This is a genomic window from Bacteroides sp. M10, from assembly GCF_014334015.1.
Taxonomy (GTDB): domain Bacteria; phylum Bacteroidota; class Bacteroidia; order Bacteroidales; family Bacteroidaceae; genus Bacteroides; species Bacteroides intestinigallinarum.
Genome location: NZ_CP060488.1, coordinates 1971271 through 2028941 on the forward strand (window position 1 = coordinate 1971271; position 57671 = coordinate 2028941).

Below are 57671 nucleotides of genomic sequence, written 5' to 3' on the forward strand. Positions count from 1 at the left end.
CGTACGACGATTGCTATTGCCCACCGTCTTTCTACGATTAAGAATGCAGATGAAATCTGTGTACTGTATGAGGGCGAGATTGTGGAACGTGGTAAGCATGAAGAACTCATTGAGTTAAACGGTTACTATAAACGTCTGCATGATATGCAGCAGTTGTAATTCTTGATATTGCAATGATATTATTAAGTTTTGATACAGAAGAATTTGATGTACCTCGTGAGCATGGTGTAGACTTTCCGCTGGATGAAGCAATGAAAGTGTCAGTCTATGGTACGAACCGGATACTGGATTGCCTGAAAAACAACGGGGTGAAAGCTACTTTCTTTTGTACAAGCAATTTTGCAGAAAATGCACCGGAAGTGATGCGGCGCATTATGGACGAAGGGCATGAAGTTGCTGCGCATGGATGTGACCATTGGCAGCCACAGGCTTCGGATGTCAGTCGTTCAAAAGAAATTCTGGAACGCCTTACCGGCAGGACGATACAAGGTTATCGCCAGCCGCGTATGTTCCCCGTATCAGATACGGAACTTGAACGGATGGGGTATGTATATAACTCCTCATTGAATCCCGCATTTATCCCCGGAAGATATATGCATTTGTCGGAGCCGCGTACCTGCTTTATGACGGGTAAGTTACTTCAAATCCCGGCTTCTGTAACTCCGTGGATTCGCTTCCCGCTATTTTGGTTGTCCTGTCATAATCTGCCGATGTGGCTGTACCAACTCCTGGTAAACCGGGTATTGAAGCATGACGGATATTTTGTGACTTATTTCCACCCGTGGGAATTCTACCCGTTGGGTGAACATCCTGAATTTAAGATGCCTTTTATTATCCGCAATCATTCCGGTAAAGGAATGGAGGAACGTCTGGATATGCTTATCCGCAAACTGAAAGAAAAGGGATATGCTTTTATGACTTACTCGGAATTTGCACAGATAAAACTGGCTGAACTAAATAAACCGGACGAAAAATGATAAAATTGGCTATTGTATCCCCCTGCTATAATGAGGAGGAAGTGTTGGAAGATTCGGCCGCCCGTTTGACAGCCTTGTTTGATGAGCTGGTGGCGAAAGAAAAAATCAGTGCCGACAGCTTTGTGCTCTTTGTGAATGATGGCAGTAAAGATCGTACATGGAGCATCATTAAGAAACTGCACGGGACGAATCCTTATATAAAAGGAATGAATCTGGCACGGAACGTAGGACATCAGTATGCAATCATGGCCGGTATGATGACCGCTAAAGACTGGAGTGATGCCGTTATTACCATTGATGCCGATTTGCAGGATGATCTGAATGCGATTGAGGAGATGATCGATGCCTATACGGAAGGATATGATGTAGTATACGGGGTGAAAGTATCCCGTCAGGCAGACCCGATGCTGAAACGTCTTTCCGCAACTGCTTTTTATAAACTACAGCACCGGATGGGAGTAGAGACTATCTACAATCATGCGGATTTTCGTTTTCTAAGCCGGAGAGTGCTGGAACAGTTGTCTCATTATCAGGAACGCAATGTTTATCTGCGTGGTATTATTCCGTTGCTGGGTTTCCCTTCTACTACGGTAGATGATGTGATCCGGGAGCGGACAGCCGGAACTTCCAAATATACAGTGAAAAAGATGTTCAGTCTGGCTTTGGACGGGATAACCTCTTTCTCGGTAAAGCCCATTTACGGAATTGTTTATCTGGGAGGTATCTTTGTTTTTATTAGTATTTTGATTGGAATCTATGTTCTTTACGCATTGATTTCGGGTACTGCGGAACATGGCTGGGCTTCTTTGATGTTGTCTATCTGGTTTGTTGGTGGGGTTGTTTTATTATCCATAGGAGCTGTCGGACTGTATATTGGCAAGATTTATAAAGAGGTAAAACGTCGTCCGCTCTATAATGTGGAAGAAGTGTTGTACGATGATCGGAATAAGTAAGGCTATACTTGAGAAGCACCCGGATTGGCGGGATAAGTTCTGGCAGTTTGTTCGTTTTGGAGTTGTCGGCACTATATCTTCAGCCATTCATTACGGCGTATACTGCCTGGTCTTGTTGGTTGCGAATGCCAATATCTCCTTTACGGCTGGTTACGCTGTAGGATTTGTCTGCAATTACTTCCTGACTACTTTCTTCACCTTTCGTTCCAAACCATCCTCACATAATGCGATCGGTTTTGGTTTTAGTCATCTGATTAATTACCTGCTTGAGATCGGTTTGCTGAATCTCTTCCTCTGGATAGGGGCGGGTGAGCTGCTTGCACCGATACTGGTAATGATTATCGTGGTGCCTATCAATTTCCTGATTCTTCATTTCGTTTATATCTATAAAGGGAGGAAATAACACTATTCCCCCCCCCCTTTCATTTAATTCATAAAAAGAAAAGGCTATTATGAAACGTTTTCTAAATCTTGTTGTATATATACTTACCATACATGTTTCGGCTTTGCTGATCGCAGGACTGTTTCGCCTGGTACTTTTTATCTCATCTTATCATCAGTTGACCTCTGAAGCCTTGTCGGATAAGACACTTTCGATGCTTGCTTTTGTACATGGGGTCTGGTTTGACAATGTGATAGGTTGTTACATACTTCTGTTGCCTCTGGTAGTTGCGGTGGTGTGTGGAGTCTGCAACTATTATGGGAAAGCGTTGTTCCGTTTCTTTACGATCTTTTTTAGTGTCTTTTATGGATTGGTTTATTTAATCAGTGCATCGGATATTCCTTATTTTGCCTATTTCTTTAAACATATCAACTCTTCCATATTCGAATGGTTCGGTTATGCAGGAACTACTGCCGGAATGATATTGGGTGAAAGTGCCTATTATCTGTCCATCGGATTATTCCTTCTCTTTCTGGCCGGATTCGTAGTCTGGCTTATCTATCTGGCGCGTTATTTCCATCATCGTAGCCTCACTATTTCCACTCCGTTTCCTTATTGGAAGCGAGGAGGAGCGGTTCTGATCGGCGCTTGTTTAATCGGACTTTGTATCTTTGGAATCCGGGGACGTACAGGTTATAATCCGATCAAAGTGAGTGCGGCATATTTCTGTCAGGATGCTTTTCTCAATCAACTGGGAGTAAGCCCTACTTTTAATCTGCTGACGAGCGTGATGGATGACAGGAGACCTGAAAATAAATACTTGCATCTGATGGATGAGCAGGAAGCCATTACCAAGGCGCAAGCTCTGCTCAACCGGCCGGGAGAACCGAATGTTTCCCCATTGGCTGTTTACAGACATACTTCGAAAATGGATAGCGTGCAACAACGCCGTCCTAATGTTGTATTGATTATGATGGAGTCTATGTCCAGCAAGTTTATGAAGCATTTCGGGCAATCGGAGACTTTGACTCCTTTCCTGGATAGCCTGTATACCCGTTCGATCAGTTTCCGCAATTTCTATTCGGCAGGAATCCATACGAATCATGGTTTGTATGCCACCTTGTATTCTTTTCCGGCTATGATGAAACGGAACCTGATGAAAGGCTCTGTCATTCCCCGCTATTCGGGACTGCCTACCGTACTGAAAGAAAACGGTTATTACAACCTTTTCTTTATGACGCATGAAGGGCAGTATGATAATATGAACGCTTTCTTCCGGACGAACGGCTATGATGAAGTGTTTTCGCAAGAAGACTATCCGGCTGATAAGGTTGTGAATAGCTTTGGAGTGCAGGATGATTTCTTGTATGACTACGCAATTCCGGTATTGAATCAGCGGGCTGCCACCGGACAACCGTTTTTTGCTACTTTACTGTCCATCAGTAATCATCCGCCGTATGTGATACCTCCTTTCTTCCATCCGAAAACAAGTGAACCGGAGACGCAGATCGTTGAGTATGCGGATTGGGCTTTGCGTCAGTTCTTTGAAGAGGCGCGTAAACAACCCTGGTTTGATAATACGATATTCGTATTGGAAGGGGATCATGGCAAACTGGTGGGAGACGCCGAATGTGAACTACCGGAATCTTATAATCATATTCCACTGATGATTTACTCCAGCCGTATTCAGCCGGAAGAGAAAACTGCATTTGGCGGTCAGGTAGATATACAGCCAACGATATTAGGGTTGTTGAATATTGATTATTTACAGAATAATTTTGGGGTAGACTTGCTGAAGGAAGAACGTCCCTGTATGTTCTATACTGCTGACAATATGGTGGTGGGACGCAATGATACGTTACTCTATCTTTATAATTACGAGACTCAGCAGGAGCTTACTTATCATATCGGTAACGGCAAATTGAATGCTGTTCCGATGGATGATAGCTTTTTGCCTTTGAAAGAATATAGTTTTTCCATGCTCCAATCGGCGGAGTTCCTTGTGAAGCATGGAAAAACGCTTAATTCTATACCTTTTACTCAACAATAGGAGTCGTTTCGGTATTTTCAGGCTGTTGTTTTTTAACGAACTTGTATACCTTGGCTATTTGCCGGAGTACTCGTTTGGGGGATTCATATACCTCCTCAAACTGATACCCTTCTTTCTCGAATTCGGGAAGATATTTCTCTGCATCATTCGTGCCGATTAACAAGAAACCTTCCGAAGGACGTTTCTCATAGAAGTTGTCGAGACGATTGCGCAGATAGAAATTGAGTTCGAAATAATGTACGGGGTCACCTGCTGCATGCAGACTTTCTTCAATGAATTCGTACATCGTTCCTTCGCTTTCCGGCGCAACCTTTTCTATTTCTGTAGCGATGAATTTGACCGACTTCGAATTTAATGCTGCCGGTTGATAAGCGCCGTCCAATGCAAGGTATAATCCCATTGTTAGCACAACGAGAGCGTATAGGAAGCGGTTGTTCAATGCATTTTTCCGTTGATAGAACCACCAGTAGATACCGAGAATGGTAGGAATGGCAATCAGGAACAAGGCTCCTGCTCCGCTGATATTCTGTATCGCACGCATGAAATTAATATTGTCCGGTGCGTGGCGACCCTGGAAAATAGTTTCAGGGATGAGTCCGCATTTTAAAACGATGAAGCAGGTGAACAGTAACAGGCTGATTACTGCAAGAATACTTCCGTATACTTTGATGACTTTAGATTGCTTCTTAACCAGATAGAATAGATATTTGGCAAGGAAATAAGCAATGAAAGGATAGATCGGCATCAGATATACACTACGTTTGCTCTGCGGAATACAATAGAAGACGAAGATCACAACGATACTGGTGAAAGAGAATAAATCCACCGGGTCCATATTCTTTATCCATGTGGTGAAACGTTTCCACCAGGCTGCCGGTTGGATGCTGAATTTATGGTAAGTCAGGCTGAACAGGGAGAGCACGACTAACAGTGTCCAGGGAACGTATCCGGCGAACAGGGTCACAAAATTATAATGCCAGGGGTTCACGCATGAATCGTAACTCATGGTATTAGTCATACGGCCGAGGTTTTCTTCCATAACTAATGCCAGGAACTCTTCTCCACCTTGTTGGTAAGCAGCGACATACCAGCAGAAAGGCAGGATGAGCGAAAGAATGGCCCAGGCGGAAAGTAACAGGAATGCTTTGAAGAAATTGACACCCCGGAGTAACAAGAAGATGCCTACCACTAAACATGGAATGATAGTACCTACCGGTCCTTTGGTCAGTGTGCCGCAGCTCATTAGGAGAATAGCCAGCCAGGGAATACCTTTGAGCCCCTTCTCATACCATTTGTAGAAACAATACAGAGCGCCAACGGTGAGCGCTGTCAATACCATATCCACCCGGCAGTTTGCTCCGGCCCGGTGCAGTTCAAAATTAGTCAGGGTGATAAAGGCGGCTAACAGCGCCAGTTCCACTCCTTTTCTTTTGGCAAAGAACAGAAAGCCGCAGAGAGTCATGGCAATCAAGGCGATGGCAGACGGCAAGCGGGAGGTCATTTCTGTGACTTGCCCTCCATTCACTGCTGCCGAAACAGCAGCAATGCTCCAGTGGAAGAAAGGCGGTTTGTAAGCCATTTCTCCTCCGTTGTTTCTGGGTAAAATCCAGTTTCCGCTATCCAGCATGGAGTAGGAAACGATAGATTCGCGAGGCTCCCCTTTGGTGTGGTACTCCGATAAACCTAGGTAAGGCAGGATAGTAACTACGCAAATGACTAGTAACAGCCAGAAAGCTTTGTTTGAAGTCAATGTTTTCATCTTTATCTTATATTGAAATTTATGTTCTTTTATTTTCTGCCGAAGTCGGCCGGAATTTCTCCCCATTCTTTGGTTTCCCATTTCAGGATACGAGTGGTATAGGTGTTTCCTTGCAACCATTTTTCCGCCCGTTCAATCAACAGAAAGAGTTCTTCTGTTTCCGGAGTTCGGGGGAGTTTGGTCTTGCACTTCTTCTGTCGCACCCAGCTGATGGCATTCGCGCTGTCACTGTAAATGGGCATATCGAAATCTTTCTTTTTCAGCAACGCCAAGCCGTGTACGATGGCTAGAAACTCACCGATATTATTCGTGCCTTTCATCGGACCGAAATGAAAAATCTCCTGACGGCTGGCAATGTGTACGCCGCGATATTCCATCGGTCCCGGATTACCGCTACAGGCTGCATCGACAGCCAGGCTATTGTCGATCACACAAGAAGGTAAAGTATCCGAAGAAGGTTTAGGACCTCCTGATTTAGCCTTTGCATTCTTGCCGATATAAGCATAGGGAGACATTGTCAACGCGCGTTCCGCTTCTTCGCGCGTATCAAATGATTTGTATTTGGCAGCTTCATATCCTTTGATTTGAAGTTGGCAGTCTGTCCAGGAAGTATAAACTCCGGGGGTGACACCTTCCCATACTACATAAAATTTCTGTTTAGCCATTTTTTCTGACGATAATTTTAGATAGTCAATGAATTGACGCTGCGAAGGTACAAATATATTCTCTAACTGAACAAGTTAGGGGGGCTACTTGTTATAAAAAAAAGAGAGTTTTAAGAATATAAAATAAGAAAGGAACTATGATGGAAAGATCTTTTAGTGAAGCTTTGAAACAACGTCGAACTTACTATTCAATTACTAATCAGTCACCTATATCCGATCAGGAGATCGAATGTATCGTTAATATGACCGTGCGCCACGTACCGTCGGCATTCAATTCGCAATCTACCCGTGTGGTGCTTCTATTGGGAGAATCGCATAAGAAATTGTGGCAGATTGTGAAGGAAGCATTAAAGAAGATTGTACCGGCTGAAGCGTTTGTCAAGACAGAGGAGAAGATAGATCATTCGTTTGCCTGTGGGTATGGCACTGTATTGTTTTTTGAGGATCAGAAGGTTGTGAAAGGGCTCCAGGAGGCTTTTCCGGCTTATCAGGAGAATTTCCCGGGATGGTCATTGCAGACTTCTGCCATGCACCAGTTAGCTATCTGGGTAATGCTCGAAGATGTAGGTTTCGGAGCATCGCTACAACACTATAACCCGTTGATTGATGAAGAAGTGCGCCGTGCATGGGATTTGCCGGAACATTGGCATCTGATTGCGGAAATGCCGTTCGGACTTCCTGTCGGCAAACCGGGTGAAAAAGAATTCCAGCCGCTTGAAGAACGGGTGAGAATCTTTAAATAAATCGGGAATGAAGAATGAATAATGAAGAATTGGATGGCATAATGGCTAAAATTCTTTATTCTTCATTCTTCATTCTTCATTAAATGATTAATTTTGTGAGCAAAATTAATCATTTATGGTTCGTATCTTCCTTACCGGCTATATGGGTGCCGGAAAAACGACGTTGGGTAAGGCTTTTGCCCGGCAGATGGATATACCGTTCATTGATCTGGACTGGTACATTGAAGAGCGTTTTCACAAAACCGTTGGAGAATTATTCATTGAACGAGGCGAAACAGGATTCAGGGAGCTGGAGAGAAATATGCTCCATGAAGTAGCCGAGTTTGAGAATGTGGTAATTTCGACGGGAGGTGGAGCGCCTTGTTTTTATGATAATATGGATTTTATGAACCGGACCGGAAAGACTGTTTTTCTGGAGGTGCATCCGGATGTGTTGTTCAGGCGCTTGCGTGTGGCTAAACAACAACGTCCTATTCTTCAGGGTAAAGAGGATGAAGAACTGAAAGCGTTCATTATTCAGGCACTCGAGAAGCGTGCTCCTTTTTATCATCAGGCACAATATATCTTTAATGCAGACGAATTGGAAGACCGTTGGCAGATTGAAACATCGGTGCAATGTTTGCGACAACTTTTGGGATTATAAAATAGGCACGGATTACACGGATTTCACGGTTGCTCTATCATACAGATATTTAGAGGAACCGTGCAATTCCGCGTAATCCGTGCCTAAATCGTATATCAGGCTTATCTTTTTTGATTCTCTTGTTTGTTCATTCGGTCAATATTTGTACCTTGCACTCGTTATGAGATTTTTTATTGACTAGTGACACAAAATTAAGGTAAAGTTCTATATCATGAAAACTTTAAAAGAGAAATTTGGGGAGTTATCCGCTAAAATTAAAGCATCCGGACAGCCTGCAAGAGAATGGTTTCCGCAGTATACACCGGCTTCATTATTAAGTGCGGAAAACTGGTGGGAAGCATTGGCTGTATGTGAATATGCTTTGGATACAAAAGAAGACGAGAAATTAACAGAAGATTTTTTTGAACTGATATTCAGTGCTTTTGACTGTAACGTAGAGGTGGATCTCAACGCGGAAGAATATGAATTCTGGTGGGAAAAGGTGATGCAGGTATGCGACCGTGTGGCAGAATTTAGCGGTGCGGGATGGGCGCAGAAGGGGGCACAATATTCCGAAGCCCGTTATGGAAAGCGGGATATGAGTTATTTGCTTCCATACTACGAGAAGGCGGCCGATATGGGTTGGGCTGAAGCAGAAGCAACTGTTGCCTATTGGCGATACATGGGATTCTATTGTGAACAAGATAAAGAAGAGGGTGAACGGCGTTTTGCTGCTCTCACTTCTCCCGAAGCTATTTTATGGGGAAAGCATTATCGTGCTTTTGCCGAAGAATTTACAGGGGATAAAGCAAAGGCATTACAGATACGGAATGAACTGCTTGCCGAACTGCCTGAAGGTGAACGTTTGCGTGCTCATGTATATGCATCGTTAGGAGATGCGCTCGACAGAGCGGAAGGTAACGTGGCAGAGGAAGCTGCTTACTACGAAAAAGCCCTGGAAATAGTTCCCAATCTTTATAGTCTTAAAAATCTGGCTACGCTTTATTTCCGTTACCCGGAACTGAATAAACCGAAAGAACTGAGCTTTGAACTTTGGGAAAAGGCCTGGCATGCCGGTGTGTGGTCTGCCGCTAATTTCCTGGGATATAACTATCAGGAGGAGGAATGGCAGGATATGCCTAAGGCGATTGAATGGCTGGAAAAGGGCATGCTTTATTGTGAACCCTACAGTGCGTATGAACTGGCATTGATCTACTTGTATAATGATGAATATAAGAACGTGGAACGTGGACTGATGTGTCTGAACCGTTGCGTGGAGGATGATTATATACAAGGTATCGAAGGACTGGCCAATATTTATTTCAACGGTGATTTGGTGCCGGAAGACATGAATCGTGCGAAAGAGTTGTTGGAGAAAGCCATTGAGTTGGGTTCGGGAAGTGCAGCTTATCGTTTGGGCTGGATGTATGAACGTGGCTTCTTGTCTGAAGAACCGGATTATGTGAAGGCTTTAGAGTTTTATGAAAAAGCGGCTTCACTGAATAATGCCGATGGGTATTGCCGTGTGGCTCTTTATCTGGCTAATGGATATAGCGGTGTGAAGGACCCTGTAAAATCAAGGGAATATTATGAAAAAGCGGCCGAACTGGGTGCTTGCTTTGCCCTTGTGGAACTGGCATTCTTATATGAGAATGGCGATGGAGTGGAGAAGAATTATGAAAAGTCATTTGAACTGATTAGCAAGGCTGCCGAACAGGGTTATCCTTATGCAATGTTCCGTGTAGGTCTTTATATGGAAAAGGGTGTTCTTGGTGAAGCGAAACCGGAAGAGGCCTTTGCCTGGTATACAAAGGCAGCTGAAGCGGACGATAATGATGCGATCTTTGCTTTGGGACGTTGCTATAGAGAAGGTATCGGAACGGAAGAAAACTGGGATAAGGCACTCGAATGGTTTAGTAAAGGGGCGGAAAAGAATGAAGCCCGTTGTCTGACGGAACTGGGGATGGCTTATGAGAATGGTAATGGCGTGGAAGAGAATCCACAGAAGGCAGTGGAATATATGATGAAGGCTGCCGAACAGGATTATGGCTATGCTCAGTTTAAGATGGGAGATTATTATTTCTTTGGTTGCGGTCCCTGTCTGGAAGATAATAAAACGGCAGTGGAATGGTATGAAAAGGCAGTGGCTAATGAGATTCCGATGGCTATGCTGCGTGTGGGTGAGTATTATCTGTATGACTATGATAGCCTGAATGAGTCGGAAAAGGCTTTTGCTTATTTCAAGAAAGCTGCTGAATATGAATGGTATAGTGAAGGACTGGGTATCTGTTATGAAATGGGTATCGGAGTGGAAGAGAATGAAACGGAAGCCTTTAAATATTATACACTGGCTGCGGATAATGGAAATACGACAAGTATGTATCGTACCGGACTTTGCTATTATAACGGAGTAGGTGTGAAACAGAATTATGCCGAGGCCTATCGCTGGTTCACGGATGCGGCGGGGAATGAGAATGTCGCTGCAATTTATTATCTGGGCAAGATGATGATGTATGGCGAAGGTTGTAACCCTGATCCGGAAGCTGCAGTGCAATGGTTGCTGAAAGCTGCCGAGAAAAATAACGATAAAGCACAATTTGAACTTGGAAATGCCTATCTGACAGGAAATGGCGTGGAAGAAAACGATGAAATTGCAATGGAGTGGTTCGAAAAGGCTGCAGAGAATGGCAATGAGAAAGCTCTTAAAATCACCGGAAGGAGGAGGAAGTAAAAGAGGAACATGGAAAAAGAAGGGAATAATCTGTTTCAGGTCAATCTTAAAGGTATGATTGCCCTGTTATCAGAGCACATTTATAGTAACCCGAATACTTTTGTTCGCGAACTGTTGCAGAATTGCGTAGATGCCATCACGGCACTACGCAATATTGACGAGAATTATAAAGGTCGCATCGATGTCTTTCTGAATGAGGACAAGACAGTGGTATTTCGGGATAATGGTATCGGACTGAAAGAGGAGGAAGTTTATCGCTTTCTGACTGTTATCGGGGAGAGTTCAAAGCGGGATACTCCCGATGCGGACGATTTTATCGGAAGGTTCGGTATCGGATTGTTATCTTGTTTTGTGGTGACCAATGAAATCACCGTAGAGAGTCGTTCTGCAATGGGCGGACAGCCTGTTTGCTGGTGTGGAAAAGTGGATGGGACGTATCAGCTGACTTTATCAGACGAAGAACGCCCTATCGGCTCACAGGTGGTATTGCACCCGAAAGGAGACTGGATGCATCTTTTTGAATATGAAACGTTTAAGAAGATACTGGTGAGTTACGGAGAAGTGTTGCCGTATCCTATCTATCTGCATTATCAGGGGGAAGAGGAGTTGGTAAATACGCCTTCACCTGTATGGCTTGACCCGAAGGCGACTCGTAAGGAGTTGCTGGATTATGGGGCGAAAGTGTTTCAGTCGTCTGCTCTCGATGCTTTCCGGATCTATACTGAAAGCGGCAAGGTGGAAGGGGTGCTTTATGTCCTGCCTTTCCGTACACAATTTTCAGTGCGCAACTCTCATAAGGTCTATCTCAAGCGTATGCTGTTGAGTGAGGATGATTGCAATCTGTTGCCATCTTGGGCTTTCTTTATCCGTTGTTTGGTGAATGCGGACGGGTTGCTGTCTACTGCTTCCCGGGAGTCTTTGGTGAGTAATGACCAACTGAAGGATGCCCGGAAAGAGATCGGGGTGGCTATCAAGGATTATTTGCGGGGATTGGTGCAGAATGACCGTGCCATGTTCAACCGGATTCTGGATGTTCATCACTTTCATATCAAGGCGATTGCTTCGGAGGATAATGAATTGCTTCGTTTGTTTATGGATTACCTTCCTTTTGAAACCAATAAGGGGTTGCGTGGCTTTGGAAGTATTCGTTCGGCAAGTAATGTGATATGTTATACCAAGAATCTGGAGGATTTTCGGCAAGTACGACGTATAGCCGGAGCACAGGGTTGGCTGGTCGTGAATGCTGCTTATACGTTTGATGAAACTTTGTTGAAAAAGTATGTCCGTCTGAATCCGGAACTTACTTTGGATGAAATATCTCCTTCACGGTTGCTGGAGCAGTTTGGTGAAGTGGAGGCGAATCAGGAGTTTCAGGCTTTTGAGGTGAAAGCGAACGAGTTGTTGAAGCGGTTTGGCTGTATCTGTCGTCTGAAGCATTTTACTCCGGTGGATATTCCGGTTATTTTTGTGGCGGAGGAAAAGGAGAATGCTGCTAAAAGTGCTAATAATCCGTTGGCGGCTGTACTGGGGGCTGTGAATACTACAAAGCAGATTCCGCCGACACTCACTTTCAATGCGGATAATGAAATGGTGCAGACCTTATTGCAAATACAAGGAGACAATAAACTGTTTCAGCATGTGGTGCATATATTGTATGTACAATCGCTTCTGCAAGGTAAATATCCGGTGAACAGCGAAGAAATGGAGCTTTTCAACCATTCGCTAAGTGAACTGATGACTTCGAAAATGAATGATTTTATAAACTTCCTGAATTAAAAAAAGAGTATGAGATACACACTTGAAATACAAAAATTGCTGTTGCAGACACAGAATAACAACCTGCATCCCCGCGAAAAAGCCAATCTATTGAAAGAGGCTATCCGCATCGCCGATGAGAACGAAGATGTGGAATGGGCTACGGAGTTGAGACTGGATCTTATTTATGAACTGAATCTTCTTTCGGCGGATGCTGAAGAGATTACCGTGTTCTCTAAAATTCTGGATGATTACGAGAACCACAAGGATGTGATTAAGGAAGATGACTTGTTGTGGAAATATAAGTGGATATGGGCTTGTACGTTCGATCTTCCGGAGATCCCGATGGAACAGGTACAGGCAATTGGGGAGGATTATAAAACCCGTATCCTCCGGAACGGGTATTCTTTGCGGAGTTATTATCACCGCTGGTCTGTGGAATGTGTCTGGATGCGGCAGTATGACAAGGCGAAAGAATACATTGATAAAATGTTGAATGAGAAGATAGACGATCAGTCGTGTGAGGCTTGTGAATTGAACTTTATGTTGGATTATTATCTGGAAACGGGACAGTTTGATGAGGCTTACAGCCGCGCGCAACCGTTGATTAATAAGCAGGTCACTTGTTATGAAGCCAATTTGCGGGCTTATTTGAAGCTTGCTTATTATGCGCAGAAAGCAGGTAAACCGGAGATTGCCGCCGATATGTGTGCACGTGCCGAAGAAGCATTGGTGGGAAGAGAGAAGGATGAATATCTTTTGCTCTACCTGGGATTGTTTATTGCCTATAATATGATGACGAAGCCGGAAAGAGCTTGGGAATATGCCGAACGCTGTATCGGTTGGAGTTTGCGTACTAATACGCTGAAGAGTTATCGTTTCTCCTGTGATATGGTAGAGGCTATGAAATATGAAACCCGTCCGGAAGTCTCGTTGTCTTTGCCGGAAGAGTTCCCGCTTTATCGTCCGGATGGAATTTATCAGGTAAACGAACTTCGCAATTATTTCTATCAACAGGCAGAAGAGCTGGCACGTCGCTATGACGCCCGTAACGGAAATAGTGGTTATATGGACCGTTTGAAAGATTTAATGTCTAATTAATTGCCAACATGTAGATTAATCCGTATTTTTGCCGTCCAATTATTTACTAAAAACACTGAATAACAGAAAATGAGAAAGTGGCGTATTGAAGATTCTGAGGAACTCTACAACATCACAGGTTGGGGTACCTCGTACTTTGGTATTAATGACAAAGGTCATGTAGTTGTTACACCTCGTAGAGACGGAGTGACTGTCGATCTGAAAGAACTGGTCGATGAGTTGCAATTGCGTGATGTGGCTTCTCCCATGTTGATACGTTTTCCGGATATTTTGGACAACCGTATTGAAAAGATGTCTTCCTGCTTTAAACAAGCGGCCGAAGAGTATGGTTATAAAGCCGAGAACTTTATAATTTATCCGATTAAGGTCAACCAAATGCGCCCGGTGGTGGAAGAGATTATCAGCCACGGAAAGAAGTTCAATCTCGGACTGGAAGCCGGTTCTAAACCGGAACTCCATGCAGTGATTGCGGTCAATACGGATTCTGACTCATTGATTGTCTGTAACGGATATAAAGACGAAAGTTACATCGAACTGGCTTTGCTTGCCCAGAAAATGGGTAAACGTATCTTCCTCGTTGTAGAGAAGATGAACGAACTGAAGCTGATTGCAAAGATGGCAAAACAGCTGAATGTGCAGCCTAACATCGGTATACGTATCAAACTCGCTTCTTCCGGTAGCGGAAAGTGGGAAGAGTCTGGAGGTGATGCCAGCAAATTCGGCTTGACTTCCAGTGAACTTCTCGAAGCGCTCGACTTCCTGGAGAGCAAAGGGATGAAGGATTGTTTGAAACTGATTCATTTCCATATCGGTAGTCAGGTGACAAAGATACGTCGTATTAAAACGGCTTTGCGTGAGGCTTCACAGTTCTACGTGCAGCTACATTCGATGGGATTCAATGTGGAATTTGTAGATATTGGCGGTGGACTCGGAGTGGATTATGACGGAACCCGTTCGTCCAATAGCGAAGGCAGCGTGAATTATTCCATCCAGGAATATGTAAACGACTCTATTTCTACTTTGGTGGACGTGAGCGATAAAAATGGTATCCCACACCCGAATATCATAACGGAGAGTGGACGCGCATTGACGGCACATCATTCTGTTCTTATCTTTGAGGTACTTGAAACCGCTACCTTGCCCGAATGGGATGACGAGGAAGAGATAGCTCCGGATGCGCACGAGTTGGTGCAGGAGTTATATGGAATCTGGGATTCGCTGAATCAGAACAAGATGTTGGAGGCGTGGCATGATGCGCAGCAGATCAGGGAGGAAGCGCTGGACTTGTTCAGTCATGGAATTGTAGATCTGAAAACCCGTGCACAAATCGAGCGTCTGTATTGGTCTATTACACGTGAGATTAATCAGATTGCCGGTGGTTTGAAGCATGCGCCTGATGAATTCCGCGGACTGTCTAAGTTGCTTGCCGATAAATATTTCTGTAATTTCTCGCTCTTCCAGTCGCTTCCCGACTCTTGGGCGATTGACCAGATATTCCCGATCATGCCTATCCAGCGATTGGATGAGAAACCGGAACGTTCGGCTACTTTGCAGGATATTACTTGTGACTCGGACGGTAAAATTGCTAATTTTATTTCTACCCGTAACGTGGCTCATTATCTGCCTGTACATACACTGAAGAAAACGGAACCTTACTATGTGGCTGTGTTCCTGGTCGGTGCTTATCAGGAGATTCTGGGAGATATGCATAATTTGTTCGGTGATACGAATGCCGTGCATGTTTCGGTGAACGAGAAAGGATATAATATCGAACAGATTATTGATGGAGAAACGGTAGCGGAGGTGTTGGACTATGTACAGTACAATCCGAAGAAGCTGGTACGTACACTCGAAACCTGGGTGACGAAGTCGGTGAAAGAAGGAAAGATCTCTTTGGAAGAAGGAAAAGAATTCCTTTCCAACTATCGTTCAGGGCTTTACGGATATACTTATTTGGAATAACCGGCAAGGTGCCGGAGCCGGATTGTCCATTCGGTGAACTTATTAGAAATCAAGAAATGAGAGAAAAACTAACAGTTATTAAGGTGGGTGGCAAAATCGTAGAAGAGGAAGCCACCCTTCGTCAGTTGTTAAATGACTTTGCCGCTATCGCTGGACATAAAGTTTTGGTTCACGGCGGCGGCCGTTCGGCTACAAAGATTGCCGCGCAACTGGGTATTGAAAGCAAAATGGTAAATGGTCGTCGGATTACCGATGCTGAAACTTTGAAGGTCGTAACGATGGTATACGGCGGATTAGTGAATAAAAATATTGTGGCAGGTCTGCAGGCACGCGGAGTCAATGCACTCGGATTGACCGGGGCGGATATGAACGTGATCCGTTCGGTGAAACGCCCGGTGAAAGAGGTAGACTATGGTTTTGTAGGTGACGTGGAAAAGGTGGACGCTACTTTGTTATCTGATTTGATACATAAGGGAGTGGTTCCGGTAATGGCTCCATTGACGCATGACGGACACGGCAATATGCTGAACACGAATGCAGATACCATTGCCGGGGAAACGGCGAAAGCGTTGTCGGCCCTGTTTGATGTGACATTGGTATATTGTTTTGAGAAGAAAGGCGTGTTGCGTGACGAGAATGATGACGACAGTGTGATTCCCCAAATCACCCGTGCCGAATTTGAACAATATGTAGCTGATGGCGTTATTCAGGGAGGTATGATTCCCAAGTTGGAGAATTCTTTTGAAGCAATAAATGCAGGAGTTTCTGAAGTGGTAATCACCTTAGCATCAGCGATTAATAACTCTGGTGGAACAAGAATAAAAAAATAATTCAAAAAAAAGTAGTGGGCGACTGTAACTTTTCATATCCTAGCCCGTCATTATTATAGAGATGCAAGAAATCAGCTTCCGAAACGATATTTTGCCGTTGAAGGATAAACTCTTTCGATTGGCTCTCAGAATCACCCTGGATAGGGCCGAAGCCGAGGATGTCGTTCAGGACACCATGATAAGAGTGTGGAATAAGCGTGATGAGTGGTCTCAATTTGAATCGGTCGAAGCCTATTGCCTGACAGTGGCAAAGAATCTGGCGATAGATCGAAGTCAAAAGAAAGAAGCTCAAAACGTGGAACTCACCCCCGAAATGGAGGAAGAACCTGATGCAAACAGTCCGTATGACCAGATGATTCATGATGAAAGAATGAACATTATTAATAGACTGGTAAACGAACTTCCCGAAAAACAGCGGCTTATCATGCAACTGAGGGACATTGAAGGTGAAAGCTATAAGAAAATTGCAGGGTTGCTGAATCTGACAGAGGAACAAGTTAAAGTGAACCTCTTCAGAGCCAGACAAAAAGTAAAACAAAGGTATTTAGAAATTGACGAATATGGATTATAAGGATATAGAACAGCTCCTGGAGCGATACTGGCAATGCGAAACTTCCGTTGAGGAGGAAGCAACATTGCGCGACTTCTTCGCAAAGGAGGAAGTTCCGGCTCATTTGCTTCGCTATAAAAACCTGTTTGTTTATCAACAGGTTCAGCAGGAAGTAGGACTGGGCGAAGACTTTGATGCACGTATTCTGGCAGAGGTGGAGCCTACGGTCGTAAAAGCGAAACGCTTGACACTGACCGGTCGTTTTATTCCTCTGTTCAAAGCCGCTGCCGTGATTGCAATCATCCTTTCTTTGGGGAATGTGGCACAACATTCTTTCTCCGGAGATGACGGAAGTGTATTGGCAACGGATACCATTGGTAAACAAGTAACAGCACCATCGGTCGCTATCTCAAATGATGTGAAAGCGGAACAGGTTCTAGCCGATAGTTTGGCGAGGGTCAACCACAAGGTGCAAGTTATAAACGAATAGACATTTTCATTTGCTTTAAACATATAATATAGTTAGTGTGCTTAATTAAAACAACAACGAAGGCGAAACTGTGAAGTTTTCAATTCTCTCAAATTTTTATAATAAAACTAACTAAATAAATGGGCTACCGCGCGATGCAGTAGCCCTTTTATGCTTTTAGACTGTATTTATTTAATTTGCCGTATGTTTTTCCGTGGAGCGTCAACTTCTTGTGGATTGCCTTTATAGGCAATATCGCCACTTCCTTTCACGCGGGCAACCAGTTTCTGACTTGCATAACAACTGATGTTTCCGGATCCACTGATACTTGCATCTGTATTCTCTGCTTCTAAATCTGCGGCCTGAATGTTTCCCGATCCGGCAATAGAATATTTTGCTTGAATGGCTTTACCTTTAAGATTGATATTACCCGAACCTGAAATACCTGCCTGACATTCCTGGCTCTCTATTTGTTGCAGTCTAACATCTCCCGATCCGTTAATAGAAACAGCCATTCTTCGGCAATTAAGCCCTTCTCCCTGAATGTTTCCCGAACCATTTATATGGAATTCAATATCTTTAGAGGTTTGTATTCCATTGATTAATTTTATATTTCCCGAACCATTGATCGTTAACTTATTTAATTCCGGAGCAAAAACTTTTATTTCCAGTTTTCCTTTCCAGATACTGACATTCTTCTTGAATTTTATAATTAATGTATTACCGTCTACATACGTTTCTACAAGTGGTATAATGTTGTCGGAACCATGTATCTCCACGTGACTGCGTGTGTCTTGGTGATAACTGATATTGGCACTTCCCAATAGTTTGATTTCATTGAAATGATCGGCTTTTACTTCTTGGGAGATGTAGTTTTTGCTGCCTACTACGTGTTTTCCCTGCAAGCAAGAGCCGGCAGTAAGTACTAGAGACAATCCGGTGACTAATACGAGCAATAAACTTGTTTTCATAATTATGTTTTTCTATGATTGATATGACAGTTAGACGGAAGAAACTGATATAAAGTTGCATCTTCCGCGAAGTTTTTCATTGGAATCTTCTTTTTTATTACTTTTGTGCCTGTTGATAGGAGGATTATAATGGATAAGATCATAGAAGATGACGAATTGGGACGTCTGATAGTGCGCGTCAATTCACGTGCGAGGAGTCTTGTGTTTCGTACAAAGAGTGATGCTGTTTATGTTTCAGTTCCTCCCGGCACTACATTGAAAGAAGTGAAGCAGGCGATCGAGAATCTGCGTGGTAAACTTCTGGCCTCCCGTCAAAAACTAGCCCGGCCGTTGATTGATTTGAACTATAAAATTGATGCGGAACACTTTAAGTTGTCCTTGGTGTCCGGTGAAAAGGATCAGTTTCTGGCTAATTCCCGGTTGGGAGTTATGGAAATAGTTTGTCCGCCTCATGCGGATTTTACGGATGAGAAACTGCAAAGCTGGTTGCATAAGGTAATTGAAGAATCGTTGAGGCGGAATGCGAAAAGTATCCTTCCTTCACGTTTGGCTTCCTTGTCCAGGCAATGCGGACTTCCCTATTCAAGTGTGAAAATAAACTCCAGCCAAGGCAGATGGGGAAGCTGTTCAGCTCGAAAAGATATTAATTTGTCCTATTATCTGGTTTTGTTACCTTCTCATTTGATAGATTATGTGTTGTTGCATGAGTTGTGCCATACCCGTGAGATGAATCATAGTGAACGATTTTGGGCTTTACTGAATCAATTTACAGAAGGGAAAGCACTGGCTTTGCGGGGAGAATTAAGAAAGTACCGCACGGAAATTTAAAATGTTTTATTGCCAAGGTAGTGCCGTTACGTTGTCACACTTGTGCCACCACGATGGCACAGCCGTGCCAATGCGATGGCATAGTTGTGCCAACATGGTGGCACAAACTTAGTTAATACCTTTACTATTTGGCTAATTGTTTAATCCCGTCTGATTCTTTTTCGAATTGATAAGTTCCTCCTTTTTCACTAAGATCAAACGTAGATACTAATTCAGTCTTATTATCTACAATCAACAAGGCGCTCTGTTCGGCAAAACGTCCCACTTCTATTGTGTAAGGCTCTTCCGACATGGTTTTATTGGAGATCAGACTGTCATTGACAAACAAAGAGATAGAATCTCCGGCAAAACCCTTTACCAGACTGATTGTGTAGCTTTCAATAAAATGACGTTCTTCCTGCTTTTCCCGTTGTAGTCGCATGCTCATATAGACAAAAATAACTACGACAAAAATGACGGCAAAAGCAAGCAGTCCGTTGCCTACCATAAACTGTTTATTTGTGTTGAGACGATGTGCCATAGTCGTTATTTTTTGATTTACGGCGTAAAGATACGAATATAGCACTGTTAATTCATACTTTTTTTCTTTAATGTTTTGTAGTCGAACAGATTATTTATATCTTTGCAACCGGAAACGGATGAAAGGTGGAGGGGCAATTAAGCTCCTTTTTTTGTTCTTATATAGCTAATAAATGATAGAAAAGAAAACTGTTTGTCAGATTGTAGAAGAGTGGCTGGAAGGAAAAGACTACTTTTTAGTAGAGGTAACCGTGAGCCCGGATGACAAGATTGTGGTTGAAATAGACCATGCAGAAGGTGTTTGGATTGAAGATTGCGTGGAGCTTAGCCGCTTCATAGAGTCGAAACTGAACCGCGAAGAGGAAGATTATGAACTGGAAGTAGGGTCGGCTGGGATCGGACAACCCTTTAAAGTTCTGCAACAGTATTATATCCACATCGGACAAGAGGTGGAAGTGCTGACCGGAGACGGACGGAAGCTGGCTGGTATACTGAAAGATGCCGATGAAGAGAAGTTTACGGTAGGCGTACAAAAGAAAGTAAAAACCGAAGGATCAAAGCGCCCGAAGCTGGTAGAAGAGGACGAAACCTTCACTTATGAGCAAATAAAATATACTAAATACTTAATTAGCTTTAAATAGTTATGGCCAAAAAAGAAGAAACAATCAGCTTGATTGATACATTTTCGGAATTTAAGGAACTGAAGAATATCGATAGAACGACGATGGTTAGCGTACTCGAAGAGTCGTTCCGTAGCGTAATCGCGAAAATGTTTGGCACCGATGAAAATTACGACGTGATCGTGAACCCGGACAAGGGTGACTTCGAGATATGGCGTAACCGTGAAGTTGTGGCCGACGAAGATTTGACTAACCCGAATATGCAGATTTCGTTGAGCGAAGCACAGAAAATCGATGCTTCTTACGAAGAAGGTGAAGAGGTGACTGACGAGGTGATCTTTGCCAAGTTCGGACGTCGTGCGATCCTGAATCTTCGCCAGACACTGGCTTCCAAGATTCTGGAACTCGAAAAAGACAGTATTTATAATAAATATATAGATAAGGTAGGTACTATCATCAATGCAGAAGTATATCAGATCTGGAAAAAAGAGATGTTGCTTTTAGACGATGAAGGAAACGAGTTGCTGTTACCTAAGACCGAACAAATCCCGAGCGACTTTTATCGTAAAGGTGAAACGGCCCGTGCAGTAGTTGCCCGCGTGGATAACAAGAATAATAATCCTAAGATTATCTTGTCACGTACTTCTCCCGTTTTCCTGCAACGCCTGTTCGAGATGGAAGTACCCGAAATTAATGATGGTTTGATTACCATCAAGAAGATTGCCCGTATCCCCGGCGAACGTGCCAAGATCGCGGTGGAATCTTACGATGACAGAATCGACCCTGTAGGAGCCTGTGTAGGTGTAAAGGGAAGTCGTATTCATGGCATTGTTCGTGAACTTCGCAATGAGAACATCGACGTAATCAATTACACATCGAACATCTCATTGTTTATACAGCGCGCTTTAAGCCCGGCTAAGATTTCTTCTATTCGTCTGAACGAGGAAGAGAAGAAAGCAGAGGTATTCCTCAAACCGGAAGAAGTTTCGCTGGCTATCGGTAAAGGCGGTTTGAATATCAAACTGGCCAGTATGTTAACTGAGTACACTATCGACGTGTTCCGTGAGTTGGATGAGAATGTAGCTGACGAAGATATCTATCTCGACGAGTTCAGAGACGAAATCGACGGATGGGTGATCGACGCTATCAAAGCTATCGGCATCGATACAGCAAAAGCTGTGTTGAATGCTCCTCGTGAGATGTTGATTGAAAAGACGGACTTGGAAGAAGAGACAGTGGACGAGGTAATACGCATTTTGAAATCGGAGTTTGAAGAAGAAGATCCTTCTTCAATTGAAAATTAAAAATTAAAAATTAAAAATTTGCGATGCAATACAACGCAGCAGACTTTTATTTTTTAATTCTCAATTCTCAATTTTCAATTAAACAAGCTCCATTTATTCATTAATTTTAAAATATGACGATAAGGTTAAACAAAGTTACAAGAGATTTGAACGTAGGAATCGCGACGGTAGTTGAGTTCCTGCAAAAGAAAGGGCATACCGTTGAGGCTAATCCTAATACTAAAATTAGCGAGGAGCAATACGCTATACTCGTAAAGGAGTTTAGTACAGATAAGAACCTTAGACTTGAATCGGAGCGTTTCATACAGGAACGTCAGAATAAGGAACGTAATAAGGCATCGGTATCGATTGAAGGCTTCGAAAAGCAGCCCGAAAAACCGAAGTCGGAAGATGTGATTAAGACAGTCGTACCTGAGGATGCACGTCCGAAGTTTAAACCTGTCGGAAAAATAGATTTGGATAAATTGAACGGTCGTAAACCTGAAAAGGTAGAGAAAGAACCGGAACAGAAACAGGAAGAACCGGTTGTGGAACGGCCTGTCGTTAAACCCGAAGTGAAAAAGGAGCCCGAGAAGAGAGAACCCGAGGTGAAGAAGGAAGAGGTGGTGACATCCCCTGTTTCTGTAGTAGAGCCTACTCCAGTGGTGGTTGAACCCGTAGTAGTGCCGGAACCTGTAGTGGAGACGAAGCCGGTAGAAGTTGAAAAAGTAGTAGAAGAAGTGAAAAAAGAAGAGCCGAAGGTAGTAGTAGCTGCACCTGTGAAGGCGGAAGAACATAAAGAAGAAGAAAAGGTGGAAACTGCACAGGCTGAAGTAACCCCGGTAGCGGAAAAGGCTCCGGAGGATGATGGTGTTTTCAAAATCCGTCAACCGGAATTAGGCGCGAAGATTAATGTGATCGGTCAGATCGACTTGGCTGCATTGAATCAGTCTACTCGTCCCAAGAAGAAATCGAAGGAAGAGAAACGTCGCGAACGTGAAGAAAAGGAAAAAATCCGTCAGGATCAGAAGAAGTTGATGAAGGAAGCTATCATCAAGGAAATCCGTAAGGATGATTCTAAATTGGCGAAGAGCGGACCTAAGGACAGTGCGGAAGCAGCTGCTAACAAGAAGAAACGTAACCGTATCAATAAAGAGAAGGTGGACGTTAACAATGTTGCAACTTCCAACTTTGCTGCTCCAAGACCTAATGTACAGGGTAAAGGCGGCAATAGTAACGGTCAGGGTGGCCAGGCCAACGGACAGGGAAATAACAACAGAAGAAATAACAATAACAATAAAGATCGCTTCAAGAAGCCGGTTATCAAACAGGAAGTGAGCGAGGAAGACGTAGCAAAACAGGTAAAAGAAACCCTTGCACGTCTGACAACCAAAGGTAAGAATAAAACGTCCAAATACCGTAAAGAGAAACGTGAAATGGCTTCCAACCGTATGCAGGAACTGGAAGATCAGGAAATGGCAGACAGCAAGGTATTGAAGTTGACCGAGTTCGTTACGGCTAACGAATTGGCAACGATGATGGATGTTTCTGTTAACCAGGTTATCGCTACTTGTATGAGTATTGGTATCATGGTTTCCATCAACCAGCGTTTGGATGCTGAAACCATCAATCTGGTGGCTGAAGAATTCGGATTCAAGACTGAGTATGTAAGTGCGGAAGTGGCACAAGCTATCGTTGAAGAAGAAGATGCTCCGGAAGATTTGCAACCGCGCGCTCCGATTGTAACAGTGATGGGACACGTTGACCACGGTAAGACTTCTTTGCTCGACTATATCCGTAAGGCGAATGTAATTGCCGGTGAGGCCGGAGGTATTACCCAGCATATCGGTGCTTATAACGTGCAACTGGAAGATGGTCGTCGTATTACGTTCCTCGATACTCCGGGTCACGAAGCGTTTACCGCTATGCGTGCACGTGGTGCCAAAGTAACGGATATTGCTATCATTATTGTGGCTGCCGATGATAACGTGATGCCACAGACGAAGGAAGCGATCAATCACGCGATGGCTGCCGGTGTACCTATTGTATTTGCAATCAATAAGGTAGATAAACCGACTGCAAATCCGGATAAGATTAAAGAAGAACTGGCTGCAATGAATTACCTTGTTGAAGAATGGGGTGGTAAATATCAGTCACAAGATATCTCTGCCAAGAAAGGTATGGGTGTGGAAGACTTGCTGGAAAAAGTATTGCTCGAAGCAGAAATGCTCGACTTGAAAGCAAATCCGGACCGTAATGCTACGGGTTCCATCATCGAATCTTCACTGGATAAGGGACGTGGATATGTAGCTACTGTATTGGTATCTAACGGTACTTTGAAAGTAGGAGACATCGTATTGGCGGGAACCAGCTACGGACGTGTGAAGGCTATGTTCAACGAACGTAACCAACGCGTCAAGGAAGCAGGACCTTCCGAACCGGCATTGATTCTGGGATTGAATGGTGCTCCTGCTGCAGGTGACACATTCCATGTAGTCGAAAGCGATCAGGAAGCTCGTGAGATCACTAATAAACGTGAGCAGCTGGCTCGTGAACAAGGTTTGCGTACGCAGAAGATCCTTACATTGGATGAGTTGGGTCGTCGTATTGCTTTGGGTAACTTCCAGGAATTGAACATCATCGTTAAGGGTGACGTGGATGGTTCTGTGGAAGCGTTGAGCGATTCGTTGATTAAGTTGTCTACGGAACAAATTCAGGTAAATGTTATCCATAAGGGTGTGGGAGCAATTTCTGAATCTGATGTTTCTCTGGCTGCTGCTTCGGATGCGATTATTGTCGGATTCCAGGTACGTCCTTCGGGTGCTGCCGGTAAGATGGCCGACCAAGAGGGTGTTGACATCCGTAAGTATTCTGTCATCTACGATGCAATCGAAGAGGTAAAGGCTGCTATGGAAGGTATGTTGGCTCCGGAAGTAAAGGAACAGATTACTGCAACCATCGAAATCCGCGAAGTATTCAATATTACGAAAGTCGGTCTTGTAGCCGGAGCAATGGTGAAGACCGGAAAGGTGAAACGCAGCGACAAGGCTCGTTTGATCCGCGATGGTATCGTAATCTTTACCGGAAACATCAACGCATTGAAACGTTTCAAGGACGATGTGAAGGAAGTAGGTACAAACTTCGAGTGTGGTATCAGTCTGGTAAACTGCAACGACATGAAGGTAGGCGATATGATCGAGACATTCGAAGAAATAGAAGTGAAACAGACATTGTAATAGGCAGTGCTGAATCAATATCAGGCACGGATTACGCGGATTTCACGGTTCTTTAATAAATCCGTGTAATCCGTGAAATCCGTGCCTGAATTATATCATAGAATAGAAGAATATGGCAACGATTGATATAATTATCCTTATTGTAATAGGCGCCGGAGCGATTGTAGGTTTTGTAAAAGGCTTCATTCGTCAGTTGGCTTCTATTTTGGGGTTGATAGTCGGTCTGTTGGCAGCGAAAGCTCTGTATGCCTCTTTGGCGGAAAAGCTTTGCCCGACGGTGACGGATTCAATGACAGTTGCGCAAGTGTTGGCTTTTATCATGATCTGGATTGCCGTACCATTGATCTTTGTATTGATTGCCTCGCTATTGACAAAAGCAATGCAGGCTATTTCGCTGAACTGGCTGAATCGCTGGTTAGGAAGTGGGCTGGGAGCACTTAAGTTTCTGTTGTTAACGAGTGTAGTGATTGGTGCGATAGAGTTTGTGGACAGCGATAATAAGTTAATTAGTGCAACAAAAAAGGAAGAATCTTTGTTATATTATCCGATGGAAACGTTTGCGGGGATCTTTTTCCCTGCTGCGAAGAATATGACGCAACAATATATATTAGAGAATAAAGATAAAGATGCAACAAGAACCCAATAAAATGAAACCCAATCAGAAAGACGAACTTGAAAAGAAGACTGATAATGAGTTTGTCCGGAAATTTGCGGAGGAGAAATATAAATACGGCTTCACCACAGAGGTGCATACGGATATCATTGAGCGTGGACTTAATGAAGATGTCATTCGTCTGATTTCATCGAAAAAGGACGAACCGGAGTGGTTGCTGGAGTTTCGACTGAAAGCGTATCGCCATTGGCTGACGCTGGAAATGCCTACCTGGGCACATCTCCGTATCCCTGAAATTGATTATCAGGCGATTTCTTATTATGCCGATCCGACAAAGAAGAAAGAAGGACCGAAGAGCATGGAGGAAGTCGATCCTGAACTGATAAAGACGTTTAATAAACTGGGAATTCCTTTGGAAGAGCAAATGGCTCTTAGTGGAATGGCAGTGGATGCCGTTATGGACTCTGTTTCCGTAAAGACTACCTTCAAGGAAACGCTGATGGAGAAAGGAATTATATTCTGCTCGTTCAGTGAAGCCGTGCGGGAGCATCCGGATCTGGTGAAGAAATATATGGGCTCGGTAGTAGGTTATCGGGACAATTTCTTTGCAGCGTTGAATTCCGCAGTGTTCTCTGACGGCTCTTTCGTGTATATTCCGAAAGGAGTACGTTGCCCGATGGAGCTTTCCACTTATTTCCGTATCAATGCTCGTAACACGGGACAATTTGAGCGTACGCTGATTGTAGCGGATGATGATTCGTATGTTTCTTATCTGGAAGGATGTACGGCTCCGATGCGGGATGAAAATCAGTTGCATGCCGCTATCGTTGAGATCATTGTGCACGACCGTGCAGAAGTAAAATACAGTACCGTTCAGAACTGGTATCCGGGAGATGCAGAAGGCAAGGGCGGTGTATACAACTTTGTGACTAAACGTGGTAACTGTAAAGGAGTAGACAGTAAATTATCCTGGACACAAGTGGAAACCGGTTCGGCAATCACCTGGAAATATCCTTCCTGTATCCTGACGGGCGATAACTCGACTGCTGAATTCTATTCCGTAGCTGTAACGAACAACTATCAGCAGGCAGATACCGGAACGAAGATGATTCATCTGGGTAAGAACACTCGTAGTACGATTGTAAGTAAAGGTATTTCTGCTGGGCATAGTGAAAACTCCTATCGTGGGTTGGTACGCGTGGCCGAGAAAGCGGATAATGCTCGTAATTATAGCCAGTGTGACTCTCTGTTGCTGGGAGATAAGTGTGGTGCACATACCTTCCCGTATATGGATATTCACAATGAGACGGCAGTGGTAGAGCATGAAGCTACGACAAGCAAGATTAGTGAAGACCAGATATTTTATTGCAACCAGCGCGGTATTCCGACAGAAGATGCTATCGGACTTATTGTGAACGGATATGCAAAGGAAGTGTTGAATAAACTTCCGATGGAATTTGCGGTAGAAGCACAGAAACTGCTTACCATCTCATTGGAAGGAAGCGTGGGGTGATGTTGACTTTTTAATAGTAAATCGTAAAATCGTAAATATATCATGTTAGAAATAAAAGACCTGCATGCCAGCATTAATGGCAAAGAGATATTGAAAGGTATTAACCTGACGGTGAATCCCGGTGAGGTGCACGCTATTATGGGACCGAATGGTTCCGGTAAAAGTACGCTTTCCTCCGTATTGGTGGGTAATCCGGCTTTTGAGGTAACAAAAGGTTCGGTTACTTTTTATGGAAAGGATCTGTTGGAGTTGAGCCCCGAAGATCGTAGCCATGAAGGAATCTTCCTTAGTTTCCAGTATCCGGTAGAGATTCCGGGTGTAAGCATGGTGAACTTTATGCGTGCTGCTGTGAATGAGCAACGTAAATATAAAGGTCTGCCTGCACTGACCGCCAGTGAGTTTCTGAAGCTGATGCGTGAGAAACGTGCGGTGGTGGAGTTGGATAATAAACTGGCTAACCGTTCGGTGAATGAAGGCTTTTCCGGTGGTGAGAAGAAACGGAACGAGATTTTTCAGATGGCTATGCTGGAACCGCGTTTGAGCATTCTCGACGAGACAGACTCCGGTTTGGATATTGATGCGCTCCGTATTGTTGCGGAAGGAGTGAACAAGCTGAAAACTCCTGAAACAAGTACAATCGTTATTACCCACTATCAACGTTTGCTCGATTATATCAAGCCTGATATTGTGCATGTCCTTTATAAAGGTCGTATCGTAAAAACTGCCGGACCGGAACTTGCCCTGGAACTGGAAGAAAAAGGATACGATTGGATTAAGAAAGAAGTAGGAGAATAATTTTAGGCACGGATTACACGGATAACGCGGTTTTGCTCATGTATTTTAAACTGTGAAATCCGTGTAATCCGTGCCTGTAAATAAAAAAAATATAAGCTATGATGGTTGAACAACAATATATAGAACTTTTCTCACAGACGGAAGCGATGATCTGCAAGCATAGTGCCGAAGTGCTGAATGCGCCTCGTGCATCAGCATTTGCCGATTTTGAGCGACTCGGATTTCCGACCCGTAAGATGGAGAAGTACAAATATACGGATGTGAGCAAGTACTTTGAACCGGATTTCGGTTTGAACTTGAATCGTTTGGCTATTCCGGTCAATCCGTATGAAGTGTTTAAGTGTGATGTGCCGAATATGAGTACAGCACTCTATTTTGTGGTAAATGACACATTCTATAGTAGAGCCCTTCCGAAAGCGAATTTACCTGAAGGCGTGATCTTCGGAAGTCTGAAAGAGGTGGCCGAACAGTATCCTGACTTGGTGAAGAAGTACTACGGCAAACTGGCAGATACCTCTAAAGATGGTGTGACTGCTTTCAATACCGCTTTTGCACAAGATGGTGTTGTCTTTTATGTGCCGAAGAATGTGGTGGTGGAAAAAACAATCCAGTTGGTAAATATCCTGCGTGCAGATGTTAACTTTATGGTGAACCGTCGCGTACTGATTATCCTGGAGGATGGCGCGCAAGCCCGTTTGCTGATTTGTGACCATGCAATGGATAATGTGAACTTCCTGGCGACACAAGTTATTGAAGTATTTGCCGGTGAGAATGCGGTATTCGATATGTATGAACTGGAAGAAACACATACAAGCACAGTTCGTATCAGTAACCTGTATGTAAAGCAAGAGGCCAACAGCAATGTATTGCTCAACGGAATGACTTTGCATAATGGTACTACCCGCAACACGACCGAAGTGTTGCTGGCAGGAGAAGGAGCCGAAATAAACCTTTGTGGTATGGCGATTGCCGACAAGAACCAGCACGTAGACAATCATACAAGTATTGACCATGCCGTACCGAATTGTACCAGCAATGAGCTGTTCAAGTATGTGCTCGACGACCAGTCGGTAGGTGCGTTTGCCGGATTGGTACTCGTGCGTCCCGATGCACAACATACGAATTCCCAACAGACTAACCGGAATCTTTGTGCTACGCGTGATGCAAGAATGTATACACAACCTCAATTGGAGATTTATGCGGATGATGTGAAATGTTCGCATGGAGCAACAGTAGGCCAGTTGGATGAAGGCGCATTATTCTACATGCGTTCGCGCGGTATTGCAGAGAAAGAAGCCCGTCTGCTGTTGATGTTCGCATTTGTCAACGAAGTGATCGATACCATTCGTTTGGAAGCGCTGAAAGATCGTTTGCATCTATTGGTAGAGAAACGTTTCCGTGGCGAGTTGAATAGATGTCAGGGTTGTGCCATTTGTAAGTAACCACTAAAAAATAATGAACGTGGATATTCAAAAGATACGTGAAGATTTTCCGATATTGAGCCGCACGGTTTACGGTAAACCTTTGGTTTATTTCGACAACGGTGCGACAACACAGAAACCCCGTCTGGTGGTTGATGCGTTGGTGGATGAATATTATTCCGTCAATGCCAATGTGCATCGCGGCGTACATTATCTTTCCCAGCAAGCTACGGAACTGCATGAGGCTTCCCGTGAAACGGTACGTCAGTTCATCAATGCCCGTAGCACGAATGAAGTTGTCTTTACACGCGGAACAACAGAAAGTATCAACCTGCTTGTTTCCAGCTTCGGTGACGAGTTTATGGAAGAAGGGGATGAAGTGATTGTTTCCGTGATGGAGCATCATAGCAACATCGTTCCCTGGCAACTGTTGGCTGCCCGTAAAGGAATTGCCATAAAAGTAATCCCGATGAATGATAAAGGCGAACTTCTGCTGGATGAATATGAAAAACTATTTTCCGAACGTACGAAAATAGTCAGCGTAGTTCATGTATCGAACGTACTGGGTACAGTGAATCCGGTGAAGGAGATGATCGCAACAGCTCATGCGCATGGTGTACCTTGCCTGATAGATGCTGCACAGTCTATTCCTCACATGAAAGTGGATGTACAGGAGTTGGATGCCGATTTTTTGGTATTCTCCGCCCATAAGATATATGGTCCGACAGGTGTCGGAGTGCTTTACGGAAAAGAAGAATGGTTAGATCGCCTTCCACCTTATCAGGGAGGAGGAGAGATGATTCAGCATGTCTCTTTCGAGAAGACCACTTTTAATGAACTTCCTTTCAAGTTTGAAGCCGGTACGCCCGACTATATCGGAACTACCGGACTGGCAAAAGCCCTTGATTATGTGAACGGACATGGCATTGAACAGATAGCCGCCCATGAGTATGAACTGACAACTTACGCTTTGCAACGTCTGAAAGAAATCCCCCATATACGTATATTCGGTGAAGCAGCCGAACGGGGAGCAGTCATTTCCTTCCTGGTGGGAGATATCCATCATTTCGATCTCGGCACGTTGCTGGACCGTCTAGGCATTGCCGTGAGAACGGGGCATCATTGTGCACAACCTCTCATGCAACGTCTTGGCATAGAAGGAACGGTACGTGCTTCGTTTGCCATGTACAATACCAAATCGGAAATAGACACTTTGGTGGCAGGAATTGAACGTGTCAGCAAGATGTTTTAAAGATATGAGCTGCTATTCCTGTGGGGTAGCGGCTTTTTTTATTCTTTAACTAAAAAAAGAGGGCCTCGAGTGCAGTGATTTGAGCTTTCGTGCGTCTAATAGGTAAAGAAACAAAATGTTCTTTGAATATCAGGAGGGTCGTGAGACCATGCTTATATTATATAAATTCTCTCTCTTTAACATTAATGCAGCTATATCGTAAAAAGTTACGGTGTAGCTGCAACTTTTTTAGGGACTTCCCCGTCTAATAGAGTAGTTGTAACCATTGAAACAGCTGTTGCGATTGAAGATGAATTGAATATTATTGTATGTAAAAAGAAAGGGGAAACGCTGATAACAGCGAATCCCCTTTTTTATCGATTATTTCCTTCCTTTTTATTCAGCAGTCAGCTCAATTACGCGGCTGAAAGCCTGATTTGTTGTGAAAGCATTGATTCCCACTTTCATCAGATAATCTCCTGAATAAGTTTTCTCATTGGCGGCCAGATTCGATTTGGAATTCGGCATCAGGTTGATTTCTTTCACCTTATACATTTTCTTCGCATCCAGTCCCTGAAGTTTTACCGGGAGCAGTTTCTCACCGAAACGTGGGTGGATATCGTAGGTATAAAGCACAGCTTTGGTCTTATCCGGTGAGGCATACATGAGAGACATGTGATTGCCATCGTAGGGAGAAACCAATCTGTATTGATCGCCGTCCAGAATCACTTTTTTCAGACGCGTCCAGTTGGCAACTGCGTTCTGGCAGTAAGTCTGTTCGTCTGCATTCAGTTCCTTCAGTCCAAGGTCAAAGCCCAGTTTGCACATACTTGCCACATCCGTACGGAACTTCACGCTTGTGTTCTTGTTCCAGCTGGTTACGTGTGCACACATGGCTTTTGCCGGGAAGATTTGTGAGAATCCCCACTGGATAAACAGACGTTCTATCGGGTCTGTGTTGTCGCTGCACCAGAATTCTGTGTAATATTTCAGAGCTTCGTAGTCGCAACGGGCGCCACCGCCGGAGCAGAGCATCATTGGCACGTTCGGATATTTGTCTTTGATACGTTTCAATACATTGTATATACCACGTACATGGTCGATATAAAGCTGTCCCTGTTTATTTTTTAAATATGGAGAATAAACATTTGTAATTGGAGAGTTACAGTCCCATTTAAAGAAAGCTACTTCCGGATTCTCTGTCAGGATCTTATCCACTACACCATATACAAAGTCCTGTACTTTCGGATTGCTAAGATCGAGTACCAGCTGATTACGGTAATAATATGTTTCGCGGTTAGGCAGTTGGATAGCCCAGTCGGGATGCTTTTCGAACAACTCACTTTTAGGGTTAACCATTTCCGGTTCAATCCAGATACCAAATTTCACTCCGGCTTCTTTGGCAGACTGTACAAGGGCAGGAATACCGCCCGGCAGTTTGGATTTCATCACTTCCCAGTCACCCAGTCCGGCATTGTCACTGTTGCGTGGGTGCTTGTTGCCAAACCAGCCGTCATCCAGCAGGAACATATCTACACCAAGATGTTTAGCTTCCTTCATCAGTTCGGCAAGCAGTTCCTCATTGAATTTGAAGTAAGTATTTTCCCAGTTGTTTAATAAAGTCATACGGTCGCCTTGTCCGTCTTTCAGCTGATAGTTGCGTGCCCATGCGTGAAGGTTGCGGCTGGCTTCGCCCGTACCGTTGTTGCTGAAAGTAAAGATGAATTCAGGAGTTGTAAACACTTCATTCGGCTTCAGTTCATAATCAGATGCATAAGGATTGATGGCGGGGATTACACGGAGATTACCTACGTTGTCCACTTCGAAAGTGAACTGGAAGTTTCCTGTCCATCCGATAGTACCTAGCATGGCACGTCCCTGCGCTTCCTGTGCCGGTTGTTCAAAACCAAGCTCAAAGAACGGGTGGGTGTGCATGGCAGCACGGCTTCCCAGTTTGGTGTCGATCACCTTTTTACCGAACAACAGAGGTTGTGTGCTCATTTGTGCTTCTTTTGCCCAATCGCTGCTGAATTCTGTCAGGAAATATTCGTTTCCGGAGAAATAAAGCATGGTGGAAGCATAACGCCATAAGGTCACAGGCTTCTTTTCAGCATGTTTGATTTCGCTCCACGTCTTGATGACGTTTTCTTTCGGATAAGCGATGTAATGTAGTGTGACTTCTACCGGATACTGATTATCTTTTAGTTGAATAATCGTTTCCGTTCCGCCCGCCACTGCCTTCTGCTCGGAGGATATATAGCGGAGAATCGTACTCGGGTTCCCATCATTGTGCGTGATAGCTACAGCCGGTTCAAAATAATCTTCGGCGCCGGAGCCCGGATATACTTCCCATCCGCGGGTGGATACGCTACCGTCACTTCCTCCTTTTACGTAAGGAGAAAAGTTGTTGATGTCTTTCTCATTCAGTAACTTATCGCCCAGATAAGCCTGATAGAGTCGTCCGTTAGGAGCTACTTGGAGAATTAAGTCTGTGTTGTCCGTTGCGATGCGGATAACGTTCTTTTCCTGGGCGTCCACTTGCGCCAGGGTAAACAATGCCATAAGTAATACGAAAAGTTTCTTCATGGTTTTTTAATAATTAATTAGGTATTAGTTAGTTTGTGGGCATAGAATGCCGCAAAGATAATTATAATTCGTCAGGAATGAACTAGAATTTAATGCTTGCGCTAAATTCTACGGTAAATGGGCGTAAATAATTTCCACTCATATAGTTGCCGGCATACTGGGCAGCTTCTTCTTTGGTAATCAGTTCCGAACCGTTGATGGTTCCGCTGGCCCCCTTCTGATTCAGGAAGTTGATGACTGTTGCCCCTAAAGAAAGATGCTTGTTTACGTTCCAGTTGATCCCCCCGAAAGTTTCCCAGCGACCGTTGAAATAGAGGGCTTCCTGGAGATTGGCGTAAGTCTTGCCGAAATAGCGGAAACTAAGCCAAAGACGTAAGTCCTTCGTGATATTATAGCTTGGGTCGAGTTCGACAAGAATCTGCGGAATCTCTTTTACAATCATCCCATTGGCGTTGACAGACATTTCCGAACCGTCGTTGAATGTGACGCTTGCATTATAGTTCTTGTAAACAGGTTTCTGATACGTGAACAGAGCGTGCAGGTGAAAACCTTTGAACGGGTCGATTTCGGCAGATGTGGTCCATCCCAGTGTTTTGATATTATAAATAAGCAATACGGTCTTTCCTTCTTCCGTTCCCGGTTTCGTCAGGTTTTGCTGGTCAATATTATTAGATTTAGAGATATAGGTAACCATAGAGGTGAGGTTGATCCACTTGTTCTTGTAGAACAAACCGCCACGGATTAACGGTATGGTGACACGTTTGTATTGCTCTTCCGTAGGACCTGTTCCGGCATATTCGTTGATACGTGGGAAGCGGGTGGCTACTGTTCCGTCGGCAGTCAGGCCGAATTGTCCGGTTACGTTGTAAGTGGCGCGGAGCGTGGCGGCATAGTTCAGTTTATCCTTTACCAGTTTGGCGGGATGAATGCTGCGTTGTGTGGCAATGATATTTCCTGTTTCTTCCTCTTTGCTATAAGTGGTAAAGTCGCCGATGTGGAAACCCGGGAAACGGGAAGCGGATATTTGATCGGCACTCATCCGGTAATATTCCAGGCGTCCGCCATAATAGATATTGAATTGGGGAGTTACTTGCCAGTTGTCTGTAAAGTAAAGGGCGAGTTTGTTCTCATATCCCTTTGTATATTCGGGACTAAGTTCGTTGTACCCGTATGTTTGTACGCGCTGACCGGTCAGGGTGGGGTCCAGAGAACTTGTAGTTGTAGAAGTCAGCAACTGTGGATAGTTCTGTACGGTAGCCATCCATTGCAGAGAAGAGGAATAATAATCAAGATGGTAATACCATTCGTTCACTCCCAGACGCAGATCATGGTTGCCAAAGGTCTTGTTCAACTCGGAAGTGATTAGGAAGTTTTTCACTTTGCCTACGTGCAACCAGGTGCGGCGACCTTCTGCGAGTCCTTCATACGGATCACCGTTTGATAACGTAAAACCATCGTTGGCGGTTACTTCGCTGATGGTGCTGCCTCCGAAGTCGACATAGTTGGCACGTGGAGCATCCATATATTTCAGATTGAATTTCCATAGCAGATCGTTCCTAAAAAGATAATCGGAGATTAATGCAATCTCATTGGCACGGTTTTCAGAACCATCGCTCAAGTTCCATGTTTTTATCTTTCCGTCTCTTACGTCCATGTATGGGAAAGAACCGTTCTGCGGAACATAAGAATTTGTCCCCAGTTTGAAACCGTCTATCTCTTTAACCGAGCCGTCGCCGACATAGATAAAAGGAGCTGCATTGGCATAGCTGGCCGGATTTTCACTGCGGGAGTGTTTGTAGAGCAAAGATATTTTGCCGCGTCCGTTGTTGAAGAGACGGGTCAGGCCGGCATGATAAATCTCTGTGCGGTCTGCATAGTTCGTAAATTTCAGATCGAAACTTCCCGGGTCGAAGTTCTGGTAGATGCTTGCCGTGTAAAGCCATTGGTCATTGATGGCTCCTGAAACATTGAAATCGAAGTTCTGCATACCGAAATGATTGGTGCGGTAGTTTAATATACCTTGGAAATCCTTTTGTCCCAGTTTGCTGAATGAGTTGACGGAGTAAGCAATATTACCGGTCGTGATGGCCGACTCGGAAGGAGATAAAAGTCCTACTTCTCCCAGGCTGCTGTCGCTGCGCCAATGGGCGGCAAGTTTGTGAACGGTAGAGGAATATACGGCAGGAAGTCCATTCTCATAGACATTAACGTCCTCGCTGGGAAGTCCGATTTGAATTTCGCGGGGTTTGTTGGCATCAGAAGCATTCAGCATCACATTGCGTTCGCCTTCTTCTGATTCTTTTTTAGTAGAGTTGGCAGGAATCGTATCCTGCTTCATTTCGATTCGGTTCGTCTTTTTCTTGTTCACCTGAATGTTCGCTGCATTCCCGTTGGAAGGAATCAGTTGCAACAGGGTTGCTAGAGTAAGGCAACTAAAGGTTACTTTTTTCATCACTTGTATTCATTTAAAGATTTGGAAGTTCACATCGGTTGTGTCATTTTGACGAAGGCAAAGATAGGAGGAGGAGAAACAAGTGGCTATACTCTTTTTTGTCAAGATGTGCAAGAGATGTTTCAAGTGTGCGATAGCCCTTTGCAGTGCGACATTTATTGCCATCCGTGCAACAAATGTTTCATCCTTCCTATGCATTTAGCGTAAAAAAAACTATATTTGTCGCTATCTAATATCTGTGTATGAAAAGGAAATTGCTGCTTTTTCTCCTTTCTATTTGTTTTTTCCTTCCGGATTTTGCCGCGACGGGACAGTATAACTTTATCCGTGTAGATGGAGGAAGCGGTCTTTCGAACAGTCATGTCAAGTCCATTATTCAAGATAGTTACGGTTTTATCTGGCTGGGTACGCGCAACGGTCTTAATCGTTATGACGGCGTGTCGATGAAGCTTTATAACTGCTATGACGAAACTTTGCAGCATGGCAATCAGGTCATATCCGCTCTTTTTGAGGATAATCACCGTCAATTATGGGTAGGTACGGATGATGGTGTTTATATTCAGGAGCTTGCTACCGGGAAGTTTTCGTTCTTTGATGCCCGCACAGAGAACGGAGAACAAATCAGATACAACTGGATTGAAGATATTCTGGCAGATCATTCGGGAAATATCTGGGTGAATGCACCGAATCAGGGAGTTTTCCGCTATCAGGTGGAGACGGGTAAACTGTTCCGCTATATTCCCTGTCCCAGTAAGGATAAAAGCAAGGACTTTCCGCAGTCTATCTGTGTAGATAAAGAAGGTACGGTCTGGGTGGGTACGTATGGAGCGGGAATCTACCGTTACAGTCCGGAGCAGGATAAGTTTGTGCCCTATGCAACAGAAGCACTTAAAGGGGATTTCATCTTTACTCTGTGTGATTATGGCGATGAGCTGATTGTCGGAGTGCATGAAGAGGAACTGAAACGGTTCAACAAAAAGACCGGAGAAGTGAGTATATTCCCTGCACCCGAAGTACATCGAAAAATTATCCGCTACGCTGTTTGCTTCGGAGACGAGCTGTGGGTGGGTACGCAGAATGGCGTTTATGTGATTAATGAGAAACACAACAGTGTGCAACATATTCCTGCCGATGCCGGAGGAAAGTATGGGCTTGGAGATGCTATCGTCGATAAGATTTATCGTGATCGTGAAGGGGGAACCTGGATCTGTACGCAATTTGGAGGAGCCAGCTATCTGCCTGTACGTACGCTCGATTTTTCGGTTTATCTTCCGGGAGCGCCCGGTACAGTCAGCGGACGACGCATCAGTGAATTGGCGGAAGGAAAAGACGGAGTGGTGTGGGTCAGTACGCAGGATGGCGGTGTTTGCTACTGGAATCCGGGAACACAGACTTTCACTAAAATTCCCCAGTCGCCTGACCGTCAGAATGTATTAAGCCTGTTCGCTTCGGATGATTTGGTTGGTGCAGGTTACTTTAAAGGGGGCATCGACCTGATTGTTTCTCAAGATCAGGTTCAGACGTTCTATCCCGCACAACTTGGTATCAGTGAAGGTTCCGTGTTTGCCCTTTACCGCGATCGTGGGGGAGCAATCTGGTTGGGTGATGGCTGGAACATCTTTCGTTCGGCCGACAAAGGACGGACTTTTGAGAAAATGGAGCAATTCGGGTATGCTTATATGCGTGATATTCTCGAAGATAAATCCGGCAATATATGGGTGGCAACGATGGGCAGTGGAATATTCCGGTATCATCCGCAGACAAATCAGATGGTCAGCTATAAATGTATACCGGAGGACAGCACTTCTATCGGAACAAATGAAGTGACAGGTATTTCGGAGGATAGTAAAGGCTTTATCTGGTTTTCTACAGACCGGGGTGGATTGTTGCGTTTTAACCCCGAAACCGGAAGATTCCGGACATACACCAAAGCGGACGGGCTTCCGGACAACGTAACATATAAAGTCGTGGAAGACCGGCAACATCGTATCTGGTTCGGAACAGACCGTGGGCTGGTTTGTCTTCATCCGGAAACAGACAGCCTGCAAGTTTTCAACCGAAATGACGGGTTACCTGATAACCAGTTTAACTATAAATCGGCCTTGGCTGCCTCTGATGGTACTATTTGGATGGGAACTATCAATGGATTGGTCTCTTTTAATCCACAAATTGTCCACCCGAATACTTTTGTGCCTCCAGTCTATATCACCGGAATGTACGTGCAGGGACGTGAAACTCCTTTCACGGCGGATGGTGTGCAACTGCCTTACCGTTCTAACGTCAGCTTTGATTTTGTTGCTTTAAGTTATACCTCACCAAGTGCAAATCGTTATGCCTACAAAATGGAAGGGATAGATAATGACTGGAATTATACATCTGATGTGCATACAGCGTCTTATGCCCAGCTCCCGCCGGGAGACTACCTGTTCCGTGTGCGGGGTAGTAATAATAATGGTGTCTGGAATCAGGAAGAAGCTACTTTATCAGTGCGTATTCTTCCACCTTGGTGGCGTACAGTGTGGGCTTACCTTATCTATATCATTGTAGTGTCCGGCAGCTTTGTCTTGACTCTTCGCGCCTATCGCCGCCGGGAAGTACAAAAGATCCGTGAGCAGCAATTATTGGCAGAACTGGCGCGTGAGCGTGAATCCCATCGTACGCATGAGATGTTTATTAATCAGATCACTTACGGAGCTTGTACTCCGCAAGGGGGTGCGATGTCACGAGCTGATGAACAACTGATGTCCCAACTGATAGCCAAAGTGCGTGAGAATCTTTCCGACGCCAATTATAATGTGGAAGCATTGGCTGCAGCCATGAATATGTCCCGCTCCAGCCTGCATCGTAAGATTAAGGCGCTGACCGATCTTTCTTCACTCGACTTTATCCGTATCATCCGATTAAAACGTGCGGCAGAACTATTGCAGGAGGGAGAATTGCGCATCAACGAAATCTCTGACAGAGTAGGTTTCCAGTCGCCTTCTTACTTCGCAAAGATATTTCAGAAGCAATTCGGAGTTACTCCTACAGAGTTTGCCCAACAAAATAAGCAGAGAATGGCAGAGGATTAGTAACTATAGACTATTATTCGTTATTTTATCATGGGGTGGTGAACAGGTTTTAGCTCCTTTCCGGCACAGAAATGAGCCGAAATATAATCTCTTAATTCTCTAGTAAATGCTCGCTGGGATTATATTTCAGCTTATTTTTTTATGACTTGACTTATTTCAAAACCGTATAGAAATGAGGGAATGAAGTAAATAACTACAGTGTGCCCATTTTGTTTAAAGAGATGTATAAAAGATAGAATAATTCAGCTTTATAAATTCTTTCTTTTTTACTTGCTTATTTCATTTGATTTCCATACTTTTAGCCTCCGTAAACCCTTTAAAAATTGATCCTATGGACAACATTCTTTTCTGGCTGGTTCCAGTCGCTTCCGTGTTAGCCCTCTGCTTTGCTTATTACTTTCATAAGCAAATGATGAAAGAGAGCGAAGGTACACCCCAAATGATAAAGATAGCTGCTGCTGTGCGCAAAGGAGCTATGTCTTATCTGAAACAGCAATACAAAATAGTAGGCTGGGTATTCTTGGGGTTGGTTATTTTGTTTTCAATTATGGCCTACGGCTTTCATGTACAGAACGCATGGGTTCCCATTGCTTTTCTTACAGGCGGATTTTTCTCCGGGCTTTCCGGATTTTTAGGGATGAAGACGGCGACTTATGCGTCGGCTCGTACCGCTAATGCCGCCCGTAATTCTCTGAATGCAGGGTTGAGGATTGCTTTCCGAAGCGGCGCGGTGATGGGATTAGTTGTAGTTGGCCTGGGATTGCTCGATATATCTTTCTGGTATCTGTTGTTGAATGCAGTCATTCCTGCTGATGCGCTGACACCTACTCATAAACTCTGTGTGATTACTACTACCATGCTGACTTTCGGTATGGGTGCTTCTACACAAGCACTCTTTGCCCGTGTAGGTGGCGGTATCTATACGAAGGCAGCTGATGTTGGAGCCGACTTGGTAGGTAAAGTAGAAGCCGGAATTCCGGAAGATGACCCTCGTAATCCTGCTACTATTGCCGATAATGTAGGTGACAATGTAGGTGACGTGGCCGGTATGGGAGCCGATTTATATGAATCTTACTGTGGCTCGATTTTGGCAACAGCTGCACTGGGTGCTGCTGCTTTTATCCATTCGGCAGATACAGTGATGCAATTCAAGGCAGTTATTGCTCCGATGTTGATTGCAGCTGTTGGCATTATCCTTTCTATTATAGGGATATTCGCTGTCCGTACTAAAGAGAATGCGACCATGAAAGACTTGCTCGGTTCATTGGCTTTCGGTACGAACCTTAGTTCCGTGCTTATTGTTGCAGCTACATTCTTAATCCTGTGGCTCTTGCAACTAGATAACTGGATTTGGATTTCTTGTGCCGTAGTAGTCGGACTGGTAGTAGGTATTATCATCGGACGTTCTACGGAATATTATACTTCTCAATCTTATCGTCCTACCCAGAAACTAAGTGAAAGCGGTAAGACTGGCCCTGCTACCGTCATTATTTCCGGTATTGGTTTGGGTATGCTTTCTACAGCTATTCCTGTAGTTGCAGTAGTGATTGGTATCATTGCCTCCTATCTGTTGGCTTCCGCAGGTGATTTCGGTAATGTAGGCATGGGATTGTATGGCATCGGTATTGCAGCTGTTGGTATGCTTTCTACCTTAGGTATCACATTGGCAACGGATGCTTACGGTCCGATTGCGGATAATGCGGGAGGTAATGCGGAAATGTCTGGTCTGGGTGCTGAAGTTCGCAAACGTACTGATGCGCTCGATTCATTGGGTAACACAACTGCCGCCACAGGAAAAGGTTTTGCAATCGGTTCCGCTGCACTGACAGGTCTGGCTTTGCTGGCTTCTTATATTGAAGAAATCCGAATCGGTCTGACACGTCTTGGTAATGTGGACCTGACTTTTGCAGATGGAAGTTCTATCAGCGTAGCAAATGCCACTTTTATCGACTTCATGGATTATTACGAAGTACACTTGATGAATCCGAAAGTACTTTCGGGCATGTTCCTCGGTTCAATGATGGCTTTCCTGTTTTGTGGTTTGACAATGAATGCAGTAGGGCGTGCGGCAGGACACATGGTTGACGAAGTGCGCCGCCAGTTCCGTGACATAAAGGGTATTCTGACTGGAGAAGCCGAGCCGGATTACGAACGTTGTGTTGAAATATCGACAAAGGGTGCGCAGCGTGAGATGGTTATTCCTTCCTTGATTGCTATTGTTGCTCCAATTCTTACAGGATTTATCTTTGGCGTTCCCGGCGTACTCGGTCTGCTGATTGGTGGCTTGAGCAGTGGTTTCGTGTTGGCTATCTTTATGGCTAACGCCGGAGGTGCATGGGATAATGCAAAGAAATATGTGGAAGAAGGTAACTTTGGTGGAAAAGGCGGTGAAGTGCATAAAGCAACCGTAGTAGGAGATACAGTAGGTGATCCGTTTAAAGATACCTCCGGTCCGAGCTTGAATATTTTGATAAAGCTTATGAGCATGGTCGCCATTGTGATGGCAGGACTGACTGTTGCCTGGAGTTTATTCTAAAAAAGCAGAAGAGAAATAAGAAAAAGGAGACAAAACAAGTCTCCTTTTTTAATTTGAATTACCTTTGTATCAAAATAGAAGCGATAAATATGTTATTACCTTATTTGAACGAGAATCTGATTGAGGCCGGATGTGATGAGGCCGGTCGTGGGTGTTTGGCGGGAGCGGTATATGCTGCTGCGGTTATTCTTCCGAAGGATTTTAAGAATGAACTGTTGAATGATTCCAAACAACTGACGGAAAAGCAACGTTATGCATTACGTGAGGTAATAGAGAAAGAAGCGATTGCTTGGGCGGTTGGCATTGTGTCACCGGAAGAAATTGATGAAATAAATATCCTGCGGGCTTCTTTTCTGGCGATGCATCGTGCAGTGGATCAGTTGTCCACCCGTCCCCAACATTTACTGATCGACGGTAATCGTTTCACTAAATACCCCGGTGTTCCCCATACTACAGTAGTGAAAGGAGACGGGAAATATCTTTCGATAGCAGCAGCTTCAATTTTAGCCAAAACATATCGAGACGATTATATGAACCGTCTTCACGAAGAATTTCCATATTATGACTGGGACCACAATAAAGGTTATCCAACTAAAAAACATCGTGCCGCCATTGCCGAACGTGGCACTACTCCTTACCATCGCATGACGTTCAATCTGTTGGGAGATGGCCAGTTGACTTTGAGCTTCTAAAGTCGCTTTGTTTCATTTTACACACATTTTCTACATTTTTTTGCAGAATAAGCACGATTTTGTTACGGATAACCGTGAAATTGTTCCGTTTAGGCTAAAAAAGTGTTGCCTAGTGCTTTTATTTGTTATTAAAATGCTATATCTTTGCGAACAATAATAAGAATTAAAAAGTTTAAAATCATGGCAACGAACAAGCTATTATGGTCTTCTAAGCTCATTGGGGTATTTTTTATTATGTTGGTTTGCACTCTTTCTGCAAATGCACAGTTTTTACGTACTTCCTATTTCATGGAAGGTACTCACTATCGTCAACAACTGAATCCGGCTTTAACACCGACTAAAGGTTACTTTAACCTTCCGGTGATCGGTGCTGTTAATGCAACGGTTGGTTCTACTTCGTTAGGCTATCAGGATATCATTGACATTATTGATGATGGCGATGATTTCTACACTAAACCGGATTTCATGAACCGTCTGAAAGATAATAATAAGCTGAATGTGAACTTCAGTACAGAAATTTTTTCTGCAGGATGGTATAAAGGAAAAAACTTCTGGTCATTTAATATCGGTCTTCGTACAGATATCGGTGCTAATCTGACAAAGAATATGTTCAATTTCCTGAATCAGATGGAAACAATTGAAGACAATTGGAGAAACAGTAATTATGATATTAGTGGTCAGCAATTGAATATCAATGCTTATACGGAAATTGGTTTAGGACTTTCACGTCAGATTAATAGTCGTTTGACTGTTGGTGCTAGGGTAAAAGCTTTATTAGGTATTGGCAACATGGAACTGAAACTTAATAGAATTGCGATGAGTGCTAATTTGCCTACAGATCAACAAATAAATGAGTGGTCAAGTGATAGCTATTGGTCAGGTACTCCTGCAGAAATTGCTGCAAAAGCTCAAGAATTGAAAGCTAAGTTTGATAATTATCATGCTAACTTAAATGTTGGTGCCGAACTGAAGAGTTCTTTCAAAGGTCTGGAACTAAAAGAAGAAGAAGGTAAAGACTATGTAACTGATTTCGACTTTGACAGTGGTAAATTAGGTATCGCTGGTTATGGCTTCGGTATTGATTTAGGTGCTTCTTATAAAATCTTGGATAACCTGACTGTATCTGCTTCTATTCTCGACTTGGGTTTTATTTCTTGGTCTAAATCAAGTACAAAGATTGCATCTGCTAATCCGGATCCAATTGATCTTAAAGGAAGTACTTATGCAGGCATGATTGATCCAGCTAATCCGCAATCTAGTGTTACAGGTGCGTTGAACCAATTACAAAGCGATGCTGAAAATTATATGGATCTTGTGACACAAGGTGATGTGCTTAACTATGACATGTTGCAACTTGAAGTAGGTGATGCCAAAGAATCTCGTAAATCTCGTCTTGCTTCTACCCTAGTATTAGGTGCAGAATATGGATTCTTCAATAACAAATTAGCAGTAGGTGTATTGTCAACAACTCGTTTTGTACAGCCTGATGCTCTTACAGAATTAACATTCTCTGCAAACTATCGCCCGAAAAGCTGGTTCAATGTAGCACTTAGTTATTCAGCTATCCAGTCAGCGGGTAAATCTTTCGGTCTGGGTCTGAAATTAGGTCCTCTGTTTGTCGGAACTGACTATATGTTCTTAGGCAAGAACTCTAACTCTGTGAACGGATTCGTTGGAGTTTCTATTCCGTTGGGCGGAAGAAAAGCAAGCAAAGAAGGATAAGATATTTTAATTTCTCTCTCTAAACATTCTCTTTTAATTAATTCTCTATAGAATAAAAAACGTATAATTTACAGCTTACCGTCTTAGAATCCTCTAAAGGATCACAGATGGTAAGCTGTTTTTTTGTATTAGAACCATTTTATCTTCCGGAATATCACAAACGCAAGAGTTGACAATCCGATGGAAAATAGTACGATCAAAGAGAAAGCAAAGGGTACCTCTTCCAGATGAATATCCACATTCATACCATAGAAACTGGCAATCAATGTCGGGAGCATCAGGACGATGGACAGACTTGTCATGCGTTTCATGATTGTATTCACGTTATTGGAGATAATGGAGGCAAAAGCATCCATCGTTCCCGTGAGAATGTCACTGTAAATATTCACCGTGTTAAGTGCCTGTTTCAATTCGATAATCACATCTTCCACTAGTTCAGTGTCCAGATAATCCGTATCCTGGAAAATAGTCCTTAATTTTCCTATCATCACTTCATTTCCACGGATGGAAGTATTGAAGTAGACCAATGTTTTCTGCAGTCTCATCAGTCGGAGCAGGTCCTCGTTGCGGATGCTTCGTTCCAGTTCCTTTTCTGCGGCGCTGATGTCTATGTTTATCTGCTTTAGGTATTTCAGGAACCATACGGCAGAAGAATAGATGATCCGGAGGATCAGATCCAGTTTGTTGCGCACAACAATCCCTTTTCGGCGGGTATGCTCGATAAAATCCGGTAATAGATCAGTGTTATGATAACAGACGGACACAATGATTTCATTATTGGTGATGATACCGATTGGTACGGTGCTGAAAGGCAGAGTGCTGTTTTGCGCAATCTGCACAGGGATACGAAGAATGGTCAATAACCAGTTACCTTCCGTATCCGTACGCGGACGTTCGTCCGTATCGGCTATGTCATTAAGAAATGATTCGGGTACGTTGAGAGTTTGAGTTAGAAATTCAAAGTCATCATTATTTGGGCATACTACATTTACCCAGCTGTTAGGAAGCCATTGAGCTTTTTCCACAAAGCCAGCTTCACAATAAAGATACGTTCTCATCTTATTGCCTCCTTTCGTTTGTTTGACACGAGCAGAGGCATCAAGTTTCAATGACTCTGTTCGCTTTAATTAATACTAGTTGTGCACGTTCGCGGGTTTGAATCGTCCATATTTCTATGATTTTAATTTAAAAGCGATGCAAAGGTACGGAAAAATGAAGAGGGTTCCGCCCTTTGTATCGCTTTTTTTGATATTCTTTTATTCGTGCCCTTTATTTAGAGGCTCCGTTACTATTCTGCTTTTCCTTCGAAATGATTATCCAGATATTTCCTGATATTGTAACTGCTTAAACGCTCTTTGGATATGCTACCATCTTTTTCAACAAGTTCATAGTGTGGAATACCATTGAACTGGAATAGTTGACGCAGATAATTGAACTCTGCCTCCGAAACATAATAACAGGCTTCTCCTTTTAGATTCTTCTCTACATATTTTTGGTAATCTTTCTCGGGCGAATCTTTCTGGCTTGTGATATAGATGAATTGAAACTCCGGATGATCTTTATATTTTTTGCGTAAATCGGCAGTTGCCTCTATTCCTGCACGACAAGGGCCACAAGTCGTTGCCCAGAAATCGACAAACAGAACCTTACCTGAATGATTCTTTATGATGTTGCGGAATACTTCAGTCGCTTTTCCTTCAGGCAACTGATAAGATCTCGCCCTATCTTTCGGGTGTGTCTTTTCCAGCACTCGTTCAGCTTCTGCTGCGAGAAACGGTTCGGTAAATATTTGTTTGATGCTATCCACATATTCGTGGGCTATTTGGCTGTCTTTAATATTTCCTAAATCAAAATTAAGACTTCGCACTTTGGCTATTTGCCAAAGCAATGGATTAGGAATAGGATATAATTGGGCAATAATGGAATCTTTCTTGAAATTATATTTCCGGTTCATATTTATGGCACTTCTGTCTTTATCTTGCTGGGATTTTTCCTTTGTTTTCGTTTCCTTTGAGTATAATGTTTCATATTCTTGTACGAGTTTCTGTTCCTTCTCATAGAGTGACGCTATTTTCTTGTTTTCATCGATTACCTCTTTGATAATGATTTTGGCACTAGTTCCGGCCAACTTCTCTTGTTTAAGTCTTATTTTTTCCTGCTCATCGTTCAGTTTCACGCCTTTTTCTTTAAGGAAAGTCAACAGTGATTTTTCTGGATACGTACAGTCGATACTGTCTGATAAAGAAAAAGAAAGACCGGGATACGCTTTTCGGAACAGATCCATATATTCGAAGCGATTGATAAACGTGCTTGCGTTTGTATTTGCAAGTACGGCTATATCATTGAGTGGCATATCTTTCAAGAAACTATAATAGGAATCGTCTTCCTTTACTTTTAGTACCTGATTGGTGCTATCTTGCTTTGCGTAATAATCTCTGCTCATCAAGAAATCAAAAAGCATACTTCCGGCTTGCAAATCTACCTTGTTCTTTATCAGATGAACTGCCTTGAGAGAGGGCTGATAGATTTGGCTTACAGAGTCTGCAACCTGTTTCCATTGTGCAATGATAGGCTTCATGTGCTCCTTGTATTGGTCGGGAGTTAATGTCTTTTGCGATTTCGATAAGTCCTCATAGCGATAGGTAATCAGATTATCAAAGTCTTTCAGGAGGTAGGAGAGAGAGGCGGATGGACCCATATATGCTGTGTTCCTGATAGGGAAGTAATGATCGCGTGCACGGCTGCGTGCCATTACAGCTTCCCAGTCGATATACATGGTGAGAGTTTGTCCGGGTTCAATATAGAATGGAATCCAGTTGTGTCCCAGTACTACCGATGATTCTATCGGATGATTAATGATAAATCGACAGCTAAAACTACCGTTCGGGGCTATCTGGATGACGGTCGGATAATCTTCACGGGTCAGTTCATTTGACAGATAAATAAGACCGGTGTCAAATCCTAAACGAGGATCGTATCCGTTTATATACCCTTGCAGATAAGTTGAATCCTGCCGGAAGAATTGCTTAAAATCAGGTTCTGCAGCAACCTGTGTAATCGGAGTTCTCTCCTTGCTGTACACTAATTCTTCCGCTCCTTTCTGCTGAATCTTACACGTGCCGTCTTTTTGCGGGGTGAATGATAAAGTCATTTCCTCCTGACTCTCTCTATCTTTTAAAGTCATTTCAATCCGCTTTCCTTTTTTTCGGATATTTTCATTGGTGTATATCCGGTTATTCAGAATGCTGATGGAGTCGTAAACTCCATATTGCCATGAACCGGAACCGTCCGTTTTGAACCAATTGCCTTTGATGGTGGCTAGTGGAGAAGAATCTTTCTTCTTTTGCGGAACCAGCGATATGTCATAGATATTGCCTTCGGGGTCAGTAGGATTGAGAAAATGAATGGTCTGTGTTTCTGACGGTAACGGCTCGAAAACCAGCACATAATCCATTGTTCCTGAATCCGGCATATAGACTTCTTTCTTGAGTTCGATGCCTTCAGCACTTTTGAACAGATATTTCTTGCCGGTTGCGGCATCTTCCAGATAGGTATCTCCATCTTCCATGATCCACCAATGCGGGCGGAAGATGGCATGAATATATACTCTTGTATTTTCGGCAGTGCGCTCTATGCGAGTGATGTTGGAAATACTTCCTGATCGGGCTTTGAAAGAAGGATGGTCGATTGTTTGTGCGGATACTATACCCGATAACAAAAGTAAGATACAAAATAAAGTTGTTTTCATAATAATAGTTTTTCGATCAACATATTGAAAGTAATTTTACAAAGTAAGAAAAATATCCGTAGCCTGGTGCACTTCTGCCCTGTAACTTAACATAGATTAAACGTTTACGTAACCATCTTTTTTGTACCTTTGCGCCCGAAAATCAGAGTGATAATTTAAATATTGAAATATTATGAGTAAGAAAGCCCTTTTAATGATCCTCGATGGTTGGGGATTAGGTGACCAAAAGAAAGACGACGTAATCTTCAACACTCCCACTCCTTACTGGGATTATCTGACGACTACTTATCCTCACTCTCAACTTCAGGCAAGTGGTGAAAACGTAGGTTTGCCCGACGGACAGATGGGTAACTCGGAAGTAGGTCACTTGAATATCGGTGCCGGACGCGTAGTTTATCAGGATTTGGTAAAAATCAATCGTGCATGTGCTGACAATAGCATCCTGAAAAATCCTGAAGTCGTTTCTGCTTTCTCTTATGCAAAAGAAAACGGAAAGAGTGTTCACTTTATGGGGCTGACTTCTAATGGTGGCGTACATAGCTCACTCGTTCATCTCTTCAAACTTTGCGATATCGCTAAAGAATATAATATCGACAATACATTTATTCACTGCTTCATGGATGGTCGTGATACTGACCCGAAGAGTGGTAAAGGCTTTATCGAAGAACTTTCTGCACACTGTGAGAAATCAGCAGGCAAGATTGCTTCTATCATCGGCCGTTATTACGCTATGGACCGCGACAAACGTTGGGAACGTGTAAAAGAAGCTTATGACCTGCTTGTAAACGGCATAGGTGAGAAAGCTACCGATATGGTTCAGGCTATGCAGGAGTCTTATAATGCAGGTGTTACAGATGAATTCATCAAACCGATTGTGAATGCCAACTGCGACGGAACAATCAAAGAAGGTGATGTAGTTATCTTCTTCAACTATCGTAATGACCGTGCCAAAGAGTTGACTGTTGTATTGACTCAACAAGATATGCCGGAAGCAGGTATGCACACCATCCCAGGGCTGCAATATTACTGTATGACTCCGTACGATGCTTCTTTCAAGGGCGTTCATATCCTGTTCGACAAAGATAATGTATCTAATACATTAGGCGAATATCTTGCTTCTAAAGGATTGAGCCAACTTCATATCGCTGAAACAGAAAAGTATGCGCACGTAACATTCTTCTTCAATGGTGGACGTGAAACTCCGTTTGACAAAGAAGATCGTATCCTTGTTCCTTCTCCCAAAGTGGCTACTTACGACTTGAAGCCGGAAATGAGCGCTTTCGAAGTAAAAGACAAATTGGTGGCTGCCATCAACGAGAACAAATATGATTTCATCGTAGTGAACTTCGCTAATGGTGACATGGTAGGTCATACCGGTATTTATGAAGCAATCGAGAAAGCTGTTATTGCTGTAGATGCTTGCGTGAAAGATGTAATCGAAGCTGCCAAAGCACAGGATTACGAAGCAATTATCATTGCCGACCATGGTAATGCTGACCACGCTTTGAACGAAGACGGTACTCCTAACACTGCTCACTCTTTGAACCCTGTTCCTTGTGTTTATGTAACAGAGAACAAAGCTGCGAAAGTAGAAAACGGTCGTCTGGCAGATGTTGCTCCGACTATTCTCAAGATTATGGGGCTGGCTGTTCCGGCTGAAATGGACGGAAACGTTTTAATAAATTGAGAGTTGAGAATTAAAAATTAAAAAATGATAGCTAAGAATAATGCTATTCATATTAAATCGTATGCGTTTGCTATTCGTATAGTAAACGCATACAAGTTTTTAGCAGAATCTGAAAAAAAGTTTGTTTTATCAAAACAGTTATTACGCAGTGGAACTGCTATCGGAGCTTTGGTTGCTGAAGCTCATCATGCGCAGAGTGGTGCAGACTTCTTGAATAAAATGAATGTTGCACTGAAAGAAGCAAATGAAACATCTTATTGGCTTTCTTTATTGAAGGATACTCATTATATGAACGAAATAGTCTATCAATCTATTTCTTCAGATTGCAATGAATTGGTTGCGCTTTTAGTTTGCATTGTTAAGTCTATGAAAGATTCACTTAAAAAATAAACCAAAACATTTATTTCTCAATTTTTAATTCTCAATTCTCAATTTAAAATGATACAAATAGGTGATGTAGTAGTGTCTCTTGATGTATTTCAAGAGAAGTTTCTTTGCGATCTGGGTGCCTGCAAGGGTGCTTGTTGCATTGAAGGTGATGCCGGTGCTCCGGTAGAGCTGGATGAGGTGATGGAGTTGGAAGAGGTTTTGCCGGTTATCTGGGACGAACTGGCTCCGGAAGCACGTGCGGTGATTGAAAAGCAAGGGGTGGTATATACGGATCAGGAAGGTGATTTGGTGACTTCTATTGTCAATAATAAGGACTGTGTGTTTACTTGTTATGATGAGAATGGTTGCTGCTATTGCGCGATCGAAAAGGCCTATCGAGAGGGAAAGACTGCCTTCTATAAACCGGTGTCCTGCCATCTTTATCCTATCCGGATTGGAGATTACGGACCTTATAAAGCGGTGAATTATAATCGTTGGGACGTATGCAAAGCAGCGGTTTTGCTGGGAAAAAAAGAGAATCTTCCCGTATATCAGTTTTTAAAAGAGCCTTTAATCCGTAAGTTCGGTGAAGAATGGTACAAAGAATTGGTTACTGTTGCCGAAGAACTGAAAAAGCAACAGTACATTTAAATTCTCTTTCGGTTCTTGCGTATGCAATATACCTGATATAGTAAAATACACAATGCGATAATAATTCCGCATGCCGGTATCATCCATACTTCCGGATGAATAATAATCAAGAAAATACAAGTGGCGATCACGCAGGAAGTCAATACAATAAGAAACAACCTGATCTTTGCAAATAACGGATTAGGAGCAGTAGTTTTCATTTTCATAGTTATGTTTTCTTTGCTTTTTATGCAAGATAGTGATTTTGTATGGAAAACGTTTCTGCTGTTAGCTTTTATTAAGAGATAGGTAGTTGAACTATTCGAACATAAAGCCCCTTTGGGCAAAAGAAAAACGCCGATCGAAGGATGTTCCTTCGCCATCGGCGTTTCCTCGTTGTAAGATGTGAGGTTGGTTTATAAAACGTAATTATTTAATTATGTATCGATATTTGCATACGTTGCATTTTCTTCAATAAACTCGCGGCGTGGTCCTACATCTTCACCCATCAACATAGAGAAGATATAATCGGCTTCAGCAGCGTTGTCAATATTTACTTGTTTCAACATACGGTTTTCGGGGTCCATAGTTGTTTCCCACAACTGCTGTGCGTTCATTTCACCCAAACCTTTGTAACGCTGTGTATGAATTGCATTTTCCGAACCACCGCCGTAAGTGTCGATAAACTTCTGACGCTGTGTATCTGTCCAGCAATACTCTTCTACTTTACCTTTTTTGCAGAGGTAGAGCGGGGGAGTGGCGATATACAAATAGCCATTCTGGATAATCTGTGGCATATAGCGGAAGAAGAACGTCATAATCAGTGTGTCGATGTGAGAACCATCGACGTCGGCATCGGTCATAATGATAATCTTGTGATAGCGTAACTTCTGTATGTTGGCTTCCTTGCTGTCTTCGTCTGTTCCGATAGTCACACCGAGGGCTGTGTAGATATTGCGGATTTCATCACTTTCCAAAGCCTTGTGATACATGGCCTTCTCTACGTTCAGAATCTTACCACGTAATGGGAGGATAGCCTGGAACATACGGTTACGTCCCTGCTTGGCAGTACCACCTGCCGAATCTCCCTCGACGAGGAATAATTCACATTTTGAAGGATCCTTATCCGAACAGTCAGCTAATTTACCCGGCAGACCGCCACCTGACATCGGTGACTTGCGTTGTACCATTTCACGAGCTTTTCTTGCTGCGTGACGTGCGGTAGCTGCGAGAATCACCTTGTCTACAATCGTTTTTGCTTCCTTCGGGTGTTCTTCCAGATAATATGCCAATACTTCACCTACTGCCTGGTCAACAGCACCCATCACTTCGTTGTTACCCAACTTCGTTTTAGTCTGTCCTTCAAACTGCGGTTCAGCTACTTTTACAGAAATAACAGCGGTCAAACCTTCACGGAAGTCATCTCCCGAGATTTCAACCTTCACCTTTTCCAGCATCTTGCTGTCTTCAGCATATTTCTTCAACGTACGGGTCAGTGCACGACGGAAACCTGCCAGGTGTGTACCACCTTCGATGGTGTTGATATTGTTAACGTATGAGTGAACGTTTTCGGAGAATCCGGTATTGTACATGATAGCCACTTCAATAGGAATTCCCTGTTTTTCTGAGTTCAGATAGATAACGTCGTTAATCAAGTGCTCGCGTGAAGACTCGATAAAACGTACAAACTCTCTCAAACCTTCTTCTGAATAAAACTGCTCACCCTTGAAGCTTCCGTCCTCATTCACAACCCGACGGTCAGTCAGGGAGATACGAAGACCGGCGTTCAGATAAGCCAATTCGCGTAGACGTGAAGCCAGAATCTTGTAGTCGTATACCGTTTCAGTAAAGATAGTATCATCCGGCCAGAATTGTTGGCGGGTTCCCGTAATGTCGGCTGTACCGACTTCTTTTACAGAGTAAAGCGGTTTACCGATCTCGTACTCCTGCTGATAGATTTTACCATCACGGAATACTTGCGTAGTCATGTGGGTAGACAGCGCGTTTACGCAAGACATACCTACACCGTGCAAACCTCCGGATACCTTGTAAGAACCCTTGTCGAATTTACCTCCGGCATGCAGTACGGTCATGGCAACTTCCAGTGCCGACTTCTTTTCTTTCTCGTGATAGTCCACCGGAATACCACGTCCGTTGTCCTGTACTGTGATTGAATTGTCTTCGTTGATTGTTACTTCGATATGGTCGCAATAGCCGGCCAATGCTTCGTCGATAGAGTTGTCAACGATTTCGTATACCAAATGGTGAAGTCCCTTGACGCTGATGTCACCAATGTACATCGCAGGGCGTTTTCTTACTGCTTCAAGACCTTCCAATACCTGGATGCTATCCGCAGAATAAGACCCGTTATTGGGAGTGATTTGTTCTTCGCTCATAATTGCCTTTCTAACTTTAATAACAGAGCAAATATAGTGAAAATTGTCGACTTGGCGAAGAATAATCAGTGAAAAATAAAGAATGCGGGTTGATTCTCCGCTTTCTTGATAAGTTTGATATTCAGTTGGTTATAAACAAGAAAGGCCGAACTTAAAAGTTCAGCCTGGATGCTATATAGAATTGTTAAATTCTTATTATTAAGCGAGCTTGTTGATGTAAAGAGCCAACTTAGATTTCAGATTGCTAGCTTTGTTCTTGTGAATGATGTTCACTTTAGCCAACTTATCCAACATCTTTGTAATGCCTGGGTACATTGCAACTGCTTCTGCTTTATCAGTAGTTGCACGAAGCTTTCTAACAGCATTTCTCATGGTCTTGCCATAATATCTGTTGTGAAGTCTTCTTGTCTCTTCTTGTCTGATTCTTTTCAGTGATGATTTATGATTTGCCATCTCGACTAATCTATTTTTTTAGTTCTTTATTCTTTTAACTTGTAGCCCGTGGGGGAATCGAACCCCCCTTTCAAGAATGAAAATCTTGCGTCCTAACCGATAGACGAACGGGCCATCCTGTTGTTGCATTTCTGCATTTTGCTTTCTCGAATCTGTGTTTGTTTCTCGATTGCGGATGCAAAGGTAGGAACTTTTTTGAAACTGACAAATGATTTATAGGATTTTTTTCGTTGAATATGTGTTTTTTTTCAAAGTGACCATTCTTTTATATTGATATTCAATAAAATAGATGGTTTCAGTTTTTATAAAAAAAATTCTCCCCAGTGAAAAATACTGGAAGATGTTCTCTTCCATTTACCTTATTATATTATAATGGAATAAAAAGGCTGCTTATTTTTGTGATTTCTCTTGTAACAAAAAAAAGTGCATTCTCTCCTCGCTTGGACAGAATGCACTAAACACAAACAAAACAAACAATTTTAATAAAACGATATTTTCTTTGAAAAATCGTTTTATTAAGACGCTACATGTAGTGGGAAACATTACATGAGCAGAGGGCAAAAGAGCCCACTAGGGTACTTCGCAGTAGCCTTTGTAAATACATCTCACCTAAATATTGTTTACATACTATTTCGTCACACGTTTTTAAGACTCCAGTTCGGAGTTGTTCAGGCGTATAATCCATCCGTTAACTTGCATTCTTGGGCATATCTGCGGAATTCCGGTATCTGATGGCTGGATAAAGAACAAAAGCGTATATGAGTCCTGACGGTCGAGATACTCCTGGTCACTCATTTCACCTATATCATTGTAGATTTTGGATAACAACAGATATTGAGTGAGTGGGAGACGAAGAATGTTCTGGCCGCTTGGTATATGTTTGATCGATAAGGTTGTCTGATCTCCTTTCATGATACGTAATGTATTTAATCTCGCATGGATGACCGGAGTTTGCTCGGACATTACAGCCACTTCCTTCTGGTATGGAAGATAGTAGACTGGAGTTGTACCGACCGGTGTGTTTGTGTAGTCTATTATTCCGTTGGCAGATTCCAGCGTAAAGGAAAAGTCCTCTTGGCTTAGAGGGGCATTTGCTTCATCTTGAAGAATGCATGAGAAATAATTAGTATCTTTCACTAAATTGGCGGTAATAACCTGATATTTTTGACTAATAGTAATATTTTCAAGGCTACTGTAAAAGAGTGCATTCAGTTTCTTGTTCGGCTGATTCTTATTATCGCATGCCAGTGATATATTCAGGGACCTTCGTTCCGTTTGTCCAGCTTTGAGATTAGGGAGCTGGTACATGTGGTTGGATGTCCCTCCCCATATAAGCAAACGATAAGTTCCTTCGGGAAACGGTACTCTTACCATACAGTAGCCTTGATGTAATGTAATGCTGTCTACGTCCACTCGATCCACATATTTATCATCCTTGTCGAAAGCAAGGATGGTAATGTCGCTTACTTGTGTGGAGGCAGCGTCCACATCTAGTATATTATAGGTATACGAGATTTTCAGCCAAGTCCCGGAAGGGCAGTCTGACAAGTCGTCGTTCACCCAGTTGCAGGATGAGAACAAGGCGATGGCACTGATAATATAGAGTAAAAATGGACGCATTTATAATAAATTTAGTTCGGGTGGCCAATACTTATTCAAGTTCTACATCTTGATTACGTACGGCCCACGGAAAAACATTGAAATTGATGTCTAGTTCGGCTTTATATTCATCCGGCTGATCCGGGTCGATGAAAGGTTCGCCGCTACCGAGTCCTGCAATTTTGTTGACTGACAATCTGTATATATTGTTGCGTACGATACCGAATTCCATGACACCCATTTCCGGAGAATTATTATCAAGGTGTTTGATCCAGTAATTGTAATAACAAGAGTAGTTTTCCGTTTTCTTGAAACGTTTGATACTATATCGAGCTAGCTCTTCTGTTGTCGAGTTGTCAGTGACATCGTCGGGCAAATTATTAAGGACTAGTTTACGGATTGCATCTACGCTGGTATAAAAGTTGTAATTGAAGTAGAACATATTAGTCGGCCAGTTGGACTGATTGCTAACTACATCGCCATTTTCATTGAAAACGCGGTCGGGGGCAATATCCATGTTGGCTTTGAACATAACTCCCGTGCTGTATGCATTCAGTTGGGCGTCAAGGAACATACAGTTTTCCAGGCAGTAGATATGTGACCAACTGTTAGCTTGAGCCATGCCTGCCCAGTTGCCGTCGTTGATATCCAACTGTACTAGAGCTTGTGCAAAGAAACCGTCGGCGTTTGTAAAGTCCCCGGCGTTCTCCACTGTTTTCTTGAAGAAATAAGGATCGATAACATAACCATTGTTGTCGTTGATATCACCGAAGTTTTCATCAGTATATGAATCTGGTTCCTGAAAACTGCTCAGTACTGCTGTATGGCGGAAAGTATAAAACTGGGTTGCCAAGTTCAACATTCTGAAATTGTTCAGTTTGATTGTACAGTAGGTCTTTCCGGATGGGTCTGTTAGTGGGAAAGTTTCTTGTGTTTGAGTCAGTTCAACTTTGGCAACCACGCGTTCAAGACCGATGGATACACTAGTCACTTTATCGGAGTCTGTAGGTTTCTTCACTTCAACGTTCAGATTGGCAGCTCCACGATTGGTCATAACGAAACCGTTTTCGGGTACACTTGGAATTTTTCCTGCACTGTAAGTAACGGCATCAACTGCATTCAGAAAAGCCTCTTGTGTGCTGATATTTCCTGTGATTGCTTTTCCGTTAGCTATGGCAAAGATGTTATAAGTTCCCGGATTTACAGTGATTTTATCGGCGGTGTACTGTATGTTTTGACCGCTCGTAACTGTCCGGTTGATGTTCTTCAGTTCCTGCTGATCTTTGAGCGTTTTTGTGGTCGCGTCAAATAGATAAACAGTGAGACTCTTTACCGCATATTCTTCTTTCGAACCTTCGGTGGTAACGCCGGACGATTCGGCACTTCGACTGGTGGCAACGTTTGGAATCTCGAAGAACAAGGCGAGATTGCCATTTGACTCTGAATGAGTATCATCGGCGATGACAACATCTGCATCATTGATGCAACTGTACTGTGTGACTGCTGCGAATAAAAGCAGTGACATTAATTTACTGAATCTTTTCATTTTACATTTGGTTTTAATGAGTGTTTATTTTAGTGCACGGACTAATTGCAGATTATTATCCGCTTGTGATAGTCCTGCTTTTTGAGCTTGTCTGAATAAGTGCTCTGCTTCCTCATAGTTGTTTTTAAGAAAGCATAGAACTCCTTTTGCTAATATTGTTTCCGGTACTTCCGGAGCTTTTTCCAAATAAGTGGCAGCTGTTTGGACGTCTCTTTGCATCAAGGCTATGCAGGCGGCATTCAGGTTGGCTGTGGGATTATCGGGAAATAGTTGTACGGCAGTCATGAAAATCTGATTATAAGTTTCGCTTCCAGGTGTACTGGCAAGTGCGAGACGAAACATTTCTTCAAGACTCAGATTTTTAGGGTTTGTAGTAAAGACTTTCCGAGATTCTGCAAGAGTAAACGGGCGTACACGATACTCAATAGTGTAGTCGGAATGTCTAAGTAGAGTAAACCAATGCTTCAGGACAAAATCGTAGAATGCAGGGAAGTGCTTTTTTAACTTTTTCTCCTTGCTGTCGGGGTGAATGTCGCTTGTTATGGTTTTTATTATCGCTTCTTTCTCTTGAAAAGTCGTATCACAGAGAAGAGCTTCAAATCCTTCCCAATCTTCGGGAGTATAGTCTGTCTGGATATGCGCTCCGTCGAATGCATATAGCTGATTTACATACTCTTTCACAGATTGAGTACGTTCACGGGCCAACTTCTCATTGAGTCGGTAAGGTCCGTCGGGTGAAGCGTAGCCGTGAATGCTGATGTGTGTGATGGTAACGTTGGTGTCATTTTTAATGGTGTTGATTGTTTCAATAATTTTATTCAGTTCTACTGTATTGTTGCTGTACGTTTCGTATATAGCAGTCACATTGACAGGAAAATCAATAAACGCGCACCCTTTTTCTTCTCTGATTTTCGAGGTTTCCACTTGGGGAGTCAAGAATACGAGTTGTGGAATAGGGGTTGGCTGTGGGTGTAAACGGGCGATACAAGTGAAATTTTCTTCACTCGGAATCCCACAGCCACAGCTTTTCTCAACGAGTGAGAGAGTGGCATGATTCATCCAACTATCGAAAGGTACAGATTGCAGATAATGCATTGTCTGCCGACTTCCGTTTTTTCTTTGCAATGCTTTGACTTCTTTTTCCTTCTTGCCGGCTTCGCGCAAAAATATGATGTGTTGTTTTCGGCTGTTGATATAGATAGCTGGTAATTCCAACCGGTGTTCCAGACTGTCACTGACAACAGGTACCAATGTCATTGATTCATTGGGCAGGAAGTCACGGGTGATTTCTATTTCAATAGAAACCAGTAATTCTTTCCCGGCCTTGTGCAGGCTGGAGGAAGTGGCTCGAACAGTGCCATCATCTCCTGCTACAGGTGTCTGTGCCTGAAGAAAAAGAGATAAGATGGTTGCAATGATAAAAGTTCCTCCTGTTTTCATAATTTTATAACTAAATGACTCCTTATCTGTAACAAAAGCAATCATAACTCACCATGGATAAATTCGTGAGATGATTCCTTGCTGTTGCAATGCTTTCAATATCTTTATGTCCTTTATTGATCTGCTGATGCCTCCATGCCCTAGATAATATACTCTCCATGGGGT

At 43.3% G+C, this 57671-nt stretch carries 45 protein-coding genes and 1 tRNA gene (2 of these 46 only partly in view); 30 read left to right on the plus strand and 16 right to left on the minus strand.

Features of this window, described 5'->3' with window-relative positions:
* The 5 genes in view from H8796_RS07060 to H8796_RS07080 are tightly spaced (at most 49 nt apart) and all read left to right on the plus strand, a layout consistent with a single transcriptional unit that may run on beyond the window.
* Positions 1-159 carry the end of an ABC transporter ATP-binding protein gene (locus H8796_RS07060; RefSeq protein ID WP_004324358.1) on the plus strand. The gene continues 1677 nt to the left of window position 1, outside the view, so the window shows 159 of its 1836 coding nt (coding positions 1678-1836); its start codon lies beyond the left edge, outside the window; its stop codon occupies positions 157-159.
* Between the two features lie 14 nt (positions 160-173).
* Positions 174-977, plus strand: a complete 804-nt coding sequence (locus tag H8796_RS07065; protein ID WP_004307413.1) for a polysaccharide deacetylase family protein — start codon at positions 174-176, stop codon at positions 975-977.
* Entirely contained in the window at positions 974-1930 is a 957-nt protein-coding gene (locus H8796_RS07070) for a glycosyltransferase family 2 protein (protein ID WP_117932434.1), read from the plus strand. Before H8796_RS07065 ends, H8796_RS07070 begins: the two co-directional genes overlap by 4 nt.
* On the plus strand, positions 1914-2333 hold the full coding sequence (locus tag H8796_RS07075) for a GtrA family protein (RefSeq protein WP_032853273.1): 420 nt from the start codon (positions 1914-1916) through the stop codon (positions 2331-2333). Before H8796_RS07070 ends, H8796_RS07075 begins: the two co-directional genes overlap by 17 nt.
* A 49-nt stretch (positions 2334-2382) precedes the next feature.
* Complete coding sequence (locus H8796_RS07080) at positions 2383-4362, plus strand: LTA synthase family protein (RefSeq protein WP_117932432.1); 1980 nt, start codon at positions 2383-2385, stop codon at positions 4360-4362.
* On the opposite strand, the gene H8796_RS07085 is transcribed toward H8796_RS07080, so the two are convergent.
* On the minus strand, positions 4349-6121 hold the full coding sequence (locus H8796_RS07085; RefSeq protein ID WP_117932430.1) for a glycosyltransferase family 39 protein: 1773 nt from the start codon (positions 6119-6121) through the stop codon (positions 4349-4351). The two genes, H8796_RS07080 and H8796_RS07085, sit on opposite strands and share 14 nt — an antisense overlap.
* A gap of 29 nt (positions 6122-6150) precedes the next feature.
* The gene (locus H8796_RS07090; protein WP_117932428.1) at positions 6151-6786 is read right to left on the minus strand and encodes a viroplasmin family protein; all 636 of its coding nucleotides are present in this window, start codon (positions 6784-6786) and stop codon (positions 6151-6153) included.
* A gap of 140 nt (positions 6787-6926) precedes the next feature.
* Between H8796_RS07090 and H8796_RS07095 the strand changes: the two genes are divergently transcribed.
* The 9 genes from H8796_RS07095 to H8796_RS07135 all read left to right on the plus strand — a co-directional run bounded on the left by H8796_RS07095 (position 6927) and on the right by H8796_RS07135 (position 17570).
* On the plus strand, positions 6927-7529 hold the full coding sequence (locus tag H8796_RS07095) for a nitroreductase family protein (RefSeq protein WP_117932540.1): 603 nt from the start codon (positions 6927-6929) through the stop codon (positions 7527-7529).
* Between the two features lie 115 nt (positions 7530-7644).
* Positions 7645-8172, plus strand: coding sequence for a shikimate kinase (locus H8796_RS07100; RefSeq protein ID WP_117932426.1), 528 nt, complete (start codon positions 7645-7647; stop codon positions 8170-8172).
* Between the two features lie 211 nt (positions 8173-8383).
* Positions 8384-10882 (plus strand): SEL1-like repeat protein, encoded by a 2499-nt coding sequence (locus H8796_RS07105; protein WP_117932424.1) that lies wholly within the window; start codon positions 8384-8386, stop codon positions 10880-10882.
* Between the two features lie 9 nt (positions 10883-10891).
* Complete coding sequence (locus tag H8796_RS07110) at positions 10892-12658, plus strand: HSP90 family protein (RefSeq protein ID WP_117932422.1); 1767 nt, start codon at positions 10892-10894, stop codon at positions 12656-12658.
* Positions 12659-12667: 9 nt separating this feature from the next.
* A complete protein-coding gene (locus H8796_RS07115) occupies positions 12668-13738 on the plus strand; it encodes a M48 family metallopeptidase (protein ID WP_117932420.1) in 1071 nt (356 codons plus the stop codon).
* 69 nt (positions 13739-13807) lie between these two features.
* The gene (speA, locus tag H8796_RS07120) at positions 13808-15700 is read left to right on the plus strand and encodes a biosynthetic arginine decarboxylase (RefSeq protein ID WP_004307404.1); all 1893 of its coding nucleotides are present in this window, start codon (positions 13808-13810) and stop codon (positions 15698-15700) included.
* Positions 15701-15756: 56 nt separating this feature from the next.
* On the plus strand, positions 15757-16530 hold the full coding sequence (argB, locus tag H8796_RS07125) for an acetylglutamate kinase (RefSeq protein ID WP_032852239.1): 774 nt from the start codon (positions 15757-15759) through the stop codon (positions 16528-16530).
* A gap of 61 nt (positions 16531-16591) precedes the next feature.
* Positions 16592-17101, plus strand: a complete 510-nt coding sequence (locus H8796_RS07130; protein WP_004298261.1) for an RNA polymerase sigma factor — start codon at positions 16592-16594, stop codon at positions 17099-17101.
* Complete coding sequence (locus H8796_RS07135) at positions 17091-17570, plus strand: hypothetical protein (RefSeq protein WP_008649173.1); 480 nt, start codon at positions 17091-17093, stop codon at positions 17568-17570. Before H8796_RS07130 ends, H8796_RS07135 begins: the two co-directional genes overlap by 11 nt.
* 167 nt (positions 17571-17737) lie before the next feature.
* Here H8796_RS07135 and H8796_RS07140 read toward each other — a convergent pair whose 3' ends face one another.
* Positions 17738-18520, minus strand: coding sequence for a head GIN domain-containing protein (locus H8796_RS07140; protein WP_008998159.1), 783 nt, complete (start codon positions 18518-18520; stop codon positions 17738-17740).
* Between the two features lie 129 nt (positions 18521-18649).
* On the opposite strand from H8796_RS07140, the gene H8796_RS07145 reads away from it, so the two are divergent.
* Positions 18650-19348, plus strand: coding sequence for a SprT family zinc-dependent metalloprotease (locus H8796_RS07145; RefSeq protein WP_117932418.1), 699 nt, complete (start codon positions 18650-18652; stop codon positions 19346-19348).
* 124 nt (positions 19349-19472) lie between these two features.
* Here H8796_RS07145 and H8796_RS07150 read toward each other — a convergent pair whose 3' ends face one another.
* On the minus strand, positions 19473-19868 hold the full coding sequence (locus tag H8796_RS07150; RefSeq protein WP_117932416.1) for a hypothetical protein: 396 nt from the start codon (positions 19866-19868) through the stop codon (positions 19473-19475).
* 172 nt (positions 19869-20040) lie between these two features.
* Between H8796_RS07150 and rimP the strand changes: the two genes are divergently transcribed.
* The 8 genes from rimP to H8796_RS07190 all read left to right on the plus strand — a co-directional run bounded on the left by rimP (position 20041) and on the right by H8796_RS07190 (position 30600).
* The gene (gene rimP, locus H8796_RS07155; protein ID WP_004298256.1) at positions 20041-20508 is read left to right on the plus strand and encodes a ribosome assembly cofactor RimP; all 468 of its coding nucleotides are present in this window, start codon (positions 20041-20043) and stop codon (positions 20506-20508) included.
* Positions 20509-20510: 2 nt separating this feature from the next.
* Complete coding sequence (gene nusA / locus H8796_RS07160) at positions 20511-21791, plus strand: transcription termination factor NusA (protein WP_117932414.1); 1281 nt, start codon at positions 20511-20513, stop codon at positions 21789-21791.
* 113 nt (positions 21792-21904) lie between these two features.
* Complete coding sequence (gene infB / locus H8796_RS07165) at positions 21905-25006, plus strand: translation initiation factor IF-2 (protein ID WP_117932411.1); 3102 nt, start codon at positions 21905-21907, stop codon at positions 25004-25006.
* A 112-nt stretch (positions 25007-25118) separates the two neighbouring features.
* Entirely contained in the window at positions 25119-25652 is a 534-nt protein-coding gene (locus tag H8796_RS07170; protein WP_008776068.1) for a CvpA family protein, read from the plus strand.
* A gap of 1 nt (position 25653) precedes the next feature.
* Positions 25654-27132, plus strand: coding sequence for a Fe-S cluster assembly protein SufB (sufB, locus tag H8796_RS07175; RefSeq protein WP_004307399.1), 1479 nt, complete (start codon positions 25654-25656; stop codon positions 27130-27132).
* Between the two features lie 42 nt (positions 27133-27174).
* Entirely contained in the window at positions 27175-27927 is a 753-nt protein-coding gene (sufC, locus tag H8796_RS07180) for a Fe-S cluster assembly ATPase SufC (protein ID WP_004298251.1), read from the plus strand.
* 98 nt (positions 27928-28025) lie between these two features.
* Positions 28026-29369 carry a Fe-S cluster assembly protein SufD gene (gene sufD, locus H8796_RS07185; RefSeq protein ID WP_117932409.1) on the plus strand — a complete coding sequence of 448 codons (1344 nt, stop codon included), beginning with the start codon at positions 28026-28028 and terminating at the stop codon, positions 29367-29369.
* 19 nt (positions 29370-29388) lie between these two features.
* Positions 29389-30600 carry an aminotransferase class V-fold PLP-dependent enzyme gene (locus tag H8796_RS07190; protein ID WP_117932538.1) on the plus strand — a complete coding sequence of 404 codons (1212 nt, stop codon included), beginning with the start codon at positions 29389-29391 and terminating at the stop codon, positions 30598-30600.
* Positions 30601-30975: 375 nt separating this feature from the next.
* Here the strand turns inward: H8796_RS07190 and H8796_RS07195 are convergent, their stop codons facing one another.
* On the minus strand, positions 30976-33165 hold the full coding sequence (locus H8796_RS07195) for an alpha-galactosidase (protein WP_117971802.1): 2190 nt from the start codon (positions 33163-33165) through the stop codon (positions 30976-30978).
* Between the two features lie 82 nt (positions 33166-33247).
* On the minus strand, positions 33248-35617 hold the full coding sequence (locus H8796_RS07200; protein ID WP_117932405.1) for a TonB-dependent receptor: 2370 nt from the start codon (positions 35615-35617) through the stop codon (positions 33248-33250).
* Positions 35618-35859: 242 nt separating this feature from the next.
* Between H8796_RS07200 and H8796_RS07205 the strand changes: the two genes are divergently transcribed.
* The 4 genes from H8796_RS07205 (at position 35860) to H8796_RS07220 (ending at position 43638) form a co-directional block, all read left to right on the plus strand.
* Complete coding sequence (locus tag H8796_RS07205) at positions 35860-38688, plus strand: two-component regulator propeller domain-containing protein (protein ID WP_117932403.1); 2829 nt, start codon at positions 35860-35862, stop codon at positions 38686-38688.
* Positions 38689-39019: 331 nt separating this feature from the next.
* Positions 39020-41224 carry a sodium-translocating pyrophosphatase gene (locus H8796_RS07210; protein ID WP_008998147.1) on the plus strand — a complete coding sequence of 735 codons (2205 nt, stop codon included), beginning with the start codon at positions 39020-39022 and terminating at the stop codon, positions 41222-41224.
* 89 nt (positions 41225-41313) lie between these two features.
* The gene (locus H8796_RS07215) at positions 41314-41916 is read left to right on the plus strand and encodes a ribonuclease HII (protein ID WP_008998146.1); all 603 of its coding nucleotides are present in this window, start codon (positions 41314-41316) and stop codon (positions 41914-41916) included.
* A gap of 180 nt (positions 41917-42096) precedes the next feature.
* Entirely contained in the window at positions 42097-43638 is a 1542-nt protein-coding gene (locus H8796_RS07220; RefSeq protein WP_117932401.1) for a DUF5723 family protein, read from the plus strand.
* A 128-nt stretch (positions 43639-43766) separates the two neighbouring features.
* On the opposite strand, the gene H8796_RS07225 is transcribed toward H8796_RS07220, so the two are convergent.
* Positions 43767-44696: a magnesium transporter CorA family protein gene (locus H8796_RS07225; protein WP_008649186.1), complete on the minus strand. Its 930-nt coding sequence runs from the start codon at positions 44694-44696 to the stop codon at positions 43767-43769.
* A gap of 230 nt (positions 44697-44926) precedes the next feature.
* On the minus strand, positions 44927-47386 hold the full coding sequence (locus tag H8796_RS07230; protein ID WP_117610771.1) for a TlpA disulfide reductase family protein: 2460 nt from the start codon (positions 47384-47386) through the stop codon (positions 44927-44929).
* Between the two features lie 172 nt (positions 47387-47558).
* Here H8796_RS07230 and gpmI point away from each other — a divergent pair, with 172 nt between their 5' ends.
* From gpmI to H8796_RS07245, 3 genes are read left to right on the plus strand one after another with little or no spacing between them, the layout of a single operon-like run.
* Positions 47559-49073 carry a 2,3-bisphosphoglycerate-independent phosphoglycerate mutase gene (gpmI, locus tag H8796_RS07235; RefSeq protein ID WP_117610772.1) on the plus strand — a complete coding sequence of 505 codons (1515 nt, stop codon included), beginning with the start codon at positions 47559-47561 and terminating at the stop codon, positions 49071-49073.
* Positions 49074-49097: 24 nt separating this feature from the next.
* Positions 49098-49463 (plus strand): four helix bundle protein, encoded by a 366-nt coding sequence (locus H8796_RS07240; RefSeq protein WP_117610773.1) that lies wholly within the window; start codon positions 49098-49100, stop codon positions 49461-49463.
* 48 nt (positions 49464-49511) lie between these two features.
* A complete protein-coding gene (locus H8796_RS07245) occupies positions 49512-50093 on the plus strand; it encodes a DUF3109 family protein (RefSeq protein WP_117610774.1) in 582 nt (193 codons plus the stop codon).
* Here H8796_RS07245 and H8796_RS07250 read toward each other — a convergent pair.
* The 8 genes from H8796_RS07250 to H8796_RS07285 form a co-directional block, all read right to left on the minus strand.
* Positions 50090-50299, minus strand: a complete 210-nt coding sequence (locus H8796_RS07250) for a hypothetical protein (protein WP_004298238.1) — start codon at positions 50297-50299, stop codon at positions 50090-50092. The two genes, H8796_RS07245 and H8796_RS07250, sit on opposite strands and share 4 nt — an antisense overlap.
* 210 nt (positions 50300-50509) lie before the next feature.
* Positions 50510-52468, minus strand: a complete 1959-nt coding sequence (gyrB, locus tag H8796_RS07255) for a DNA topoisomerase (ATP-hydrolyzing) subunit B (RefSeq protein ID WP_117610775.1) — start codon at positions 52466-52468, stop codon at positions 50510-50512.
* Positions 52469-52666: 198 nt separating this feature from the next.
* Positions 52667-52921, minus strand: coding sequence for a 30S ribosomal protein S20 (gene rpsT, locus H8796_RS07260; protein ID WP_004298235.1), 255 nt, complete (start codon positions 52919-52921; stop codon positions 52667-52669).
* Positions 52922-52963: 42 nt separating this feature from the next.
* Positions 52964-53035, minus strand: a tRNA-Glu gene (locus H8796_RS07265).
* Between the two features lie 531 nt (positions 53036-53566).
* A complete protein-coding gene (locus tag H8796_RS07270; protein ID WP_117932397.1) occupies positions 53567-54541 on the minus strand; it encodes a FimB/Mfa2 family fimbrial subunit in 975 nt (324 codons plus the stop codon).
* A gap of 31 nt (positions 54542-54572) precedes the next feature.
* A complete protein-coding gene (locus H8796_RS07275; protein WP_117932395.1) occupies positions 54573-56066 on the minus strand; it encodes an Mfa1 family fimbria major subunit in 1494 nt (497 codons plus the stop codon).
* 24 nt (positions 56067-56090) lie between these two features.
* Positions 56091-57506, minus strand: a complete 1416-nt coding sequence (locus H8796_RS07280) for a DUF3868 domain-containing protein (RefSeq protein ID WP_117932536.1) — start codon at positions 57504-57506, stop codon at positions 56091-56093.
* A 48-nt stretch (positions 57507-57554) separates the two neighbouring features.
* On the minus strand, positions 57555-57671 hold the 3' portion of the coding sequence (locus H8796_RS07285; RefSeq protein WP_158570829.1) for a hypothetical protein. It continues 75 nt past the right edge of the window; only the last 117 of its 192 coding nucleotides appear in the window; the start codon falls outside the window, past its right edge — the gene reads right to left on this strand; its stop codon occupies positions 57555-57557.

Coding starts and splice junctions, on each gene's coding strand:
- rimP (WP_004298256.1), top strand. CDS start 20,041: ATGATAGAAAAGAAAACTGTTTGTCAGATTGTAGAAGAGTGGCTGGAA.
- H8796_RS07145 (WP_117932418.1), top strand. CDS start 18,650: ATGGATAAGATCATAGAAGATGACGAATTGGGACGTCTGATAGTGCGC.
- H8796_RS07245 (WP_117610774.1), top strand. CDS start 49,512: ATGATACAAATAGGTGATGTAGTAGTGTCTCTTGATGTATTTCAAGAG.
- H8796_RS07115 (WP_117932420.1), top strand. CDS start 12,668: ATGAGATACACACTTGAAATACAAAAATTGCTGTTGCAGACACAGAAT.
- gpmI (WP_117610772.1), top strand. CDS start 47,559: ATGAGTAAGAAAGCCCTTTTAATGATCCTCGATGGTTGGGGATTAGGT.
- H8796_RS07070 (WP_117932434.1), top strand. CDS start 974: ATGATAAAATTGGCTATTGTATCCCCCTGCTATAATGAGGAGGAAGTG.
- H8796_RS07080 (WP_117932432.1), top strand. CDS start 2,383: ATGAAACGTTTTCTAAATCTTGTTGTATATATACTTACCATACATGTT.
- H8796_RS07085 (WP_117932430.1), bottom strand. CDS start 6,121: ATGAAAACATTGACTTCAAACAAAGCTTTCTGGCTGTTACTAGTCATT.
- H8796_RS07280 (WP_117932536.1), bottom strand. CDS start 57,506: ATGAAAACAGGAGGAACTTTTATCATTGCAACCATCTTATCTCTTTTT.
- H8796_RS07130 (WP_004298261.1), top strand. CDS start 16,592: ATGCAAGAAATCAGCTTCCGAAACGATATTTTGCCGTTGAAGGATAAA.
- H8796_RS07100 (WP_117932426.1), top strand. CDS start 7,645: ATGGTTCGTATCTTCCTTACCGGCTATATGGGTGCCGGAAAAACGACG.
- H8796_RS07200 (WP_117932405.1), bottom strand. CDS start 35,617: ATGAAAAAAGTAACCTTTAGTTGCCTTACTCTAGCAACCCTGTTGCAA.
- H8796_RS07065 (WP_004307413.1), top strand. CDS start 174: ATGATATTATTAAGTTTTGATACAGAAGAATTTGATGTACCTCGTGAG.
- H8796_RS07140 (WP_008998159.1), bottom strand. CDS start 18,520: ATGAAAACAAGTTTATTGCTCGTATTAGTCACCGGATTGTCTCTAGTA.
- H8796_RS07240 (WP_117610773.1), top strand. CDS start 49,098: ATGATAGCTAAGAATAATGCTATTCATATTAAATCGTATGCGTTTGCT.
- infB (WP_117932411.1), top strand. CDS start 21,905: ATGACGATAAGGTTAAACAAAGTTACAAGAGATTTGAACGTAGGAATC.
- nusA (WP_117932414.1), top strand. CDS start 20,511: ATGGCCAAAAAAGAAGAAACAATCAGCTTGATTGATACATTTTCGGAA.
- H8796_RS07135 (WP_008649173.1), top strand. CDS start 17,091: ATGGATTATAAGGATATAGAACAGCTCCTGGAGCGATACTGGCAATGC.
- H8796_RS07225 (WP_008649186.1), bottom strand. CDS start 44,696: ATGAGAACGTATCTTTATTGTGAAGCTGGCTTTGTGGAAAAAGCTCAA.
- sufD (WP_117932409.1), top strand. CDS start 28,026: ATGATGGTTGAACAACAATATATAGAACTTTTCTCACAGACGGAAGCG.
- H8796_RS07170 (WP_008776068.1), top strand. CDS start 25,119: ATGGCAACGATTGATATAATTATCCTTATTGTAATAGGCGCCGGAGCG.
- H8796_RS07270 (WP_117932397.1), bottom strand. CDS start 54,541: ATGCGTCCATTTTTACTCTATATTATCAGTGCCATCGCCTTGTTCTCA.
- H8796_RS07210 (WP_008998147.1), top strand. CDS start 39,020: ATGGACAACATTCTTTTCTGGCTGGTTCCAGTCGCTTCCGTGTTAGCC.
- H8796_RS07110 (WP_117932422.1), top strand. CDS start 10,892: ATGGAAAAAGAAGGGAATAATCTGTTTCAGGTCAATCTTAAAGGTATG.
- H8796_RS07230 (WP_117610771.1), bottom strand. CDS start 47,386: ATGAAAACAACTTTATTTTGTATCTTACTTTTGTTATCGGGTATAGTA.
- H8796_RS07075 (WP_032853273.1), top strand. CDS start 1,914: ATGATCGGAATAAGTAAGGCTATACTTGAGAAGCACCCGGATTGGCGG.
- H8796_RS07205 (WP_117932403.1), top strand. CDS start 35,860: ATGAAAAGGAAATTGCTGCTTTTTCTCCTTTCTATTTGTTTTTTCCTT.
- H8796_RS07150 (WP_117932416.1), bottom strand. CDS start 19,868: ATGGCACATCGTCTCAACACAAATAAACAGTTTATGGTAGGCAACGGA.
- H8796_RS07105 (WP_117932424.1), top strand. CDS start 8,384: ATGAAAACTTTAAAAGAGAAATTTGGGGAGTTATCCGCTAAAATTAAA.
- speA (WP_004307404.1), top strand. CDS start 13,808: ATGAGAAAGTGGCGTATTGAAGATTCTGAGGAACTCTACAACATCACA.
- H8796_RS07095 (WP_117932540.1), top strand. CDS start 6,927: ATGGAAAGATCTTTTAGTGAAGCTTTGAAACAACGTCGAACTTACTAT.
- H8796_RS07275 (WP_117932395.1), bottom strand. CDS start 56,066: ATGAAAAGATTCAGTAAATTAATGTCACTGCTTTTATTCGCAGCAGTC.
- sufC (WP_004298251.1), top strand. CDS start 27,175: ATGTTAGAAATAAAAGACCTGCATGCCAGCATTAATGGCAAAGAGATA.
- H8796_RS07215 (WP_008998146.1), top strand. CDS start 41,314: ATGTTATTACCTTATTTGAACGAGAATCTGATTGAGGCCGGATGTGAT.
- H8796_RS07090 (WP_117932428.1), bottom strand. CDS start 6,786: ATGGCTAAACAGAAATTTTATGTAGTATGGGAAGGTGTCACCCCCGGA.
- H8796_RS07250 (WP_004298238.1), bottom strand. CDS start 50,299: ATGAAAATGAAAACTACTGCTCCTAATCCGTTATTTGCAAAGATCAGG.
- H8796_RS07195 (WP_117971802.1), bottom strand. CDS start 33,165: ATGAAGAAACTTTTCGTATTACTTATGGCATTGTTTACCCTGGCGCAA.
- rpsT (WP_004298235.1), bottom strand. CDS start 52,921: ATGGCAAATCATAAATCATCACTGAAAAGAATCAGACAAGAAGAGACA.
- gyrB (WP_117610775.1), bottom strand. CDS start 52,468: ATGAGCGAAGAACAAATCACTCCCAATAACGGGTCTTATTCTGCGGAT.
- H8796_RS07220 (WP_117932401.1), top strand. CDS start 42,097: ATGGCAACGAACAAGCTATTATGGTCTTCTAAGCTCATTGGGGTATTT.
- argB (WP_032852239.1), top strand. CDS start 15,757: ATGAGAGAAAAACTAACAGTTATTAAGGTGGGTGGCAAAATCGTAGAA.
- sufB (WP_004307399.1), top strand. CDS start 25,654: ATGAAACCCAATCAGAAAGACGAACTTGAAAAGAAGACTGATAATGAG.